Consider the following 57407-nt stretch of genomic DNA (forward strand, 5'->3'; position numbering starts at 1 on the left):
TTGGCGCGAGTAGTATTTGCCCTACTGAAAAGCGGAGACGAGTATCGATCAAAAGCCGCTTAAAAAACTTCCCTAAAACCATAGAATCTCCCACACCGACCGTGCAGCTTTCAAGGCTTGTGCAGTACCTGTGGGAGCTGGCTTGCCGGCGATGGGCTGCGCAGCAGCCCCCTGCAATTTCGGATCAGTAATCGATCCGCACATCCCCTTTCGGCACACTGCAGCACGACAGGATATAGCCCTCGGCTTCGTCTTCTTCGGTAATGCCGCCGTTGTGCTCCATCTCCACTTCGCCACCCAGCTTGAGCACCTTGCAGGTGCCGCAAATTCCCATGCCGCAGGCTTTCGGGATCATCAGCCCAACCTTGGCAGCCGCCGCGTGCACAGTCTCGCCCGGGGCGACGCGAATGCTCTTCTCGCTGCCGATGAACTCCACCAGGTTTAGGTCCGACGCATCCACTTCCGGCGCATCGGCTGCCTGCTCGGCATGCTCCACTGCGTCGGCCTTGGCCTCTGGCGGCGTGGCCCCGAACGATTCCTCGTGGTAGTTCTTCATGTCGAAGCCGACCGCTTCGAGCATGCGCTTGACGGCAGTCATGTACGGCGTCGGGCCGCAGCAGAACACCGTGCGCTCCATGTAGTCCGGCGCGATCAGCTCCATCAGGCGCTGGTTGAGGTAGCCGCGATAACCCGCCCATGGCTCACCCAGCCCGTGCTTCTCACAGATGATGTGCAGGCTGAAGTTGGGTATGCGCGAGGCCATCTGTTCCAGCTCGCGGTGGTAGATGATGTCCTTCGGCGAACGGGCGCTGTGCACGAACACCATGTCGACGTTGGCGTTGGTGTCGTAGAACCAGCGCGCCATCGACATCACCGGGGTAATGCCGACGCCGCCCGACAGGTACAGGGTCTTGCCGGCCGGGAAGTCGATGGCGTTGAACAACCCCACCGGGCCGTGCACCGGCAGCTCGGCGCCTTCATGCATGGTGTCGTGCAGGAAGTTGGACACCAGGCCGCCCGGCACACGCTTCACGGTGATCGAGAAGCTGTAGGGCACCGACGGCGAACTGGAGATGGTGTAGGAGCGCATCACCGGCTTGCCTTCGATCTCCAGCTCCAGGGTAACGAACTGCCCGGGCTTGAAGAAGAACATGATCGGCTGGTCGGCCATGAAACAGAAGGTGCGCACGTCCCAGGTCTCCTGGATGACCTTGACGCAGCGCACGATGTGGCGGCCGTTGGCCCAGGTCTGGGTGGTGACCGGATTGAGGAAGGTATCGGACATGTTCATCTCCAGCAGCCGACTATTGGCCTTTTTATGGCTTGGATAATGCGCAAGCCGAGGGCGACGCACATTCCTGCCAGCGACATCGGCGTGCTTATCGCGACCAGCCCCGCACTACAAGGGCTGGCGCGTCGTAATTCACATCGGCCATGTCGCCCATGGATACGGTTCGCGGCGGCTTCGGACGCACACTCCACGGCAAAACAACCAGCCTGCTGTTCAAACAAAAAGCCGCTTAAGCAGCCTTGCGGCGACAACAACGATTAGCCACCTTTTGCCGGCCGCACACGGCCCCGAGGAATACACGATGGACGTCACCGCAACCCTGAGCCTGGGCGATCCACTGGAACCTGCACGCAAGGCCACCGCCGAGATGTTGCAGACCCGCGAGCGAACCTACTCGCTGCCCCAGCCTTTCTACACCGACGAGCGTCTGTTCCAGATCGACATGCAGGAGATCTTCCACAAAGAATGGCTGATCGCCGGCATGACCTGCGAAATTCCGGCGAAAGGCAACTACATCACCTTGCAGATCGGCAAGAACCCGATCCTGGTGGTACGTGGCGCCGAAGGTAAGGTGCACGCCTTCCACAACGTCTGCCGCCACCGCGGTTCGCGCCTGTGCGTCAGCGACAAGGGCAAGGTGGCCAAGCTGGTGTGCCATTACCACCAGTGGACCTACGAACTGGACGGCCGCCTGCTGTTCGCCGGCACCGAAATGGGTGCCGACTTCGACATGAAGGAATACGGCCTCAAGCCTGTGCACGTGAAGGTTGCCGGTGGCTACATTTTCATCAGCCTGGCGGAGAACCCGCCCGCCATCGACGAGTTCCTGGCCACCCTCGAGCACTACATGGAACCGTACGACATGGAGAACACCAAGGTGGCGGTGCAAACCACCTTGATGGAAAAGGCCAACTGGAAGCTGGTGCTGGAAAACAACCGCGAGTGCTACCACTGCAGCGGTTCGCACCCGGAGTTGCTGCAAACCCTGCTGGAGTGGGACGACACCAACGACCCACGCGCCAGCCAGGAGTTCAAGGACCACGTGGCGGCCTCTGCCGCCGCCTGGGACGCCGAGAAAATCCCGTACCTGCACAAGAGCCACGGCCTGCGTAACCGCATCGTGCGCATGCCGCTGCTCAAGGGCACCGTGTCGATGACCATGGACGGCAAGCAGGCCTGCCAGAAGCTGATGGGCCGCATCAAGAACCCGGACCTGGGCTCGATGCGTATCCTGCACCTGCCGCACTCGTGGAACCACTGCATGGGCGACCACATGATCGTGTTCACCGTGTGGCCGATCAGCGCCCAGGAGACCATGGTCACCACCAAGTGGCTGGTGCACAAGGACGCCGTGGAAGGCGTGGACTACGACCCGGAACGCATGCGCAAGGTGTGGGACGCCACCAACGACCAGGACCGCCGCCTCGCGGAAGAGAACCAGCGTGGCATCAACTCCACGGCGTACCAGCCAGGGCCGTACTCGAAAACCTACGAGTTTGGGGTGGTGAACTTCATTGACTGGTACAGCGGACGGATGCTGAACAACCTGGGGGCTGAGCCGGCGCCGTATCTGAAGGAAGTGCAGGCGCAGTAACCGAAATACCCGCCAATGCACACATGTGCGGCGGCGGGGTTCTCCAGCGGTTTAGTCGATACCTGCCTCGACATCACCCGCCCTGCGACGCCCCCTGACCATCCCGACAAGTCCCCTGAAAGCGCCCGATACGGCTGTACTCACTGCCCTACCGACTTGTTGCACCCCTTGCCACATATAGCTCAGGCCGTATGCATCCAGTAAGGCGTCGCCGATCAGTCGCCCTCTAGGCATGCCTCGTACACCCGCACGACGCCACTCATGCCTGGCATTCATGGGTAGGGCTGCGAAGCCCAGGAATCCAGCCCCTGCACGTCCCAGGTCGGCCCCGTTGAGTACCGGCTGAAGATTTGCCATGGACCCAGGATTGAAGGTATCCGCTAGATGCGGTCCACGCACAATTATCGAAGTGGCGTAAGCGTAGGTATCAAGAACATTTGCAGCAGCAGCCACGTGAGGATGAAGTCTCGGCAGGGCTGGTTCGACAACGCCATTCGGAAGTGGAACGTTGTTGATCCTCGCCCTCATACGCGAAACAACCATATTTCCCGTACCTGCTATTGCACTTGAGCCAAAAGCCAAGTGGGTAAAAAGCTTGATCCAGAACCGCCCCGACTCGTCGGTTCGATTAACGGGGTCACCTGCGCAATACGCATAAGCATTGATGCCTCCGCGATCAAACGGGCTATGGCTGTCCGGACTCAGGAATCGCATTAGCGCAGGGCTGTAGTGACGATAACCATTTCCCAATGGATAGCTCTCCGAAAGCGGATCACGACGTTGGCCGCAAAAAGCCAGCATAGTCGTCGGGCGGAGACCCCGAGTTACACCATAGGGTGAGTAAGCGCGTGCCATGGTTATCCACAGTTCCTTCAATGTTCTCGGATAACTTAACGCCAAGCCCCACAGTTTCGTACTGGCACAATTATCAGGTGGAACTGATCGTTTTTTCACCAACTCCCGCAAGGCCCCAGCCTTGTTGAGCTACAGCGAGGTTCATACATCTTGTCCACAGAAACACCAACAGAGTTTGTGGGCAAAACGAGAAAGTCCGGCGATTGGGTTGTGGATAAGCGATTCAAGACCTTGATAATCATGGATCAGAAGACCACCCACTCAATTTGATTATTTTTTGATCAATTCTTCACAAGCCACGACCTGCGCGGGTTTCAGATAGTACCGAACAGATTATCCACAGAGCAGCCAACAGCGATTGTGGGCAAAACCTGGCACCGCCATAGCTATCTGCTCTGAATCCGTCCAACGAAGACTGGTCACTTTATGATCAAACCCCTGCAAGCCTCGCCATATAAAGCCCACAGCCATGCACCAACACTTTATCCACACCTTGGCGAACAGATTCGGTGGGCAAAACCGAGGCCCACCTGATATTTCTGCCAGTTTCACAAATTCAATCAATGTGATTGGGTGGTAGCCACTACTTTGGCATTACTCAGGAATGACTTATGCACAGCCGCCAGGAGGGGATTGTGAAGTGGTTCGATGAAGGGCGGGGGGTTGGGGTTATCAGCGCCGAAGGGCAGTGTAGGGATTATCTGGTTTTGCGCTGCGCCGCAATGAATGTGGTGTTGTCGAAGGGGGAACGGGTGTTGTTCGAGCCAGTGAGCGAGGCGCTGGGTTGTTGGGCGTTCAATGTGGCCAAGCCACATCATTAGCCTGTCAGGCTCAATCGCCGGCAAGCCAGCTCCCACAGGTATTGCAAAAGGCCCGAAGGCAGTAGTAATCCTGTGGGAGCTGGCTTGCCGGCGATGAGGCCAGTGCGGGTTTCAGCGCAATACGCCCTCTTCCACCAGCAGCTTGAGGATGGCCTCGGCGCCTTCCTGCGGTGAAACATCCTTCAGTACCTTGCCACCACCGCCACTGGCCTTGGCCGTGGCCGCCTTCATGCGGTCCGCACCACTCTTGGCCTTGATCACCTTCAGCCGCTTGGGCCGAGGACGGGCCGGTTGCAACTCGGCATCGGCCAGCAGCTCATCGTCGACGATGGCCACATTGCGCGCCGCCAGCACACCCCGGCGCGCAGGGCCAAAAGCGCTTTGGCGCGGCTTGGGCGCTGCATTATCCACAGTCGCCAGCAACGGCAAACGCACCTTCAGCCGACGCCGTTGACCACGTGGCAGCGCCTGCAATACCTGGGCAGTGCCGTTCTCGATAGACTCAACCTCGGCCAACCCTACAATCAACGGCCAGCCGAGCTTTTCAGCCAGCAGGAACGGCAACATGCCCGACCCCTCGCCCGTCTCGGCCTGGCTGCCGGTCAGCACCAGCTGTGCCCCGGCGTCGCGCAGGTAATCCCCCAGCACGCCCAGTACATCGGCACCGGCCGGCTGCTCCAGCACGTCCAGGTGGTCAAGGCCCATGCCCAGATAAGCGCGCAGCGCCTCTTCGCGCGGGTCGCCGGCATGCACCACCTGCAAGTTATCCCCAGCCAGCTGCAACCCCAGTTCCACCGCACGGGCATCCTGCTCGGCGCGGCGGGCGCGGCCGGAGCTTGGGTGGGCACCGATGGAAACCAGGCTGATCACTTTGGTACTCATACTCGTGCCCTTATGCCGCGTCGCGTTGGCCGCCGCTGCGGTAGTTGTCCACAGCCTCGATCAATGCCTTGAGAATCGCCGAGCTGTCGCCAATCACCGACAGGTCGGCCCGTTTGATCATGTCGCAGCCTGGGTCCATGTTGATCGCCACCACCTTGTCGCAGGCACCGATGCCTTGAAGGTGCTGGATCGCGCCCGAGATACCCACAGCCACATAGACCCGTGCGGTAACCCAGGTACCGGTGGCACCCACCTGGCGGTTGCGCGGCATGAAGCCGTCGTCCACCGCCACCCGCGAGGCGCCTTCGGTGGCGCCAAGCGCTGCGGTGGCCTGGTGGTACAGGTCCCAGTCCTTGACGCCGTTACCGCCCGAAACAATGAACTCGGCCTCGGCCATGGCAATGGTGGCCGGGTCCACGGCCACCGAGCCCAGGTCTTCGATGCGCGACAAGCTGCGCGCCACGCTTGTGGACAACTCCACCGGCAAGGCTTCGTGACGGGTTTCGCTGACCGGCTCGGCGCACTCCGCCGCCGCCAGGATCAGGCGTGGCACGGCGCGTTGCAGGTCTTGCTGGCCGGCACCGGCGCGGCCGATGCACTGGCCGTCCTTGACCTGCCACACCCGCGTCGCCGGGCGCTCGCCCAACGCGGCACCCAGGCGGCGACCCAATTCGCCGCCACCTGTGCGGCTGTCGGGCAGCAGCCAGTGGCGCGGGGTGAACTGGTTATCCACAGCCCGCAAGCCTTGCACCAACTGCTCCGGCGCATAACCTTCGAACGCCTCGCCTTCGATGACCAGCAGGCGGTCGACGCCGGCTGTGGAAAAGTTGCTTTCCTTGTGTTCGCCAAACACCACCGCCAGCACGGCACCTTCGCTGCCGGCCAGGCTGTGGGCCAGGCCGAGCAGGTCGCGGTCGTGGCTGCTCAGGCGGCCACCGACCATGTCGGGCACCACGGCAATGTAGAACGCAGGCATTGGCACCTGGTGCAGCGGCAACTTGACCTCGGCCGCGGCCGTGCGCCGCCCGCCCACACCAGTACCCTGCTGGGCGCCGCTGCGGTCGATGCGCTTGATGCCGGCTGGGCCGATAAAGCCTGCGGCAATGGCGTGGGGGTTCTTGCGGATGAGGCCGTTGGGCCCCATCCAGCTGGTCTGTTGCGTCTGCATGGCCGCATGCAGCGGGTGCAGGCGGTTACGGGCGATCCACTCGGCGCGTGGGTCGCGGCGGATAATGTCGCTCATCAATGCACCTCCGCAGGTTCACGTTTGGCCGCTTGCGGCTTTGGGGCGGCGGGCGATTCCTCTTCGATCAGCACGTCAGCCACCAGCTCGGCCAGGTCCTTGATCTGTGGGCGCGGTTCGACCACACCTTCGAGCATGGCGGTGCACTGTGGGCAACCCACGGCCACCAGCTCGGCCTCGGTTTCGCGAATGTCGTCCATGCGCATGTCGGGGATACGCTGCTTGCCCGGGATGTCGGTGATCGGCGCACCGCCGCCACCGCCGCAGCAGCGGGAACGGAAGCCCGAACGTTGCATCTCGCGCACTTCGATACCCAGCGCCTTGAGCACTTCACGCGGGGCTTCGTATTCGCCGTTGTAGCGGCCCAGGTAGCACGGGTCGTGGTAGGTGACGCTGCCACCCTTGTGCTGGCCGAGGTTGAGCTTGTTGGCTGCGATCAGTTCGGCGATATAGGTGCTGTGGTGCTGCACCTGGTAATCACCGCCCAAGGCGCCGTACTCGTTCTTCAGCACATGGAAGCTGTGCGGGTCGCAGGTGACGATGCGCTGGAACCTGTACTTGGCCAGGGTCTGGATATTGCGTTTGGCCAGTTGCTGGAAGGTCGCTTCATCGCCAAGGCGACGGGCCACGTCACCGCTGTCGCGTTCTTCCAGGCCGAGCACGGCAAAGTCCACGCCCGAAGCCTTCAGCACTTTGACAAACGAGCGCAGGGTGCGCTGGTTGCGCATGTCGAAGGCACCATCACCGACCCAGAACAGCACTTCGGTGGTTTTTACTTCAGACAGCAATTTCAGGTTGAGGTCGGCTGCCCAGTTCATGCGACCGCCCGGGGCGAAGCCGCCCGGGTTATCGGTGGCGATCAGGTTGTCCAGCACCTCGGCACCCTTGTTCGGGGTGGCGCCCTTTTCCAGGGTGAGGTGGCGGCGCATGTCGACAATGGCATCGACGTGCTCGATCATCATCGGGCATTCCTCGACGCAGGCACGGCAGGTGGTGCACGACCACAGCGTTTCGGCATCGACCAGGCCATTGACGATTGGCTGGTGCGGGTGGCCGCCGTGTTCACCGATCGGCTTGCCTGGGTACGGGCTACCGGCAAACTGGGCGTCGGTGCCACCGGCCAGGCCGATGACCATGTCTTGAATCAGCTTTTTGGGGTTCAACGGCTGGCCGGCGGCAAAGGCCGGGCACATGGCCTCACACTTACCGCACTGCACGCAGGCATCGAAGCCCAGCAGCTGGTTCCAGGTGAAATCTGCCGGTTTTTCCACGCCCAGCGGCGCGTTCGGGTCTTCCAGGTCCAGCGGTTTCAGGCCGGTGGAGCGGCCGCCGCCGAAGCGTTCGGCGCGGCGGTGCCAGGCCAGGTGCAGGGCACCGGCGAAGGCGTGCTTCATCGGGCCGCCCCAGGTCATGCCGAAGAACAGCTCCGAAACGCCCCACAGCACGCCCAGGCCAAGGATGCCGACCATCACCCAGCCACCGGTGTTGGCGGGCAGGATGCCGGCAACCGGCAAGGTGGCGATGAAGAAGCTCACCGCGAACGCCAGCAGGCTCTTCGGCAGGCGCATCCACGGGCCTTTTGACAGCCGCGAAGGCGGGTTGAGGCGGCGTTTGAAGACGAAGATGGCGCCGCTGAACATGATCACCGTGGCGACCAACAGCGCGTAACCAAGGATTTTGCTTTGCAGGCCGAAGCCGTGCACCAGGATCGCCAAAACCGCCGACAGCACGAAGCCGCCCGCGGTGGCCACGTGGGTCTTGGACATGTACTTGTCGCGCTCGACCACGTGGTGCAAGTCCACCAGGTAGCGGCGCGGCATGGCCAGCAGGCCGCCGATCAGGTCGACCTTGGCGGCCCGGCCACGGCGCCACATGCGCACCCGGCGCAGGGCGCCGAGCACTGCCAGGCCAAGGGCCGCGAACAGCAGGATGGGTAGAAGGGTGTTCAACATGGGAGGCTCCCACAACAACGGTTGCAAGGGGTTCAGGCCCCTGGAATCCTGCACCGGCCCTGTGGGAGCGGGCGTGCCCGCGAATGCGTCAGATCAGACAACTCTGTTGTTCATGCTGACGCTTTCGCGGGCGCGCCCGCTCCCACAGGGGCCGGTGTGTGCCGACAGTGCGATCAGAAGTCCTTGCACAGGCGCAAGGCGTCGTAGATCGCCGCATGCACGTTGCGCTGGGCCACGCAGTCGCCGATGCGGTACAGCAGGTAGCCTTCGCCCGGCTGGCTGAGGATCGGCTGTGGCTTGATGGCGAACAGCGCCTCCACGTCGATCTGGCCCTTGTTGCGCGAGCCTTCCTTGAACGCGTAGTAGAGCTCTTCGTCAGGGCGCACGCCGTTCTCGATCACTACCTGGTCAACTACCCGCTCTTCCTTCGCACCGGTGTATTCGTTCTCCAGCACCGCCACCAGCTTGTCGCCTTCGCGGTAGACCTTTTCCAGCATCATGTCGCCGGTCATGATCACTTCTTTCGGGTACATGCTGCGGTAGTAGGTCGGGAAGGTAGTACCGCCCATGGCCACGCCCGGCTTGATGTCGTCGGTGACGATCTCGACCTGGCTGCCTTTGTCGGCAATGAAGTCTGCCGTGGACATGCCGGTGAATTCGCAGATGGTGTCGTACACCAGCACGTTCTTGCCCGGTGCAACCTTGCCGTCGAGCACGTCCCAGCTGCTGACCACCAGCCCTTCGGCAGCGCCCCAGTGCTCGTTCTGTTCAACGAACGGGTGGCCGCCCACTGCCAGCACGATCACGTCCGGGCGCAGGTCCTGGATGGTCGGCACGTCGGCGGCGGTGCCCAGGCGCAGGTCAACCTTCAGGCGCGCCAGCTCCAGCTGGTACCAGCGGGTGATACCGGCAATCTGGTCACGCTGCGGGGCCTTGGCGGCGATGGTGATCTGCCCGCCAATCTGGTCCTTTTTCTCGAACAGGGTCACGTCGTGGCCACGTTCGGCCGCCACACGAGCGGCTTCCATACCGGCAGGGCCGGCGCCTACCACTACCACCTTGCGCTTCACGCCGGTGGTTTTCTCGATGATGTGCGGCACGCCCATGTATTCACGGGAGGTCGCGGCGTTCTGGATGCACAGCACGTCCAGGCCCTGGTACTGGCGGTCGATGCAGTAGTTGGCACCGACGCACTGCTTGATCTGGTCGATCTGGCCCATCTTGATCTTGGCGATCAGGTGCGGGTCGGCCATGTGCGCACGGGTCATGCCGACCATGTCCACGTAGCCGCCTTCCAGAATGCGCGTGGCCTGGTTCGGGTCCTTGATGTTCTGTGCGTGCAGCACCGGTACCTTGACCACTTCCTTGATGCCGGCCGCCAGGTGCAGGAACGGCTCCGGTGGGTAGCTCATGTTGGGGATGACGTTGGCCAGGGTGTTGTGGGTGTCGCAACCCGAGCCGACCACGCCGATGAAGTCGAGCATGCCGGTGGCGTCGTAATACGCGGCAATCTGCTTCATGTCCTCATGGCTGAGGCCGTCGGGGTGGAACTCGTCACCACAGATACGCATGCCCACGCAGAAGTCGTCACCGACTTCGGCGCGCACGGCCTTGAGCACTTCCATACCGAACTTCATGCGGCCTTCGAAGCTGCCGCCCCACTCGTCGGTACGCTTGTTGACCCGTGGGCTCCAGAACTGGTCGATCATGTGCTGGTGCACGGCCGACAGTTCCACGCCGTCCAGGCCGCCTTCTTTGGCGCGACGTGCCGCTTGTGCGTAATTGCCGATCACCCGCCAGATCTCTTCCACCTCGATGGTTTTGCAGGTGGCACGGTGCACGGGTTCACGGATACCCGACGGCGACATCAGGGTCGGCCAGTTGAAGCCGTCCCAGCGCGAGCGACGGCCCATGTGGGTAATCTGGATCATGATCTTGGCGCCATGCTTGTGCATGGCGTCGGCCAGGTTCTGGAAGTGCGGGATGATGCGGTCGGTCGACAGGTTGACCGAGGCCCACCATTCCTGCGGGCTGTCGATGGCCACGACGGACGAACCACCGCAGATCGCCAGGCCGATGCCGCCCTTGGCCTTTTCTTCGTAGTACTTCACGTAGCGGTCGGTCGTCATGCCGCCGTCAGTGGCGTAGACCTCGGCGTGCGCGGTGCTGAGCACGCGGTTGCGGATGGTCAGTTTGCCGATCTGGATCGGCTGGAACATTGCTTCGAATGCCATGACGCTATCTCCGGCTTACAACGGCTTTGTAACGAACAGGCCATCTTCGTGGCCTTCTTCCGACCCGCCGTAGACCTGTTCGGCCACGGTGCGGATCTTGCTGCCGCGGGCAGCGAGAATCTGGTCCATGGCACCGGCGAACCAGCCGGTGAACATGTAGTCGACCTTGCGGCCGCATTTGCCGTACACGTACACGAACGCCGAGTGCTTGAGCTTGACGCTGCAGGTGCCTTTGTCCAGGTCGATGTCCTGGATCTCGAACAGGCCCCAGCCACGCTGGCTCAGGCGTTTCATGTAGTGCTCGAACACCGCCACGCCTTCCAGGCCATGGCACTCGGCTTCTTTTTCACACCAGTGCCAGGCGGACTTGTAGCCGGCCTTGTAGAGGATCTCGGCGTAGGCGTCGGCGCCCAGCACTTCCTCGATGCCGATGTGGTTGTTGACGAAGAAATGGCGCGGTACGTACAGCATCGGCAGGGCGTCGCTGGTCCAGACACCGGTCTCGCTGTCGACTTCGATTGGCAATTGCGGGGCGATCTTGGCCATGGAAACTCAACTCCATAAAATTTTTATGTGGGTGCCCCGGCGTTGCTGGCAGGGGCTATCAGGCTTGGAGAGCGGCTTACTCGCCCCAGACGTCCTTGAGGACGTTGACCCAGTTCTCACCCATGATCTTGCGCACCACGCGCTCGGAATGGCCGCGCTTGAGCAGGGTTTCGGTGAGGTTGGGGAATTCGCCCACGGTGCGGATGCCCAGCGGGTTGATGATCTTGCCGAAGTTGGTCAGGCGACGGGCGTAGCCCTTGTCGTGGGTCAGGTACTCGAAGAAGTCCTGGCCGTGGCCCTGGGTGAAGTCGGTACCGATACCGATGGCGTCTTCACCGACGATGTTCATGGTGTATTCGATGGCTTCGGCGTAGTCGTCGATGGTGGAGTCGATGCCCTTGGCCAGGAACGGCGCGAACATGGTCACGCCAACAAAGCCGCCGTGGTCGGCGATGAACTTCAGCTCTTCGTCCGACTTGTTGCGCGGGTGCTCTTTCAGGCCCGAGGGCAGGCAGTGCGAGTAGCACACCGGCTTTTTCGATTCGAGGATGACTTCTTCGGAGGTTTTGGAGCCAACGTGGGACAGGTCGCACATGATGCCGACGCGGTTCATTTCCGCCACGATCTCACGGCCGAAGCCCGACAGGCCGCCGTCACGCTCGTAGCAACCGGTACCCACCAGGTTCTGGGTGTTGTAGCACATCTGCACGATGCCCACGCCCAGCTGCTTGAACACGTCCACGTAGGCGATCTGGTCTTCGAACGCATGGGCATTCTGGAAGCCGAAGAGGATGCCGGTCTTGCCCAGTTCCTTGGCCTTGCGGATGTCGGCGGTGGTGCGTACCGGCATCACCAGGTCGCTGTTGTCGCGGATGAGCTTCTGGCTGGCAGCGATCTGGTCGACGGTGGCCTTGAAGCCTTCCCACACCGACACTGTGCAGTTGGCCGCAGTCAGCCCGCCTTTGCGCATGTCCTCGAACAGCTCGCGGTTCCATTTGGCAATGATCAGGCCGTCGATGACGATGCTGTCGGCGTGAAGTTCGGCTGGGCTCATCAGGCTGTCCCCTTTGTTGATTTGGGCCGCGCCGAATCTTCTGCCGGCGCTTTGGGGCCAGCATATGCCTGTGCCCAACGACGCCCCGATGCAAAAACGACAGGGGGTTTGCCGAAAGCGTCAATGCGCGACAACACGCGCTCTGGCATGCGGCGTGGCGATGAGAGACAGTCTCGATAACGACGTTTCCGGCCGTTTGATGAACATTTCGTCAGGGAGCTACCGCCTTGCCTTCGGCTGAGCGAGAATCCCTGCGATTCGTCAGCCTGTTGAGGAGAAAACGGATGAAATCATTGGCATGGCTGGTACTGCTGGCCGTCGTATCAGGCGCGCAGGCCGGCGAGGAAGAAAGCACGCCTTGCGATAACGTCGAGACCGACCAGCAGACCTACGCGTGCGCTGCGTTCAACAAGCAGACTGCCGAGCGGGAGCTGAAAGCGGCTTACGATGACTTGATCCAGCGTATTCGCGACCAGTATGCCGACGAAGGCGACCAGGCTACCGCGCTGGTGGGGCGTATGGATGCAGCCGAGAAGCTGTGGACGCAGCTGCGTGATGCTGATTGCAAGGTTGAGACATTTGCCGAGAAGCCGGGGAGCAAAGCGTTCCAGGCGGCGTGGGATACCTGCGTGGCACAGCGCAGTGATGACCGGTCGGAGTATTTGCAGTCCATTGGTCAGCAGTGAGATCTCGCTTTCCTGCACTGGCCCTATCGCCGGCAAGCCAGCTCCCACAGGCACTGCACAGGGCTTGAGTACTGTGGGGTACCTGTGGGAGCGGGCGTGCCCGCGAAGAGGCCGGTACAGGCAAACTCACACCGCCCTGGCCAACCTGTCCTCCCGCGGGCAACGCTGATACCGCGCCCGATAACAACGGGTAAAGTACGAAGCCGACTCGAACCCGCACGCCACCCCAACCTCCAGCACACTCATGTCGGTCTGGCGCAACAACTGCCGCGCCTTGTCCAGCCGCAGGCGCAGATAGAACCCGCTTGGCGTGTCGTCCAGATGCACACGGAACAGCCGCTCCAACTGCCGCCGTGTCACCTGCACCGCCTCAGCCAGCACCTGGGTATTGAGCGGCTGTTCGGTATTGCGCTCCATTTCACCAATCACTTTCACCAGCTTCTTGTTGCTGATGCCATAGCGGCTGGCAATCTGCATACGCTGGTGGTCCTGTCGCTGACGGATACGCCCGAGCACGAACTGCTCCGACACCTGCACCGCCAACTCACTGCCGTGGGCTTGCGCAATCAGGTCGAGCATCAGGTCGATCGAGGCAGTGCCACCCGCACAGGTAATGCGCCGCCGGTCGATCTCGAACAGCTCCTGGGTGGCCTGCAAGCTTGGGTAGTTTTCCTTGAAGGCCTCCAGCGCCTCCCAGTGCACGGTGGCGCGGTGGCCGTCGAGCAGGCCGGCCTCGGCCAGCACCACGGCGCCGGTATCGATACCACCCAGTATCACCCCGTCATGGTCCAGCCGGCGTAGCACCTGCTGCAGCGCCGGCCCGTAACAGGCCAGCGGATCAAAGCCGGCCACGATCAGCAAGATGCCGGCAGGCTCGCCCGCCGCCAGCGCCGCATCGGCGTTCACCGACATGCCGTTGCTGGCCTGCACCGCGCCGCCATCCAGGCTCAGCACTTGCCAGCGGTACGACGGGCCTTTGAAGCGGTTGGCCACCCGCAGCGGTTCCAGGGCACTGATGAAGCCCATGGCCGAGAAGCCGGGTAACAGCAGGAAATGAATGATGTGCGGCATTACATGCTCCACGGCAAAGGTGGTCGCCTCCGTGCAAGTGTTGGTCGCCAGGGTGCGATTTTTCACCCTGGTTGCAGCGTAGCGTGTTCACACGGCCCAGAGAGGTCGGAACCCCATAACAATATGCACTGCCGATGGAGAGCCACCATGCACAGCTTGATCCGCCGCAGCCTGTTGACCCTTGCCCTGAGCAGCATCGCCACCTCCCCGCTTTACGCCGCCGAACCTGCGGCCTGCAAGAACGTCCGCCTGGGCGTGGTCAACTGGACCGACGTCATCGCTACCAGCGCCATGGCGCAGGTGCTGCTCGATGGCCTGGGCTACCAGACCAAACAGACCAGCGCTTCGCAGCAGATCATCTTCGCCGGCATCCGCGACAAACGCCTGGACATGTTCCTGGGTTACTGGAACCCGATCATGACCCAGACCATCACCCCGTTCATCGACGCCAACCAGGTCAAGGTACTGGAGAAACCAAGCCTGGAGGACGCCCGCGCCACCCTGGCCGTGCCCAAATACCTCTACGACAAGGGTTTGAAGACCTTCGCCGACATCCACAAGTTCGAGAAGGAGCTTGGCGGCAAGATCTATGGCATCGAACCGGGCTCCGGCGCCAACACCCAGATCAAGGCAATGATCACCAAGAACCAGTTCGACCTGGGCAAGTTCCAGCTGGTCGAGTCCAGCGAGGCCGGCATGCTCGCCGCCGTCGACCGCGCCGTGCGCCGCAAGGAGGCCGTGGTGTTCTTCGGCTGGGCGCCGCACCCGATGAACGTGAACATCGACATGGCCTACCTGGGTGAGAGCCAGGATGCGCTCGGCCCTGACGAAGGCCGCGCAACGGTATGGACAGTGACCGCGCCGGACTACGCCGACCGCTGCCCCAATGCCCACCGCCTGCTGGCCAACCTGAACTTCAGCGCCGAGGACGAGAGCCGCATGATGCAGCCGCTGCTCGACCATAAGGACGCGCTTGAGTCGGCCCGCCAGTGGCTGAAAGACCACCCCGAGGACAAGGCCCGCTGGCTTGAAGGTGTGACCACCTTCGATGGCAAGCCGGCTGCGGACAACCTCAAGCTCACCGCCAACTGACAGGGCCCTTTCGCGGGAGCGCCCGCTCCCACAGGTACAGCGCCGCACTCAGGCTCACGTTGATCCTGTGGGAGCGGGCATGCCCGCGAAAAGGCCAGCACAGACACCACAAGGAACCCGCCATGAACCACGACGTCATCATCACCTGCGCCCTCACCGGTGCCGGCGACACCGCCTCGAAAAGCCACCTTGTCCCAGTCACCCCCAAGCAAATCGCCGAAGCCGCGGTAGAAGCCGCCAAGGCAGGCGCCACCGTGGTCCACTGCCACGTCCGCGACCCGCAGACCGGCCGTTTCAGCCGCGATGTGGCGCTGTACCGCGAAGTGATGGAACGCATTCGCGAAGCCGACGTGGACATCATCGTCAACCTCACCGCCGGCATGGGCGGCGACCTGGAAATCGGCCCGGGTGAAACACCCCTGGAGTTCGGCACCGGCACCGACCTGATCGGCCCGCTGGAGCGCCTGGCCCACGTCGAAGCCCTGCTACCGGAAATCTGCACCCTCGACTGCGGCACCCTCAATTTCGGCGACGGCAACTCGATCTATGTGTCCACCCCCGCCCAACTGCGCGCCGGCGCCAAGCGCATCACCGAACTGGGCGTAAAGGCGGAACTGGAAATCTTCGACACCGGCCACCTGTGGTTCGCCAAGCAAATGATGAAGGAAGGCCTGCTGGACGACCCCCTGTTCCAGCTGTGCCTGGGCATCCCGTGGGGCGCGCCGGCCGACACCACCACCATGAAAGCCATGGTCGACAACCTGCCGGCCAACGTGACCTGGGCAGGGTTCGGCATCGGCCGCATGCAGATGCCGATGGCCGCACAGGCCGTGTTGCTGGGCGGCAACGTGCGGGTGGGCCTGGAAGACAACCTGTACCTGGACCGTGGTGTGCTGGCCAGCAACGGCCAACTGGTCGAACGCGCAGTCGAGATCATCTCGCGCCTGGGCGCCCGTGTACTGACCCCGGCCGAGGGCCGGGAAAAAATGAACCTCAAGCGCCGCTGAAGCCATCAACGATTGCAGCTGTGCCAGTCCCCTCTGTGGGAGCGGGCAGGCCCGCGAAGCAGGCGACGCGGTGGATGGCATCGGCTTTGCCGATGTTCGCGGGCACGCCCGCTCCCACAGGGCTTGGCGCTTGCACGAAGAATTCAATTTAGTCTGAGGACTCGATATGCCTTTCATCACCGAGATCAAGACCTTCGCCGCCCTGGGTAGCGGCGTGATCGGCAGCGGCTGGGTTGCCCGCGCCCTGGCCCACGGCCTGGACGTGATCGCCTGGGACCCGGCCCCTGGCGCCGAACAGGCACTGCGCAAGCGTATTGCCAATGCCTGGCCAGCACTGGAGAAACAAGGCCTCGCGCCAGGTGCCTCGCAAGACCGCCTGAAGTTCGTCGCCACCATCGAGGAATGCGTACGCGACGCCGACTTCATCCAGGAAAGCGCGCCAGAGCGGCTGGACCTGAAGCTCGACCTGCACGCGAAAATCAGCGCCGCAGCCAAGCCCGAGGCCATCATCGGCTCCAGCACCTCCGGCCTGCTGCCCAGCGAGTTCTACGAGTCTGCCACGCACCCCGAGCGCTGCGTGGTAGGCCACCCGTTCAACCCGGTGTACCTGCTGCCGCTGGTGGAAATCGTCGGTGGCAACCGTACCGCGCCCGAAGCCATCGAGGCGGCAAAGACCATCTATACCGCCCTTGGCATGCGCCCGCTGCACGTGCGCAAGGAAGTGCCCGGCTTTATCGCCGACCGCCTGCTCGAAGCGCTCTGGCGCGAGGCCTTGCACCTGGTGAACGACGGCGTGGCGACTACCGGTGAAATCGACGACGCGATCCGCTTTGGCGCCGGTTTGCGCTGGTCGTTCATGGGCACCTTCCTCACCTACACCCTGGCCGGTGGCGACGCGGGCATGCGCCACTTCATGTCGCAGTTCGGCCCGGCGCTGAAACTGCCCTGGACCTACCTGCCAGCACCGGAACTGACCGACAAGCTGATCGACGATGTGGTGGACGGCACCTCTGAGCAACTGGGTGACCGTAGCATCGCCGCACTGGAACGCTATCGTGATGACACGCTGCTGGCAGTGCTTGAAGCCGTGAAGGGCAGCAAGGAAAAGCACGGCATGTCGTTCAGCGATTGAGGAGGCCACGATGCCCGCACTGATCACCTACCGCACCCCAGTCCAGGAGGACTGGGTCGACTACAACGGGCATCTGCGCGATGCCTTCTACCTGCTGATTTTCAGCTATGCCACCGATGCGCTGATGGAGCGCATCGGCCTGGATGCCGACAGCCGTGGGCAAAGTGGCAACTCACTGTTCACCCTGGAGGCGCACATCAACTACCTGCATGAAGTAAAGCTGGGCACCGAGGTATGGGTGCAGACGCAGATCATCGGTTTTGATCGCAAGCGTCTGCACGTCTATCACAGCCTGCACCGGGCCGGGTTCGATGAGGCGCTGGCGGCCAGTGAGCAGATGCTGTTGCATGTAGATTTGGCGGGGCCAACGTCGGCGCCGTTCAGCGAAAGCAGCACTGCGTTACTACAGGGACTAGTGGACGAACAGCGTCAGCTTCAAGCGCCCGTTCATGTAGGCCGTGTGATTGGCCTTGCAAAAAAATAACCCCGGAAAGCCGTGAGCATCCGGGGCCAAGAGCGAGCAACATCCACTGTGCATGAACGAGGGTGACCAAACCCTCCGTTGCGGGTAGATGGCCTGAGTGTGCGCACTTCCAGATCAGTCGATTTAGCCGTAAACGACCTGTTCTTAGCCAAAGCAGCCATGTCACCATTCTGTTGTTGCGGGTATGTCGCAGGCGTCACAGAATCGGTCGTAAATCACAGCAGCACTCTCTTAGCGATAAAAGGGACAACAGCCATGATGCATGCGGACTTGATTGACCAGGACGACCTCGCCGGCCACTTGCGCGCACGCGGGTTTGATATTCCGGCCGGAGCCAGTGCCGAGCAGGCTTGCGAAGCGGTGGTGCGGGGGCTGACCGAGCCTAATGCGCGGGCGCTGAAGGGCATGGTCGAGCAGATGTATACCGGTAGCGCGACCATTTTGCCGGCCGTGCGCCAGGCGATCGACAAGCAACTGTTGCCAGCGCTGGCCCAGTTCAGCCGGCGCGCCTGATTTCTCCTGATCCGGCCCCTTCGCGGGCACGCCCGCTCCCACAGTTTTTTCACTGGCCTTGAAGGCAGCGCAGTACCTGTGGGAGCGGGCATGCCCGCGAAGAGGCCGGCACTGGTTTATGCAGGCTCTACCCGTTTCTCCAGCTCGAAGGTCTGATCGAACAAGCCGGCCAGGCCCTCCTGGTGAGTCACCCCCACCACCGTACAGCCCGGCAACTCCCGCCTGAGCATCTCCAGTAACCCCAGCGCACTGCCCAGGTCCAGCTGGCTGGTCGCCTCATCCAGGTACAAGGTATCTGGCCTGTACAGCAACGCCCGCGCCATGCTCAACCGTTGCTGCTCTCCGCCAGAAAGCACACGCTCCCACTCCGCCTGCTTGTCCAGTTGCCCGATCAACCCGCCCAAGCCCACCTTGCCCAGTACATCCACCAGCAACACGTCGTCAACCGGCTGCACCTGTGGATAAGCCAGCAACGCGCGCAGACTCATGTGCGGCATGTAGGGTTTCTGCGGCAACAGCAAACTACGCCCTGGTGGCAGCTGCCAGTTACCCAGGCAGTAGGGCCACAACCCCTGCAAGGTGCGCAGCAAGGTCGACTTGCCCAGACCGCTGCGCCCACCCAGGCGCAACCATTGCCCCTGCCCTACGCGCAGGTCCAGGTCACGCAGCAGCGCACTGCCATCTGGCCGGCAAAGCGTGAGGCCCCGTGTGCACAGGCAATCACCTCGCGCAGCAACCGTGGCCTGCTCACGACTGGCGGCGATGGCCTGCTCGAACTGCTCCAGGCGCTGCAACGCCGCGCTCCAACGCACCAGTTTGTGATAGAGCTTGATGAACCAGCTGAGCGAGCCATGCACTGCGTTGAAGGCACTGCGGATCTGCATCAACCCACCCAGGGTGATGGCCTTGGCCATGAATGCCGGCAACGCGGCAAACACCGGGATGATCAGGCTCAGGCGTTCGTAGGACACCGTGAACAGGCTGAGGTTACGCTCGCGACCCATCAGTTGCCGCCAGTTGTCGGCAATGGCGCGAAACCGCTCAGCCAGGTGTTCACGCTCAACCGCTTCGCCACGGTACAGGGCGATCTGTTCGGCATGGTCGCGCTTGCGCAGCAGGCTGGCGCGAAAATCCGCCTCGCGGTGTTCGCGCTCGTAGTTCAACGCATGCAGCGGCTTACCGATCAGGTGCGTCAGCAAGCTGCCGGCCAAGGTGTAGGCCAGCACGATCCACACGAGGTAGCCATGAATCGTGAAGGTTTCGCCGAACAGGTTGAAGGTTTGCACCCCCGACAAGTTCCACAGGATCACCATGAACGCGCCAACCTGCGCCAGGTTGATCACCAGCGACGCCACCAGCTCGATACTCAGGCCAACCATCAGGTCGATGTCCTGGGCGATGCGCTGGTCGGGGTTGTCCGGCTCGCCGGTCAGCCCCAGGCGGTAGAAGGCCTGGTCGGCCAGCCAGGCGTCGGTCAGGCGCCCGGTCATTGCCCGGCGCCAGCGTAGCTCCAGCCCTTTACGGATGTAGTCCATGGCCACGACGATCAGCACGTAGCTGCCCAGATACAGCGCATACTCGCCGACCAGGCCATACAGGCCGGACGTGTCGAACGCTGCCAGGGTGTCGTAGAAGGTCTTGCTCCAGCTGTTGATCAGCACATTGATCTGCACCACCAGCAGCCCCAGGCCGATCACCGCCGCCAGCATCAGCCAGGCCGGCCACTGCTGGCGGTCGCGCCAGAACGGGCGGCTGAGGCGGTAGAAGGTGCGCAGGGTTTTCACAGTGCCTGCTCCAGTGCCGCCGCCGAGGGCAACAGGCGCAGCTGCACCTGGTTGGCGCGGGGGAACAGCTGAAGGGCCTGCTGCTGCATTTCAGGCAAGGTCAACGCTTCAGGCAGTTGCGCCTGGGTCTGCAGGTAACGCGGGTCGTGCCAGCGGCGGTCACTAAGGATCAGGCGCTTGAACTGGGTTTGCGGGTCGTCGCGGCGCTTGCTCTCCTGGCGCAGGAATTCGGCCCGCTCGCTGACCAGCCACTGGGCATCCGGCTGCAGGTTGGCCAGGGTCTTCTGGGCCATGGCCCACAGCTCGTCGACACGTGCCGGGTCGCAGGTGAAGTTCAGGCTGCTCTCGATGCGCTGGGTGTCGGCGTTCAGTTCACTCTCGAAGCGCAAGCGATACACGCCGGCAGCCTCGCCACGCAGCTGTGCTTTCAGCCGCTGGTTGGCCAGGTCACGCAACACCGCGACCTGTGCTGCCGCTTCAGGACTCCAGGCCTGGGGCTGATAGCTGCTGGCCTGCAACACGACACGTGGTTCCAGTGCGATCGCCAGGTCATCGCGGCGCTGGCCAGGCTGTTGCAGGGCCGTCTGGCTGGCCAGCGGTGTAGCACGCGGGATGGTTGCGAGCAGTTCACTGACCATTTTTTGCAGCGATTGCGGCGCCGCATCCGCCATCAGGTAATAGGTCACCGGCGCACTCGCCAGGCGCTTCCAGTCGGCATTCAGCTGGTCGACAGTCAGTTGTTCAAGGGCGCTGATGTCCGGCGACTGCCAGTGATCGACACCGTACTTGAGCACACGCTGCCGGGTTTCCTGCAGCCCACGTACGTCGTCCGGCCGGCTGCGCAGGCGCAGCAGGAATACATCACGCGTGGTGCTGAACGTATCCTGGTCGATACTGGCCAGCTGGCTTACCCGATAGCTCTGCATTAGCGCCAGCAGTTGTTCCGGCGCTGCGCCAAGGTTGAGCTGCAGGCGCTGGGGCTGCTGGTCGAAACCGAGTGTGGCCTGCTGCTCCTGGCGCCAGGTTGCCAGGGCCTGCCGATCCATCCCGGGCAGGCCGCTGTGCATGGCCAACTGCGCGGCCATTTGCAGGCGCCAGGCCGGGGTGCCGGCAAGGTGATAACCAGCGGATGAATCGGCCTGGAACAGCCACTTGCCTTCCGGACCATTGCGCTTCAGCCAGACCAGCCGATCACCGTTGGCCAGGCGCCAGTGTTCCACCTGTTGCTCCGGGAAGGCCTTGCGCTCGACGATAGATGCCGCTGGCGGCGCAGCCGGCATTTCCAGGCTCGGTACCGAGACGGTTGCCGGTGCCACCTGCACGGGCGCCGGCAGCACTGTTGCGGCCAGCTTCGCCTGACGTGCCTCGACCTGCGCAACGCTTGGCAGGGCCACCGTGGAACTACCCGCCGCACTCACCTGCAATACCCGATCAGGGCTGGCGAGCCAGCGCCACAGACGGTCGTTGAGGTCATCGCGTGTGATGCTGCTTAGCACCTCCAGATAGCGCGCTGCGGTAGCATGCCGGTCAGTGACGGCATTGCCCTGCACAGCGGCATTGTTGAGTTGCTCCACCCATTGCTCGAAGGTTCGCGATGCCTGTTTGGCCAGGGTCTTGTCGCCCAGTGCACGAATATGATCGCGCTCACGTTGAAGGTCCGTTTCGCTAAAACCGTGCTGGCGCAGGCGCTCGGTCTCGGTCAGCAATTGTTGCAGTGCCTGGTCATGGGCCTGGCCCTCGACGCCAGCCGCGATGCCGAGCACAGTGGAGTGCTCACCGATCAGCGTTTTCTGCACCACCAGGCTACGCACCCCGGTATCGAGAGATTGCCGGCGCAGGCTATCGAGCATGGCGGCGAGGGTCATCCGGTCGATCAGCCGCTCGCGCAATGCGGCACGTGTGGTACCGCGGCTGTCCGGTTCATGCAGGCGGAACAGCATCGCCACCTGGTTACTGCCCGATTGCGGGTCTTGCAGGCGGAACACTTTCAGCGTGTGGTCCAGCGGCAGCTCGCGCTGCTCGCGGCCCGGCACTTCGCCAGCCTTGGCCGCACCGAATGCCTTTTCGATCTGGGCGCGCATGGTCGCAGGGTCGAAGTCGCCAACCGCCGACAGCACCATGTTGTTGGGCAGGTACCAGCGGTTCTGGAACGCTTGAAGCGTCTGCAGGCTGGCCGAGCGGATTGCCGCTTCGTTGCCGATGGTGCGGTGCCCAGGGTAGCGTGACCCCACACGTTGGGAGGCCGTACGCTGCTCGTTCATGCGCTGGGCCACACCCAGGCCACCGCGCCATTCTTCAATCACGATCGGCCGCTCACGCTCCAGGTCCTGGGCGTTGTAGTCGCGGGCGAAGGCCAGGTCGCTCAGGGCCTGCAACGCCTGCGGTGCCTGGCGCACGCCGGCCGGTGGGCCGATCAGGTACTGGGTGCGCTCGTAGTTGGTCACGGCATTGAAGTGACGGCCCTGCACCCAGCCGAACCCGGCCATGCGTTCGCGCAGCTTCTGCTGGCCGCCAGCGCGGCTGTGAAACGCCAGGTGCTCGACCATGTGCGCCACGCCGACCTGGTCGTCGGCTTCGTCCACCGAGCCGGCTTTTACCGTCAGGCGCAGGTCGAGCCGGCCAGGCTGCGAAGTGTCGCGCACCAGCCGGTAGGCCAGGCCGTTGGCCAGTTGGCCGTGCACAACCTGGGCATCCCAGGGTAGCGGCGCGTCGGCCTCGGGCAACGTGGCGCAGGCGCCGAGCAACAGCGGGCCGAGCAGGCCCGCGATGAGCTTTTTCATCAAGGTATCCACGGTTTTTTATAAGGTGTTAGAAGCGGTAGCCAACTTCCAGCCAGTACTGGCGGCCGACTTCGTAGCTGACCACGCTGGTCGAGGTGCGGCTGGCGATCTTGTTGACCTGGTCGGTGACGTTGGTGATATCGACGTTGACGAAGAACGCCTGGTCCTTGCCGGTAGGGATGTCCCAGGCCAGGCGCATGTCCCAGGTGGGTGCGCCGGGGGTGGCGACGGTTTCGTAGCGGCTGTAGGTCTTGCCGTCGACTTCGGCGTCCGGGCTGACCTTGACCACCTGGTCGTAGGGACCGCGGTAGCGGAAGAAGTTGCTCACCGACAGGTGCCACTGGGGAATATCGGTAATAGTCACCAGGCGTGCGGTCCAGGGGCGGTTGAAGTCGCTGGCCGGCAGTTCCTCGTAAGGCACCAGCTTGCCGTCGTAGTACACCGGCTCGTTATCCATCTCCTCGCGATCCACCCCCGCTTCGTATGTGGAGCCGTGGGCGCCCTTGCTCTGCGACCAGTCCAGCGCCAGCTGCACGCTGGTGCGGGTGCCACGGAACTGCAACGGTTGCAGCGGTGTGACTGTCAGGCTGATGTTCTCGGTCTCGCTGGTTCCGGCGTTGAGGTAGACGAAGTAGTTCTTGCTGTAGCCGGCCGGGATCTCCGCTTCATCCAGGCTGTAGTAGGGCTGCGTACGGTAGATCTGGTCATGACCCTTGCGATTGATGTACTTGAGTTGAAAGTCGGTGTTAAACCACTGCTGGTTGATACCGAGCATCAGCTCATCATCGTAGGGAATGTCCATGCTGCGGAACTGGCTCGCGTTCTGGTTGCGGCTGGCCAGTGTCCAGTCGTCGGCCTGCTGGACGCGGGTATAACGGGCGGTAAGGCTGTCGCGGCCGTCGGCCAGCCGGTACTTGAACAGGTTGCGCCCGTAATAGCGGTTGGCGCCGAACACCAGCACCGTGCTGCGGTCGCCGAAAAAGTCGTAGTCACCCGCCAGGCGGGGGGCAAGGGACTTCTTCTCCATATAGTCGTCACCCTCGAAGCGCAGCCCCGGGCGAAGGGTAAGCCTTTCGTAACCGATCTCGTCCTGCACGAACAGGGCGTACTTCTTCTGGTCCAGCTGCAAACGGCCGGCGCCGTAGACCATCATCGCCGAGGCGTACTGGCGATTGTCACCACTAAGCTGGGTACCGATGGAACACGCTCGGTCGCTGCCGCAAGATGCGCCGTTGTCGCGCTTGAAGGTGGTATAGGCCACCGCATCGTCTTCCCGCTCCCACGTGGCGCGCTGGTAGCCGAGCTCAAGCCCGGTGCTCAAGCTGTGCTGGGTCGGCCCGACAGCAAAGGTCTGCCAGTCGGCCTTGAGCTTGTAGTCGAGGCCACGCTGGGTTTGCTGCAAGCTGCCGTAGCCGCCTTGCTGGCTACGCGCGGTGGCACGGTCCGGGTTGCCCCAGTCCTTGCTGGTGGACCAGTACCAGTTGTAGTACTCGTCGCTGTCGGAATCACGCGAGGCATACAGGTCCGTCAACGCCAGTTGCTGGGTCCAGCGGGCGCTGTCGCCTTCGTAGACGGTCTTGAACGAGGCCTGCCAGCCGCCGTTGATGTTGGTGAAACCCGAGTCGCGGCTGTCCTCGCGGAAGTAGGTGTTTTCCTGGGGGGCGTAGACGATCGAGGTGTCCAGGGTCAGGCGGTCGTTGATGTTCCAGTAGGTCTTGAGCAGAAAGTTGTCGAGGGCACGGGTCTGCTCCTGCTCGTTGTCGTTGTTGGGGCTGTTGTAGCCGTTTTTGTAGGTGCGCAGCGGCAGGTAGGAGCGCTTCTGGGAAAAGTTCAGCAGCGCGCCGAAGTCTTCGTTGAAATGGCCCTCGAGGGTGCCGCGTACGGTGGTCTTCTTGAACTCCGGCTGGCTTTGTTCACTGGAGGAATTCTCGAAGCTTTCCTTGTCTTCGCCGCTGATGTGGTAGCGGGTCCATTCGGAACGGCTCATGGCATAGGAAATCTTGCCATGCAGATCCTGGGTTGGCCGCCGGGTGATGGCATCGACCACACCGCCATTGAAGCCGCCGTACTCCACCGGCACGTTGCTGTCATAAACCTTGATCTCTTCCAGCAGGTCGGCATCCAGGGCGATACCGTGGGAGCGGCTGGGCGTGGAATCGAACTGGCGGGTATCGTTGTAGGTGTGCGAACCGGGGTCAAGGTCGTTGTTGATCGAAATGCCATCGATCATGAAGTTGTTCTGGTAGAACTTGGCGCCGTTGATGCTGATGTCGGCGGGGTCGATCTCGCCCGGGGTGCTGGAGCTTTTCTGGTCGCTGCTGAACTGCACGTTAGGGTGCATCTGCAGGATCGTGGTGATGTCGCCGTTGGCCCCAGGGAAGGCTTGAATGGCCTTGCGGTCGATGACCGTGGCGCCCATGTAACTGTTCTCCTCGGTATCACCGAGGATCATCGTGTTGTGCAGTTCGATTGCGCCAGCGTCGGCCTGCAGCAGGCGGAACATCAGCGCGCCGTACTCGTAGTCCCAGGTGATGCCGGTGCCCAGCAGCAGTTGCGCCAGTGCCGCCTCGCTGCTGAGCTGACCGCTGATGGCGGTGGATTGCAGGCCATCGAGCAGGTCGGGGTCGACGCTGACCTGCAAGCCGCTTTGCTGGCCGAAGTTGATCAGGGCAATGGCCAGCTTTTGTGCCGGAATGTCGAAAACGTGGACCTGTGCCAGTTCGGCGTTTGGCTTGGCAACCTCTTCGGCCTGTGTCGGCATCGTCACCCAGGCACTGCAAAGGCCGAGCACACTTGCCCCTGCCACATTTTTCAGGCGCAACGACCAACCCCGCGCACTACGCGGCTTCCGGCTTGTTGTTTGAGTCATCCCACATCCCCGCCCCGGACACTCGCCGGGCAGCAAAATTGAATACGAATCGCTATCAGTTGTTGCGCGCGGGGGAGAAGACGGGGCAGTGCGGGGAATTTTCAGAAATTTCTGAAATTATTTTTGGGGTCGGGATCTGGGGGCTGCTGCGCAGCCCATCGCCGGCAAGCCAGCTCCCACACCGAGCGCATTGACCTCAAGCCCTGTGCAGTACCTGTGGGAGCCTGGCTTGCCGGCGATGGGCCGCACCGCGGCCCCGGGGATTTCAAGGTTTATCGAGGACCAACAGCCAGGGCCCATAGCTGCGCACCTGGCCACCATGGGGCCGGACAACTGCGCGTAACGCAGCCTCGGGCTTGCGCAGGTCGTACACCCCGGTCACTCGCTTGGTACCCAGGGAATCGTCGCGCAGCATTACCTTGCCGGGTACGTACCCTGCCAGCGCCTGCACCACCTCGGCCACCGTCTGGTCATCGGCAATCAACTGCCCTTGCCGCCAAGCCGCCGCTTGCGATGGCACAAAGGCACGCAGCTGCACCAGGCCATCGGCATACCGCAGGCGCTGCCCAGCCGTCAGTGCATTGGCCAGCACCTGCGCATCGGCAGTGTCCTCGACCCGTACCGATCCATGCTGCACATCCACCCCTACCCTGCCTGGGCGCAATTCGACGTTGAACGCGGTGCCGGTGACCGTGACCTTCACGTCATCGGCACGCACATGGAACGGCTTGGCCTTGTCGGGCATCACCTCGAAAAACGCCTGGCCAGCCAGCAGCTTCACATCCCGATGATCACCGCTGTAGTCCACGGCAATGGCGGTATCGCTGTCCATTTGCACCACGCTGCCATCGGCCAGGGTGATGTCACGGGTTTCGCCCTGGGCGGTGCGGTAGTCGGCCTGCAAACGCAGGCTCAAGGACGGCGCGACGGCCACCAGCAAGCAAGCTGCAACGGCCGCACCCAGCCACCAACGCCGGCTGGATTGGCGCTTGATCGGCAACGGCAGCGGCAGCACTTCGGCCTTGGGCCAGAGTTCGATGGTGGTCGGCGCCAACTGGCCGGTAAGTTGCCAGACACGCTCGGCCTTTTGGTAAGCCTGGAAATTGGCCGCGTCGCTGGCGCACCATTGCTCGAACGCCCCCCGCAGCTGAGGATCATCAGGCGACTGCTGCAGGCGCAGGAGCCAGTCCAGGGCCTGCTCGCGGCGGCTGGAGGTGGGGGCTGCTGACGTCATGTCGGGCAAGTCTCCTGAGGGCTGAAGGGCGCGCAGGGTCGCACAGAGTTACCCCGTTCGGCAAAAGACGCACCAGCCTGGTGTTTTTTCACAGGTCATCCTCCAGGCATGCCATGCAGTGGCTCAAGGCATCGCGCACCAGCTGGTGCACCAGGCTGACGGAGACATTCAGGTGGCAGGCTACTTCCTGCAGGGTATGGCCGCCCAGGCGATGCATCTCGAATGCTACGCGGGTGCGTTGCGGCAGTGCCTCAAGGGCGCGGCTGATGGCAGCCAGCTCGTTCTGCTGGGTAACGACCTGCTCGGGGGATGCGCTGGCCGAGGGCAGCTCGACGAGTATCTCGTCACCACCGGGTTGGACTTTCTCGGTGGCGGTCCGGCGAGTGTGATCGAGCGCCAGATTGCGCACGATGCGATACAGGTAGCTGGCCGGGTGGCGGATGTCGGCATCGCCCTGCTGGCGGCTGAAGCGCAACCAGGCTTCTTGCACCACATCCTCGGCGCGGGCGCGGCAGCCGACGATCGGCGCGGCATAGTCGAGCAATGCCGCCCGGTGGGCCAGGTAGATCTGGAGTTTGTCGTCCGCCACGGGGGGGTATGCCAGAGTGTTTCGGGGGCGGCGATGTTACCCGCACTCGAGAATCATTATCAACATCTGGATTTATGTTGGCCTTTTCGCGGGCGCGCCCGCTCCCACAGGGACGGCACAAATCTCGAGGATTGCACCTTACCTGTGGGAGCGGGCGTGCCCGCGAAGCAGGCGACGCGTTATCAGAGCCTTACACTGGCAAACGTCGACTCGTTGCGGGCCTGGCTCAGGGCCGCCATCGGTCCGCTGTGCGGCGACAGGGTCATGGCCTGCGGGATCGGCATCATTGCCACCTGCTGCGCAGTATTGGAACCCACGCGCTCATCACGCGGCGGAATGCCGAAGTACTCGCGGTAGCACTTGGAGAAGTGCGGCGTGGACACAAAGCCGCACACCGAAGCCACTTCGATGATCGACATCGGCGTTTGCTTGAGCAACTGCCGCGCACGGATCAGGCGCAGCTTCAGGTAGTAGCGCGATGGCGAGCAGTGCAGGTACTTCTGGAACAGCCGCTCAAGCTGGCGACGCGACACCGACACGTACACCGCCAGTTCGTCCAGGTCGATCGGCTCTTCGAGGTTAGCCTCCATCAGCGCCACAATTTCCTGAAGCTTCGGCTGGTTGGTGCCGAGCATGTGCTTGAGCGGTACGCGCTGGTGATCCTGCTCGTTGCGGATGCGCTCGTAGACGAACATCTCGGAAATCGCCGCCGACAGTTCACGGCCGTGGTCGCGGCTGATCAGGTGCAGCATCATGTCCAGCGGCGCGGTGCCGCCGGAGCTTGTGAAGCGGTTGCGGTCGAGGGTGAACAGGCGGGTGCTCATGTTCACCCGTGGGAAGGCCTCCTGCATCGCGGCCAGGCATTCCCAGTGCACGCTGCAATCAAAACCATCCAGCAGGCCGGCACAGGCCAGCGCCCAGCTGCCGGTACACACGGCACCCAACCGGCGCGACTGCCGGGCCTGCGATTGCAGCCAGGTAACGTGCTCACGGGTGACCGAACGCTGAATGCCAACACCCCCGCAGACAATCACGGTATCAATGGGTGGTGCGTTGTTGATGGCGGCGTCCGGGGTGATCTGCAAACCATCGCTGGCCCACACCTGGCCGCCATCGACGGTCAGCGTGTGCCAGCGGTACAGCTCGCGGCCGGACAGCTGGTTGGCCATGCGCAGCGGCTCGACGGCCGATGCCAGGGAAATCAGGGTGAAATTGTCCAATAGAAGAAACCCGATGGACTGGGGTGCTGTGCGGTTCTGGGTTGGGTTCCCGGAGGTGTACGACGTCATCGCGATTTCTCCTCACACAAATGCAGGGTGTGCCTCAGGCGGGCACTGATTTCTTGTTATGGCCCCGGTTTCGTGTGCTGGGGCTCGGTTGCCAATCTCAACGCAAACGCCGTGCCTGAAATTGAACGGCTATCCAAAAAAACCTGAAAACGACGCCTTTGTTGGGCAAATCAGGTGCTTTGATCGAGTTGGCCTGGGGTACGCAAACGGGCGTGCTAGGCGCCGCGCGTGTAACGGCTGAGCAATTTGGTGACACGCGCAGTGTAGGTTGCCCAGAAACGACACTCTTGAGTGTCACCGACAATACAGGCACTGATAACGACACCCGACGATCGGTCAGCATAGGCCATGCACTGCAATGGGGCTTGGTGCACTGAAAACATTCAAGGGCCTCTTCGCGGGCTCGCCCGCTCCCACTGGTGCAGAACTGCCCTTGAGAGCAATGCAGTACCTGTGGGAACGGGCAAGCCCGCGAAGAGGCCCTTGAGGTCAGATCAAGCAATCAGCATTCAATGGCGCTGACCGCCAGGCCACCGCGCGAGGTCTCTTTGTACTTGTCGTGCATGTCGGCCCCGGTGTCGCGCATGGTGCGGATCACCTGGTCGAGGGAGATGAAGTGTTCGCCGTCACCACGCAGGGCCATTTGCACCGCGTTGATGGCTTTTACCGCAGCAATCGCATTGCGCTCGATGCACGGTACCTGCACCAGCCCGCCGACCGGGTCGCAGGTCAGGCCAAGGTTGTGCTCCAGGGCGATTTCAGCGGCGTTCTCCACCTGTGCCGGCGTTGCACCCAGTACTTCGGCAAGGCCGGCCGCGGCCATGGCACAGGCCGAGCCAACCTCACCCTGGCAGCCCACTTCGGCCCCGGAAATCGACGCGTTCTTCTTGCACAGGATGCCCACCGCAGCAGCACCGAGGAAGAAGTCGACCACGCTGGACTCGTCCACTTCATCACTGAAGCGCATGTAGTAATGCAACACCGCCGGGATGATGCCGGCTGCGCCATTGGTGGGCGCGGTGACCATGCGCCCGCCGGCGGCGTTTTCTTCGTTGACCGCCAGGGCGAACAGGTTGACCCACTCCATGGCGCTCATGGTCGAGCCAATCACGTTGGGCTTGCCGATTTCCTGCAGGCTGCGGTGCAGCTTGGCGGCACGGCGGCGCACGTTCAGCCCGCCAGGTAACGTGCCTTCGTACTTGAGACCGTTGTTGACGCATTCCTGCATGGCGTCCCAGAGCTTGTGCAGGCCAGCGTAGATCTCTTCCTCGCTGCGCCAGACCTTCTCGTTGGCCATCATCAATTGCGACACGCTGAGGTCGTTTTGCTTGCACAGGCTCAGCAACTCGGCGGCGCTGTTGAAGTCGTACGGCAGCACCGTCTGGTCGGCGTCCAGCACGCCGCTGGCGGCCTGCGCGGCATCGACCACAAAGCCGCCACCCACCGAGTAGTAGGTATCGCGGTGCAGCTCGCCCTGCTCGCCTTCGGCAATCAGGGTCATGGCATTGGGGTGGTACGGCAGGTTCTCGTCCAGCAGCAGCATGTCGCGAGCCCAGACGAATTCGATGGGCAGGCGCTTGTCCAGTTGCAGGGTGTTGGTTTCGCGCAGGTCGGCGATGCGCGGCACGATCTGGGTAGGGTCGATGGCGTCCGGCCATTCGCCCATCAACCCCATGATGGTGGCGTTGTCGGTGCCGTGGCCAACCCCGGTGGCGGACAGCGAGCCGTACAGGCGCACTTCGATCCGTTTGACACGCTCCAGCTCGCCGCGTTCGCGCAGGCCCTGAACGAACAGGGCGCCAGCACGCATGGGGCCGACGGTGTGGGAGCTGGAGGGCCCGACACCGATCTTGAACAGGTCGAACACGCTGATGGCCATTGTCGATTCACCTCTTGCTGGGCTTGTCTGTGCGCGCCATGCGCACGGCGGGGCAGCTGCTAGGCTCAAACAGCGGGCCGCCTTGAATGCCAGCATCATCGGGCTTTTACCGGCACCCTCGCCGTCTGCAACCGACGTACTTTTGTCCAGCAGCGCCGCACGGTTTTTACAGGGAGAGCAACCCTCATCTCGCCGTTTTCCGGTGGCCTGGTGACGTAAAAATGCGGCTGAGGGGGTGGAAAAATCCATAAGCGACATCGCCCATACTGGATACGACCCGTTCCGTACTGGTTACGACCCCACCTGTAGGCGATTGCCCGGCGCTGGAGGATTATCGAAAGCGACTCGTAAAGCACGGCCACGCATCCTGCCCTCTGCAGGCCTGGTCGACCGGACCTCCAGAAAGCCCGGCGACCCACGCGAACCCGAAGACAAAATCACAGGAGTCCATCCATGAAAGGTTCACCCTCGCTGTTGCTGGTTGCGTTGCTGTCTGCGCCTTTGCTGGCCCAGGCCGCCGAGCCCGAGCAGTGTCAGACGGTACGTTTCTCCGATGTCGGGTGGACCGACATCACAGTCACCACCGCGACCACCAGCGTTGTGCTCGAAGCACTGGGTTACAAGACCCACACCACCATGATCTCGGTACCGGTGACCTACAAGTCGCTGGCCACCGGCAAGGACCTGGACGTGTTTCTCGGCAACTGGATGCCGACCATGGAGAACGACATCAAGCAGTACCGCGACGCCGGCACCGTCGAAACGGTGCGCGCCAACCTGGAAAACGCCAAGTACACCTTGGCCGTGCCCCAGGCGCTTTACGACAAGGGCCTGAAGGATTTCAGCGACATTCCCAAGTTCAAGAAGGAACTGGACAGCAAGATCTACGGCATCGAACCGGGCAACGATGGCAACCGCACCATCCAGAGCATGATCGACAAGAACGCCTTCGGCTTGAAGGACGCCGGTTTCAAGATCGTGCAATCGAGCGAGGCCGGCATGCTGTCGCAAGTCGAGCGCGCGCAGAAACGCGGCGAAGCGCTGGTGTTCCTGGGCTGGGAACCGCACCCGATGAACACCCGGTTCAAGATGCAGTACCTGACCGGCGGGGACGAGTTCTTCGGCCCCGACTTCGGCAAGGCGACCGTGTTGACCAACACCCGCAAAGGCTATGCGCAGGAGTGCAGCAACGTTGGCCAGCTGTTGAAGAACCTGTCGTTCGAGCTCAAGGATGAAAGCACCATGATGGGCTATGTCCTGGACGACAAGATGAAACCCGAGGCCGCCGCCAAGAAATGGCTCAAGGACAACCCAGGCAAGCTGGATGCCTGGCTGGCCGGCGTGACCACCGTGGATGGCAAACCTGGCCTGGAGGCGGCCAAGGCGAAGCTGGCGCAATAACGAAATACGCAATAGCGCTACCTCGGGGCAGGACCGTGCCTGCCCCGGGTTGATTTCAATCTATGCAGGTGGAAGCTCGCTATCATGCTTATCGATCAGAAAATACCCCTGGGTCAGTACATCGCGTCGTTCGTCGAGTGGCTGACCCAGAACGGCGCGAATTACTTCGACGCCATCGCGCAAGGCCTGGAGTTCATGATCCATGGCGTCACCAGCGCCTTGACCTGGTTCAACCCATTCGTACTCATCGCCCTGTTCGCCGCCCTGGCGCACCTGATCCAGCGCAAGTGGGCGCTGACCGTATTCGTTGCCCTGTCGTTCCTGCTTATCCTCAACCTGGGCTACTGGCAGGAAACCATGGAAACCCTGGCGCAGGTGACCTTCGCCACGGTGGTGTGCGTTGTCATCGGCGTGCCGCTGGGCATCCTCGCCGCACACAAACCGATGTTCTATACCGCCATGCGCCCGGTGCTGGACCTGATGCAGACGGTGCCCACCTTCGTCTACCTGATCCCTACCCTGACCCTGTTCGGCCTGGGCGTGGTACCGGGGCTGATCTCTACCGTGGTGTTCGCCATCGCCGCGCCCATCCGCCTCACCTACCTGGGCATCTGCGACGTGCCGCAAGAGCTGATGGACGCCGGCAAGGCATTCGGTTGCTCGCGCCGCCAACTGCTCACCCGTATCGAACTGCCGCACGCGATGCCGAGCATCGCCGCCGGCGTCACCCAGTGCATCATGCTGTCGCTGTCGATGGTGGTAATTGCCGCCCTGGTCGGCGCTGACGGCCTGGGCAAACCTGTGGTCAACGCACTGAACACCGCCGATATCTCCCTGGGCTTCGAAGCGGGCCTGGCGATCGTGCTGCTGGCGATCATGCTCGACCGTATCTGCAAGCAACCGGAACTGCCGGTAAGGGGTGAGGCATGAGCATCATTCGTTTCGAAGACGTCGACGTCATCTTCTCCAACAAGCCGCGCGAAGCGCTGGCGCTGCTGGACCAGGGCAAGACCCGCGAGCAGATCCTCAAGCAGACCGGCCTGGTGGTGGGCGTCGAAAAGGCCAACCTGGATATCAACAAGGGCGAGATCTGCGTGCTGATGGGCCTGTCCGGCTCGGGCAAGTCGAGCCTGCTGCGCTGCATCAACGGCCTGAACACGGTTAGCCGCGGCAAGCTGTTCGTCGAGCACGAAGGCAAGCACATCGACATTGCCCACTGCACCCCCGCCGAGCTGAAGATGATGCGCACCAAGCGCATCGCCATGGTGTTCCAGAAGTTTGCCCTGATGCCTTGGCTGACGGTGCGCGAGAACATCAGCTTTGGCCTGGAAATGCAGGGCCGCCCGGAAAAGGAACGGCGCAAGCTGGTGGACGAGAAGCTTGAGCTGGTGGGCCTGACACAGTGGCGCAACAAGAAGCCGGACGAGCTTTCAGGCGGCATGCAGCAGCGCGTGGGCCTGGCCCGGGCGTTGGCGATGGATGCCGACATCCTGCTGATGGACGAACCGTTCTCGGCATTGGACCCGCTGATCCGCCAGGGCCTGCAGGATGAACTGCTGGGCCTGCAAGCCAAGCTGAGCAAGACCATCGTGTTTGTCAGCCACGACCTGGACGAGGCGCTGAAGCTGGGTACCCGCATCGCGATCATGAAGGACGGGCGGATCATCCAGTACAGCAAGCCGGAAGAAATCGTGCTCAACCCGGCCGATGAGTACGTGCGTACCTTCGTTGCCCACACCAACCCGCTGAACGTGCTGTGCGGCCGCAGCCTGATGCGCAGCCTGGACAACTGCAAGCGGGTCAATGGCTCGGTATGCCTGGACCCGGGTATCGATTCGTGGCTGGACCTGGGCGAAGGTGGCGCGCTGAAGCGAGCACGCCAGGGCCAGAACGGGCTGGACATGCAGAACTGGGCACCGGGGCAGGATGTGGAGTTGCTGGAGCGCAGGCCGACCGTGGTGCACGCCGATATCGGCATGCGCGAAGCGCTGCAGATTCGTTATCAGACTGGCAACAAGCTGGTGTTGCAGGATAACGACCGGGTGGTGGGGATTCTTGGGGATACCGAGCTTTACCACGCGTTGCTTGGCAAGAACCACGGCTGAGGCAATTCGGGCCGCTTTGCGGCCCTTCGCGGGCACGCCCGCTCCCACAGGTTTGATGAGGTCTCTGTGGGAGCGGGCGTGCCCGCGAAGGGCTGCAAAGCAGCCCCAATCAATGGATCAGCGAACGACGATGCCGCGCGAAGCCATGTAGGCCTTGGCCTCAGGCACCGTGTACTCGCCAAAGTGGAAGATACTGGCCGCCAGCACCGCGCTGGCATGCCCTTCCAGAATGCCGTCGGCCAGGTGCTGCAGGTTACCCACCCCACCCGAGGCAATCACCGGAATACCCAGCGCATCACTGATGGCGCGGGTAACGCCCAGGTCAAAGCCGTTTTTCATGCCGTCCTGGTCCATGCTGGTCAGCAGAATCTCGCCAGCCCCCAGGCCTTCCATTTTCTTCGCCCACTCGACCGCATCCAGCCCGGTCGGCTTGCGCCCGCCGTGGGTGAAGATTTCCCAGCGCGGCTCTTCACCCGGGCCGGACACCTTCTTGGCATCGATGGCAACAACGATGCACTGCGAACCGAACCGGTCCGCCGCCTCGCCCACGAACTCCGGGTTGAACACCGCAGCCGTGTTGATCGATACCTTGTCGGCACCAGCGTTGAGCAGGTTGCGGATGTCCTGCACGGTACGCACGCCACCGCCCACGGTCAGGGGGATGAACACCTGGCTGGCCATGCGCTCGACAGTATGCAAGGTGGTGTCGCGGCCATCGACGCTGGCGGTGATGTCGAGGAAGGTGATTTCATCGGCACCCTGCTCGTTGTAGCGACGGGCGATTTCCACCGGGTCGCCGGCATCACGGATGTTCTCGAACTTGACGCCCTTGACCACCCGGCCGTTGTCCACGTCCAGGCAAGGGATGATGCGCTTGGCCAGTGCCATGGTTCAGTCCTCAGCCTTGGTAGTTGTCGCAGAAGGCCTGGGCCTCGGCGACATCGAGGGTGCCTTCGTAGATGGCACGGCCGGTGATGGCGCCGATGATGCCGGGGGCCTTGGCGTCCAGCAGGGCCTTGATGTCGCCCAGGTTGTGGATGCCGCCCGAGGCGATGACCGGAATGCGGGTAGCTTCAGCCAGTGCCTTGGTGAAGGGCACGTTGCAGCCCTGCATCATGCCGTCCTTGGCGATGTCGGTGTAGACGATCGACGACACACCATCGGCCTCGAAACGCTTGGCCAGGTCGATGACCTGTACCGCGCTGACTTCGGCCCAGCCATCGGTGGCAACGAAGCCGTCCTTGGCGTCCAGGCCAACGATGACCTTGCCCGGGAAGGCCTTGCACGCTTCGGCCACGAACTCAGGCTCCTTGACCGCCTTGGTGCCGATGATCACGTAGCTGACGCCAGCCTTGACGTAGTGCTCGATGGTTTCCAGCGAGCGGATGCCGCCGCCGATCTGGATCGGCAAGGTCGGGTAGCGCTTGGCGATGGCGGTGACCACTTCACCGTTGACCGGCTGGCCTTCGAAGGCGCCGTTGAGGTCGACCAGGTGCAGGCGGCGGCAGCCACCCTCGACCCACTTGGCGGCCATGCTCACCGGGTCGTCGGAAAATACCGTGGAGTCTTCCATGCGGCCCTGGCGCAGGCGCACGCAGGCACCGTCCTTCAGATCGATAGCGGGGATAATCAGCATCTTGGGAACCTGTCTGTTCTTAGGGTTTCAGGGCTTTTCGAGCGCCCACAGATCACTTTCGATGCTCTCGAACCGCTCCTTGAGGTGCAGCTGAACATCGGCAATCGCCCTGTTGTAGTAATGGGGTGCAATTTCTTTGCTGAACAGCTCGAGAACCTCAGCCACCTCGAACGACCCCAGCTGCAGCTCGAAACGGTCTTCGAGGAAGCGCTTGAGCGTGTCGAGCGCGTCGCGCTCCTGCTCGGGGGCCAGGGTGATGACCGGGGCCTTGGTCTTCGATCTGCTCATTTACCAGCGACCGTCCCAGGCAACGAAGTTCTGCAGCAGTTGCAGGCCATGGGTGTGGCTCTTCTCCGGGTGGAACTGCACGGCAAAGCGCGAGCCGTCGGCCAGCGCTGCGGCAAAGTCGACACCGTAGTGGCCACGGCCGACCACCTGGCCCGGCTTGCCGGCATTGATGTAGTAGCTGTGCACGAAGTAGAAACGCGCGCGGTCGGGGATGTCGTGCCACAGCGGGTGGTCGATGGTCTGGCCCACTTCGTTCCAGCCCATGTGCGGCACCTTCAGGTGCTCGCCGTCTTCTTTCAGGTCTTTGCCGAAGAAGCGTACCTGGCCAGGGAACAGGCCGATGCAGTCGACACCGTCGTTTTCTTCGCTGTGCTCCAGCAGTGCCTGCATGCCAACGCAGATGCCGAGGAACGGGCGGTCCTGGCTCACTTCGCGCACCAGGCTGTCGAAGCCCAGGCGGCGGATTTCGGCCATGCAGTCGCGAATCGCGCCTACTCCCGGGAACACCACGCGGTCTGCTTCACGGATGACCGAAGCGTCGCTGGTGACCAGCACCTTGCCAGCGCCAACGTGCTCAAGCGCCTTGGCCACCGAGTGCAGGTTGCCCATGCCATAGTCGATTACAGCTACCGTCTGCATTTACAGGCACCCTTTGGTCGACGGCATTTGCCCGGCCATGCGCTCGTCGAGGGTCACGGCCATGCGCAGGGCGCGGCCGAATGCCTTGAACACGGTTTCGATCTGGTGGTGGGTGTTGTGGCCACGCAGGTTGTCGATGTGCAGGGTGACCAGGGCGTGGTTGACGAAGCCCTGGAAGAACTCCTGGAACAGGTCGACATCGAAGCCACCAACGCTGGCGCGGGTGTAAGGTACGTGCATCTGCAGGCCTGGGCGGCCAGAGAAGTCGATGACCACGCGCGACAATGCTTCGTCCAGCGGCACGTAGGCGTGGCCGTAGCGGAAGATGCCTTTCTTGTCACCGATGGCCTGGGCGAATGCCATGCCCAGGGTGATACCGACGTCTTCGACGGTATGGTGGTCGTCGATATGCGTGTCACCCTTGCACTCGATATCCAGATCGATCAGCCCATGGCGGGCGATCTGGTCCAGCATGTGTTCAAGGAAAGGCACACCGATATCGAATCGGGCCTTGCCACTGCCATCGAGGTTGATCGAGCACTTGACCTGGGTTTCCAGGGTATTGCGCTCGACGGAAGCCTTACGTTCGACCATCACCAGCTCCGCAAAATCATTGGGCGAAAAGGGCTCCATTATAGGCCCAGAACGCGCCAGCTTGAAACGCGGATGACATATGGCAACGCGGGGAATTGCGGGGCCGGATGGCCCTACAGGTCTATACAACCGGGTAATTGGGGCTGCTTTGCAGCCCATCGCCGGCAAGCCAGCTCCCACAGGTACTCCACACACCTAGAACGCTGCGGGGCCCCTGTGGGAGCTGGCTTGCCGGCGATAAGGCCGGTACAGACGGCGAATTCAACCGGCCGTATTACTCATCAATGGAACAGCACCGCCGTCTTCTGCAGGGTAACCCACACCCCCCAGGCCAGCGGCACGACCACCACCGCCCAGGCCAGCAACACCAACGGCAGGCTGCCCGGCGCGGCTTTCCATTCCAGCGAACGTGCCTCGTCAGCACCCTTGTCATGGCTCAACGCCCGCTCGGCAGCCAGTTCGGCATCGCTCATGAAGTGCTTGTCGGCCACCGGGCGGACCAGCATGTTGCAGATAAAGCCCAGTACCAGCAGGCCGGCCAGAATGTACAGGGTCATGTCGTATGCCGCCGCACGCTCCACCCCCGCCGCCAATTGGTATTCACGCAGGTAAGTGATCAACACCGGCCCCAAGACCCCCGCCGCTGCCCATGCAGTCAGCAGGCGACCATGAATGGCACCGACCATCTGCGTGCCGAACAGGTCCGCCAGGTACGCCGGCACAGTCGCAAAACCGCCGCCATACATCGAAAGGATGATGCAGAACGCGGCCACGAACAGCGCAACGTTGCCCAGGTGCCCCATGTTCGGCACCAGGCTGTACAAGCCCACGCCCAAGGCAAAGAAGGCGAAGTAGGTGTTCTTGCGGCCGATATAGTCGGAGAACGACGCCCAGAAGAACCGCCCGCCGATATTGAACAGGCTCAGCAGGCCGGTGAAGCCGGCGGCGATCGCGGCAATTTGTGCCAGCTGCGCAGGATTGAGCTGGCTGAAGGTCAGTTCGTTACCCAGCAATTTGCCCGCGAACACTTCTTGCAGCAGCGGCGAAGCCATGCCGAGAATACCGATGCCTGCCGACACGTTCAGGCACAGTACCAGCCAGATAAGCGCGAACTGCGGGGTTTTCCAGGCCACACTGACATGCACATGGCGGTCAGTAACCATGGCGTTGGCCTTCTTGACCGGTGCAGTCCAGCCTTCAGGCTTCCAGCCGGTAGGCGGCACGCGATAAGCCAAGGCACCCGCCGTCATGAACACGAAGTAGATTGCCGCCATGGCAACGAAACTCTGCCATACGCCCACTTCGTGCTCGTTGCCAAAATGCCCCATCAGCGCAGTGGCCAGCGGTGCACCCACCATGGCCCCGCCGCCAAAGCCCATGATCGCCATGCCGGTGGCCATGCCGCGTTTGTCCGGGAACCACTTGATCAGAGTCGAGACGGGCGAGATGTAGCCCAGGCCCAGGCCGATACCGCCGATCACCCCCGAGCCCAGCCACATCAGCCACAACTGGTGGGTCTTTACGCCAATGGCCGATATCAGCATGCCGCCGCACCAGCACAGGGCCGATACAAGCCCGGCCTTGCGTGGGCCGGCGTGCTCCAGCCAACCGCCCAATACCGCCGCCGAGCAACCAAGGAAGACGAAGAACAGGGTGTAGATCCAGCTCAGCATCGAGATCGGCCAGTCGCACTCAGCGCTGAACAGGCGGGCAACGAAGCCCATGTCTGCCGCGCAGGCGACGGGAGCTGTGATGCCAAGGGCTTGCGACAGGGGCAGCCAGAACACCGAGAAGCCATAGGCCATGCCGATGCACAGGTGGATGGCCAAGGCCGCTGGCGGGACCAGCCAGCGGTTGAAGCCCGGGCGGGCGATGATGCGCTCCTTCGACAGGAAGCCTGGCGCACTGGGCAAGGTGCCCGTCGCGGCGGTACTGGTCATGGATCTGATCCTTCTTATAGGGTGGGTGCTCGCAAAGCGGCGCAAGGTTAGCAGAGCCAAGTGGCATGAAAGCAATCTGATATCGTGATTTTTTGCCCGGCTGAAACGATCCTCTCTCCTGCACCGGCCTCTTCGCGGCTAAAGCCGCTCCCACAGGGAACTTCACTGCCCTTCAGACCTGTGGTGTACCTGTGGGAGCGGCTTTAGCCGCGAAAGGGCCGGCACAGGTAAATATCTGACTGAAGAAAGCCGTACCATCTGCTGCAAACGTAGGAAATGCCCTGTATCTCTGGTCGAATAAGCAGGGACATACACGGCGGCGTTATACTCTGCCGCCTGAATTTCACTAACGGACTACAAGGACTCGCCCATGAAAGCGTTCGGCAAAATCCTGGGATTGGGGCTTCTCGGGTTGCTGCTGATCATTGTGGCGCTGGGCTTCGCCCTGACCCACCTCTTTGATCCCAACGACTACAAAGACGAGATTCGCCAGCTGGCACGCGACAAGGCTCACGTCGAACTGACCCTCAACGGTGACATCGGCTGGAGCCTGTTCCCATGGCTGGGCCTGGAACTGCACGAGGCCAGCATTGCCACCCTGGCCAAACCCAAGGAGCCGTTCGCCGACCTGCAGATGCTCGGTTTGTCTGTGCGCGTGCTGCCCTTGCTGCGCCGCGAAGTGCAGATGAGCGACGTGCGTGTCGAAGGCCTTAACCTGACCTTGGCGCGCGACGAAAACGGCCATGGCAACTGGGAAGACATCGGCAAGCCGCTGCCCGCGCAGAACGGCACCCCTGCCGATGCCCAGGCCAATGCACCCGTCGAACAGAAACCGGCACCTGCCGACGGCAACGGGCGGGCCGTCAAGCTGGACATCGACAGCCTGACCGTGAACAACGCCCGCGTGCAGTACACCGATGCCAAGACCGGCCAGAACTACAGCGCCGAGAGCATTCAACTGAGCACCGGCCCGGTCCACGAAGGCGCGAACATTCCGCTCAAGGCCAGCGCGTTCATCAGCGCCAGCCAGCCGAACATCAAGGCCCGCACCGAACTGGCGGGTGAATTACGCTTCGACCGCAAGCTCAAGCGCTACAACCTCGAAGACATGCGCCTGTCGGGCGAGACTTCGGGTGAGCCCACCGGCGGCAAGACCGTAACCTTTGCCGCCCAGGGCCAGTTGCTGGTCGACCTGGCTGCAAATGTAGCCTCGTGGAACGGCCTGAAAGTGTCGGCCAACCAGCTGCGCGCCCTGGGCGAGCTGAATGTGCGTGACCTGGACAAGGCGCCACAGCTGAGCGGCGGCCTGTCCATCGCCCAGTTCAACCTGCGCACCTTCCTCGACAGCATCGGCCACCCGCTGCCGGCCACCAACGACCCGGCAGCCTTCGCCAAGCTGGAGTTGGTCACCCGCCTGCAAGGCACGCCGAACAGCCTGGCCCTGGAAGACCTGGCGGTGAAGCTGGATGACAGCACCTTCAGCGGCCGCGTGGCCGTGGAAGACTTCGCCAAGCAGGCCCTGCGCCTGCAGCTTAAGGGCGATACCTTCGATGCCGACCGCTACCTGCCCGCCAAGAGCGAAGAAGCCAAGGGGGCCACGGCGGCACGCCAGGCCGAGGTCAAGCAACAGGAAGCCAGTGCAGTGGCCGGTGCCGGCACAACACCGCTACCAAACGCCCCGACACAAGTGGCCTGGAGTGACGACAAACTGCTGCCGGTCGACCGCCTGCGCGCCCTCGACGTGCAGGCCGACGTGGCCTTCGGCGCGCTGACGCTGGACAAGCTGCCAATCGAAGACGCCCAGCTCAAGGCCATCGGCCAGGGCGGCCTGCTGACCCTGCAAACCCTGCGCGGTGAGCTGTACAACGGCACCTTCGAGGCCAAAGGCACCGTCGATGTGCGCCCTGCCGTACCGCAGCTTGGCGTCAACACCACCATCCAGCGGGTGCCGGTTGAACACTTCATCAAGACCGAGGGCAAGGAGCAAACGCCACCGGTGAAGGGGTTGCTGACGCTGACCAGTGATCTGACAGCCACCGGCAACAGCCAGAAGGCACTGGTCGACACCCTCAACGGCAGCGCAAACTTCACCATCAACGACGGCGTGCTGGTCAATGCCAACCTCGAACAGCAGCTTTGCCAAGCCATCGCCACGCTCAACCGCAAGACCCTGAGCGGCGAGCCACGCGGCAAGGACACCCCATTCCAGGAGCTGCGCGGCAGCCTGGTGGTACGCAACGGCGTCGCCAGCAACCCAGACCTCAAGGCGCGCATCCCGGGCCTGACCGTCAATGGTCAAGGCGACCTCGACCTGCGTGTGCTGGGTATGGACTACAACATTGGCGTGATCGTTGAAGGCGACCAACGCGCCATGCCGGACCCGGCCTGCCAGGTCAATGAGCGCTATGTGGGCATTGAAGTGCCGCTGCGCTGCCGTGGCCCGCTGGAACTCGGTGCAAAGGCGTGCCGCCTGGACCAGGGCGGCCTGGGCAAGATTGCCGCCAAGCTGGCCGGCAACCGCCTGAAAGACAAGCTGGATGAAAAACTCGAAGAAAAACTCGGAGACAAAGTGAGCCCGGAAGTAAAAGACGCACTCAAGGGGCTGTTCAAGCGATGAGCCCCGAGCAGTTCTCCAGCGCTGTGCTGGACTGGTATGACGAGCACGGCCGGCACCACCTGCCCTGGCAACAGGGCATCACCCCGTACCGGGTATGGGTGTCGGAAATCATGTTGCAGCAGACCCAGGTCAGCACCGTGCTCAATTACTTCGACCGCTTCATGCAGGCCCTGCCCACCGTGCAGGCCCTGGCCGAGGCGCCGGAGGACGAAGTGCTGCACCTATGGACGGGGCTGGGCTACTACACACGTGCACGCAACCTGCAAAAGGCTGCAAGGATCGTCGTCGAGCAACATGGCGGCGAGTTCCCGCGCAGTGTCGAGCAGCTTACCGAGTTGCCCGGCATTGGCCGCTCCACCGCCGGGGCCATCGCCAGCATCAGCATGGGCATCCGCGCGCCAATCCTGGATGGTAATGTCAAACGCGTGCTGGCCCGCTACACGGCGCAGGCCGGCTACCCCGGCGAGCCCAAGGTGGCCAACCAGCTGTGGGCCACGGCCGAGCGCTTTACCCCGCAGCAGCGCGCCAACCACTACACCCAGGCGATGATGGACATGGGCGCCACGCTGTGCACCCGCAGCAAGCCCAGCTGCCTGCTCTGCCCGCTGCAGCGTGGCTGCGAAGCGCACCTGCACGGCGAAGAAACCCGCTACCCCGAGCCCAAGCCGCGCAAGGCACTGCCACAACGCCGTACGCTGATGCCGCTGCTGGCCAACCACGAAGGCGCCATCCTGCTTTATCGCCGCCCTTCCAGCGGCCTGTGGGGTGGTTTGTGGAGCCTGCCGGAACTGGACGACATCGCCCAGCTCGACGACCTGGCCTACCAGCACAGCCTGCGCCTGGCTGGCAGCCGCGCCATGGAAGGCCTGACCCATACCTTCAGCCACTTCCAGCTGGCAATCGAGCCCTGGCTGGTGCGCGTCGACCTGGTCGGCCAGCACGTGGCCGAGGCTGACTGGCTCTGGTATAACCTCGCCACCCCGCCGCGCCTGGGCCTTGCTGCCCCGGTGAAAAAACTGCTGAAACGCGCGGCCGACGAACTGATTGCAGGAGACGCCCGATGACCCGCACCGTGATGTGCCGCAAGTACAAAGAAGAACTCCCAGGCCTGGAACGCCCGCCCTACCCAGGCGCCAAGGGCCAGGACATCTTCGACCACATCTCGGAGAAAGCCTGGGAAGACTGGAAGAAGCACCAGACCATGCTGATCAACGAAAAGCGCCTGAACATGATGAACGGCGAGGACCGCAAGTTCCTCCAGGTCGAGATGGACAAGTTTTTCGCAGGCGAGGAATACGCCCAGGCGGAAGGCTACGTTCCACCCTCGGAATGACCCCACGAATCGTAAGCGACGGAATTAATTTAAAATTTTTTCAAAAAGTCGTTGACGGGCCGCCAGAAAATCTATTTAATTCACCTCGTCGCCCAGATAGCTCAGTCGGTAGAGCAGAGGATTGAAAATCCTCGTGTCGGCGGTTCGACTCCGTCTCTGGGCACCACCTTCAAGCTTCTGGTGGTTGCAAAGTTACCCGAAGCGACAACAAGAAACCCGCCTAGTGCGGGTTTTTTGTTGTCTGTGATTTCTCTGCCTGAGAAAGCATCGAGCTGCCCCTTGCGTTTTACCGACAACCCATCCCGCTACCCAGCGGCCTGAGGGGGCACGACTTCAGCATGAAGCCTGATGCCAAGCGCCGCCATGACCTTCATGATGGTCGCCAGGCTGGGGTTACCCTCTGCGGACAAGGCCTTGTACAAGCCTTCTCGAGTGAGGCCCGTGTCGCGAGCCAGCTGAGCCATACCACGGGCCCGAGCGATATCCCCCAAAGCGGCCGCAAGCAGCACGGGGTCGTTCTCCTCAAGGCAGGCCTCAAGGTACAAGAGCATGTCTTGCTCGGTCTTCAAATGGTCAACAACGTCCCATTTGGTGAGTTTGTTACCCGTCATGGCGGCCTCCTAAAGATCACGTGCCAATTTGAGCGCAGATTTGATATCTCTGGCCTGCGTGGCTTTGTCGCCACCCGCCAACAGAATGATCACTTCATAGCCACGTCGAACGAAATACACCCGATAGCCTGGACCAAAGTCGATCCGAGCCTCGGATACTCCTTCACCGATCGGCTTACAGTCACCCAACACCCCAAGCTCGATTCGACGCAACCTCACATTGATTCGAGCCCGCGCGCGATCATCCCGCAGTGCAGCGAACCACCTTCTGTATGTCTCAGTTTGAATGATTGTAGGCATTAGAAAAATGTAAACCACAGTTAACATTACATCAATTTGCACATGTTTCAAACTGTTGAACCAACCCTGCTCAGCAGCAGGCACGAAGCGGCCTGGCAGGCGGCATCAGAAGTTAGCCATGGCACTGCAGTACTCAGCTTTTGTGACCTGCACCGGCGCCTCTGCCCCCAGTTGCTGCAGCTTCACGCCGCAGGCACTGTAGCCATGGACCACCACTTCGTAGTCGGCGCCCTTCTGCGGCACGAAGTAGAACATGCCCAGGCAGTTGGTGACGCTGTTGTAGCTGCCACGGCCGCCATCAAGAAAGTGCAGAGTGAATGGCTTGCCGGCCGGAACCAGCACCTCACTGACCACATCACCCTGCATGGCAGTAGCGCCCTTGGGCATACCCAGGCTTTCGCCATTGCGGTCGGCGAAGCCCTTTTGCGGAACGGCAATCACCCCTGCGCCCGGGCTGTACCAGTCGACGCAGTCCTTGCCCGGTACGGCACGCACCATCCCATCGGCAATCACCCGCAGCCGCGCGGTATCACCAGAGGTCGGAGAGCCATAGGGCGTGTTGAACGACTTGACTGCGGCGATGTTGCCGCAGCCGCCTAGCGCCATGGTCAGCAGGCAAAGCGAGAGCGCTGTTTTCATCCGTGAATTCCTCATGAGTAGATACCGGGCATCCGGCAGCGTGACTGAGACCCTCGCATGCCGCTTGGGTTTCGCAGGCAAGTGCGATTCAATGCACGCACTTTTCAGACACACCCAAGGACTCACTCGATGGCCACCCCTACCAAGCAACAGAAACGCGCCAAGCGCGCCGCCAGCAAGGCCAAGCAGAACCGCATGGTACGTAGCGGCCAGGCGGTCAAGGCCAGCGCAGGCGACAGCGCCAGCGTCGAGCAGGTGTACAACAAGGCCATGGAGTCGGGCAGCTACGACGCCATGTTCAACAAGATGAAGGAAGCCCAGGAGGGCGGCTTGGTACCGATGATTTCGGTATTCCTGGTAGACCCGCTGCTGGCTCTGGTGCTGAAGGGCCACAAGGAAGAGCACGCCACCGACTACATCGTGCTGGTGTTCAACGCCTACCGCAAATGGCTGGACGGTGCCGACGAAGAGGCCACCATGGCCTGGCTGGAAAGCGATGAGTTCCAGGATGCCTATATCGCCGCGTCCGAGCTGGTAGCCAAGCAGCAACAGCAGCAGAAGCAGTTTGGCTGACAGGGCCAAGTAACCTGTTCTGGCCTCTTCGCGGGCTCGCCCGCTCCCACAGGGATCGCACCGGCCTTGAAGGCTGTGCAACACCTGTGGGAGCGGGCGAGCCCGCGAAGAGGCCGGTACAGGCAACAAAAAAGGCCGCACCCCTCACAGGGCGCGGCCTTTTCATTGCAGCCAGCGCGGATCAGTTGTCCAGCGCCACCCGCCCGGCAGCCTCACGCTTGCGGTGCACCAGCAAGCCAGCCGCCACCACACCAATGCTCAGCAGTGCAGTCGCGAAGATCTCCGCACGGTGATCCTCACGCAGCGCCATCACCACCAGAATGGCAACGATGAAGGCAATGGTCGCCCAGGTCAGGCCAGGGAACAGCCACATCTTGAAGGTGATCTTCTCGCCACGGGCTTCACGCTGGGCACGCATGCGCAGCTGCGACACGGCAATCACCAGGTACACCAGCAGTGCAATCGCGCCCGAGCTGGCCAGCAGGAATTCGAACACCTGGGCCGGGGCCACGAAGTTGGCGAACACGCACAGGAACGCCGCGGCAGTGGACAGCAATACCGCCACGTGCGGCGTGGCCGACTTGGTGGTGCGCTGGGCGATGGCCGGGGCGTCACCACGCTTGCTCAGCGAGAACAGCATGCGCGAAGAAGTGTACAGCGCCGAGTTCAGGCAGCTGGTCACGGCAATCAGCACAACGATGTCGACGATCAGCTTGGCATTCGGCACGCCGATGCGGCTGAGCACAGTCTGGTAGGAACCGGTCTCGGCCAGGGCCGGGTCGTTCCAAGGCACCAGCGCCACCACCAGGAAGATAGACACCAGGTAGAACAGGCAGATACGCCAGATCACAGAGTTGGTGGCACGGCTGATCTGCTTGCCCGGGTCCTTCGACTCGGCAGCGGCGATGGTAACGATTTCAGTACCCATGAACGAGAACATGGTGGTCAGCATGGCTGCCAGCACTGCGCCCAGGCCATTAGGCATGAAGCCTTGGGTATCGAACAGGTGGCTGGCACCGCTCACCTGGCTGCTCGGTACAAAGCCGAACATGGCAGCGCAGCCCACGGCGATGAAGCCGATGATTGCCAGCACCTTGAGCAGGGCGAACCAGAACTCGAACTCACCGTAGTTCTTCACGCTGCACAGGTTGGTCAGGGTCAGCGCCAGGGTAATGATGAGGGAGAAGGCCCACAGGTCAACCGCAGGGAACCAGGCATGCAGGATGGCCGCGGCGGCGTTGGCCTCCAGCGGAATCACCAGCACCCAGAACCACCAGTACAGCCAGCCAATGGTGAAACCGGCCCAGCGCCCGATGGCGCGGTCGGCATAGGTAGAGAACGAACCGGTGTCAGGCGAGGCAACAGCCATTTCACCCAACATGCGCATCACCAGCACGACCAGCGTACCGGCGGCGGCGTAGGCCAGCAGCACGGCCGGGCCGGCAGCTGCGATGGCGTGGCCGGAGCCAACGAACAGGCCGGCACCGATGACGCCAGCAATAGACAGCATGGTGACATGCCGTTGTTTGAGCCCCTGAGCGAGGTCATTGGAATTGTTACCGCTCATTAAAACTACCTTTGTAAGGAGTGGACCACTCCGACTGCGGGTACGGAGCGCGCCAGGGGTTGACCTAGGCGTCGCTGCAATCGGCGGTTTCCTACTGGCAATTAGCGCGCCATGTGCTGAATGCATTCGTCAGAAAATTCTGCAGGCCTTTTAGGACAAGGTTTGGAGGGCTTTCCGCCATGCTTTGACCGAAAGGGCGCCAAAACATCGGATTACTGAAATACCCACTTACAAACGCACCAAAGGTGCTCCCCGGTAACACCTGTGCACCGCCGCAATGCAAAAAAGTGCAACCCCAAGGTACAACCTTGTGAGCGCATTGGGGCCCTCGCGGGTGAACCCGCTCCCACAGGGATCGCTTGGCTTTGAGGTCAGGTTTAAGCTGTGAATGGGCCGAAACCGCTTCCATGAGCGGGCCAAAGCTGGCACCATCGCGCCTTTTTTCATCAAGGCTCTGGTGCTGGGCGACACCTTCGCGGACATATGCGCGACGTTACGCTGTAGCGATGCGACAAACTGCCCCACCAGTGCCCACAGTCCCCGGCGACCCTGTTGGCCGTCATAATGCCGCTATGCTAGCTTGGCGCACGCCAGGAAGGCCGCCAACAGCTGGGAACGCACCCGAACACATGAGGACCGCACATGGCTCAGGCCACGCCCGCGCTGGAAATCCGCAACTTGCACAAACGCTACGGCGAGCAGGAAATTCTCAAGGGCATTTCGCTGACCGCACGCGACGGTGACGTGATCTCCATCCTGGGGTCGTCCGGCTCCGGCAAGTCCACCTTGCTGCGTTGCATCAACCTGCTCGAAAACCCGCACCAGGGCGAAATCCTGGTTGCTGGCGAAGCACTCAAGCTCAAGGCCGCCAAGAACGGCGACCTGATCGCAGCCGACAACCGCCAGATCAACCGCCTGCGCAGCGAAATCGGCTTTGTCTTCCAGAACTTCAACCTGTGGCCGCACATGTCGATTCTCGACAACATCATCGAGGCGCCACGCCGCGTGCTCGGCCAAAGCAAGGCCGAGGCCACCGAAGCCGCCGAAGCGCTGCTGAACAAGGTTGGCATCTACGACAAACGCCACAGCTACCCCGCCCAACTTTCCGGTGGCCAGCAACAGCGCGCCGCCATTGCCCGTACCCTGGCCATGAAGCCCAAGGTCATCCTGTTCGACGAGCCCACTTCGGCGCTCGATCCGGAAATGGTCCAGGAAGTGCTTAACGTTATCCGCGCATTGGCCGACGAAGGCCGTACCATGCTGCTGGTAACGCACGAAATGAGCTTTGCCCGCCATGTGTCCAGTGAAGTCGTCTTCCTGCACCAGGGCCTGGTAGAAGAGCAGGGATCGCCGCAGCAGGTCTTCGAAAACCCGACCTCGGCGCGTTGCAAGCAATTCATGTCAAGCCACCGCTAACGGAGCAATACATGCACACTTACAAGAAGTTTCTCCTGGCAGCAGCTGCCACGCTGGTGATGTCGGCAAACGCCATGGCCGCAGAAAAACTGCGCATGGGTATCGAAGCCGCCTACCCACCGTTCAACAACAAGGATGCCAGCGGTAACGTGGTCGGCTTCGACAAAGACATCGGCGACGCCCTGTGCGCCAAGATGAAAGTCGAGTGCTCGGTTGTTACCTCCGACTGGGACGGCATCATCCCGGCCCTGAACGCCAAGAAGTTCGACTTCCTGGTGTCGTCGCTGTCGATCACCGACGAGCGCAAGCAGGCCGTGGACTTCACCGAGCCGTACTACTCCAACAAACTGCAGTTCATTGCACCGAAGAACGTCGACTTCAAGACCGACAAGGCCTCGCTGAAGGGCAAGGTTATCGGTACGCAGCGCGCCACCCTGGCCGGCACCTACCTTGAAGACAACTTCCCGGGCGTCGACATCAAGCTGTACGACACCCAGGAAAACGCCTACCTGGACCTGGTATCGGGCCGCATCGACGGCATCCTGGCCGACAAGTACGTGCAGTACGAGTGGCTGAAGAGCAAAGACGGCTCGAACTTCGAGTTCAAGGGCGAGCCGGTAATGGACAGCGACAAGATCGGCATTGCCGTGCGCAAAGGTGACAGCAAGCTGCGCGACGACCTGAACAAAGCCCTGGCAGAAATCAAAGCCGACGGCACGTACAAGAAGATCAACGACAAGTACTTCCCGTTCAGCATCGAATGACCCGCCCTGACCGGCGCGCCCCCGTGGCGCGCCTGTCCCTAGAATGACCTGCCCATGAATATCGACCTGCACGGATTCGGTCCGGCCATGATGGCCGGCACCCTGATGACCGTAAAACTGGCGCTTTGCGCCTTGCTGCTGGGGCTGGTGCTGGGCCTGCTCGGCGCCCTGGCCAAGACCTCCCCGATCAAGCCGCTGCAATGGCTTGGCGGCTTCTACTCAACCCTGGTTCGCGGCGTGCCCGAACTGCTGTGGGTTCTGCTTATCTATTTCGGCACCGTCGGGTTGATGAACGCCCTCGGCGAGGCCCTGAACATGCCGGGCCTCGAACTGAGCGCCTTCGCGGCGGGCGTGATCGCCCTTGGCCTGTGCTTTGGCGCCTACGCCACCGAAGTGTTCCGTGGCGCCATCCTGGCAATCCCCAAGGGCCACCGTGAGGCCGGCCTGGCACTGGGCCTGTCCAAGGGCCGCATCCTGTCGCGGATCATTTTGCCGCAGATGTGGCGCATCGCCCTGCCCGGCCTTGGCAACCTGTTCATGATCCTGATGAAGGACACCGCGCTGGTGTCGGTAATCGGCCTGGAAGAAATCATGCGCCACGCGCAAATCGGCGTGACCGTGACCAAAGAACCGTTCACCTTCTACATGGTGGCGGCCTGCATCTACCTGAGCCTGACCGTCATCGCCATGACCGGCATGCACTTCATGGAAAAACGCGCCGCTCGCGGCTTTGCGAGGGCCGAATAATGAATTGGGAAGTCATCTTCAAATGGCTGCCACGCCTGGCCGAGGGCGCAGTGCTGACCCTGGAGCTGGTGGCCATTGCGGTGGTTGCCGGTTTGATCCTGGCCATTCCGTTGGGCATCGCCCGCTCCTCGCGCCACTGGTACGTGCGTGCGGTGCCGTTCAGCTACATCTTCTTCTTCCGCGGCACGCCGCTGCTGGTGCAGCTGTTCCTGGTGTACTACGGCCTGGCGCAGTTCGATGCCGTGCGATCCAGCTCGCTGTGGCCGTACCTGCGCGACCCGTTCTGGTGCACCGTGCTGACCATGACCCTGCACACCGCCGCCTACATCGCCGAAATTTTGCGCGGTGCGCTGCAATCGATCCCCAAAGGCGAGATCGAGGCGGCACGTGCGCTGGGCATGTCGCGGGGCAAGGCACTGTTCTACATCATGCTGCCCCGTGCTGCCCGTATCGGCCTGCCGGCGTACAGCAACGAAGTGATCCTGATGCTCAAGGCCAGCGCCCTGGCCAGTACCGTGACCCTGCTGGAACTGACCGGCATGGCCCGTACCATCATCGCCCGCACCTACCTGCCGGTGGAGATCTTCTTTGCTGCCGGGGTGTTCTACCTGGTGATCTCGTTCCTGCTGGTGCAGGGCTTCAAGCTGCTGGAGCGCTGGTTGCGCGTGGACGCCTGCCAGGGTCGCTGATCGCTCACTGACTGCTTCGCGGGCACGTCGGATCGCCGCACCGCCGCTCCCACAAGTACAGCGCCAGCCTTGAATGTGGCGCTATACCTGTGGGAGCGGGCGTGCCCGCGAAGAGGCCCTCAAAACCTACACACATCTACCCATGGCCAACTACCTCCACAGCCACCAGATAAGTACCCGCTTCCAGGCCCTCGACCAGTTCCTGATCGAGCACCAACAGCTGTGGAAACCCCGCCCCTTCACCACCTTGCAACTGGGCTGGGAAACCATACACCCCGAGCTCGCCGCCCACCTGCGCCAGTGCTCCCTGGCAGATGCAGAACACCCCGACGCTGCCGATTTGTTGCCGGCCCCGTTCCCGCAACTGGCCCGGCAAGCCGAAGAGCTATCCGCCCTCGGAAACCTCCCGGCAACCGACCTGCCCCCCGCCGCCCACCGCCTGGACGTAGCGGTCCCCGGCCGCAAATGGCAGCAGATCGAAGCCTTCGCCAGCCACCTGGCCTTCCGCGCCGCGCCCCATCACTGGCTGGACTGGTGCTCCGGCAAAGGCCACCTCGGCCGCCGCCTGCTGCAACCCGGCCAGCAACTGACCTGCCTGGAGTACGACGCCGAGCTGGTCGCCGCCGGCCAGGCCCTGAGCGCCCACCATCACTTGCCAGCGCAGCACGTGCACCAGGATGTGATGGCCAGCGACAGCGCCCGCCACCTGACTGGTGAGAAAAGCGTGGTTGCCCTGCACGCCTGTGGCGATCTGCATGTACGCCTGATGCAACTGGCCAGCCAGCAAGGCTGCCGGCAACTGGCCGTAGCCCCCTGCTGCTACAACCGCATCGCTGTGCAGCAATACCAGCCGCTATCCACAGCTGCGTTGGCTTCCAGCCTGCAACTGTCGCTGGACGACCTGGGCCTGCCCCTCAGTGAAACCGTCACAGCCGGTGCCCGCGTACGACGCCAGCGTGATACCTCAATGGCACGGCGCCTGGGCTTCGACCTGCTGCAACGCCAGCAGCGCCAGAGCGGCGAATACCTGCCAACCCCATCGCTGCCGGTAGCCTGGCTGGAAAAGCCCTTCGAGCAGTACTGCCGCGACTTGGCCGAACTGAAGGAACTGCCACTGAACGGCAACCCGGATTGGGCAGCCCTGGAGGCTGCCGGCTGGCAACGCCTGGCCGAAGTGCGCAATCTGGAACGCGTGCGCAACCTGTTCCGTCGGCCTTTAGAATTGTGGCTGGTACTGGATCGCGCCTTGTTCCTCGAAGAACAAGGCTACAGCGTGCGCCTGGGCCTGTTTTGCGACTACCCACTGACCCCGCGCAACCTGCTCATCCTCGCCGAACGCGACCGTTAGCCGCAGCACAACCTGTGGATAACTCTGTGAACAAGCTTGTGATTACCTGTTGGATCCCAACGCTATTTCAAGCCCTGTTCTTATTCCTGCCTTCGCGTCAAGCCCAGTAAAAACAGGCGTTTGCGCAAAGACCAGCGGCGCAGCAATCCGGCATGCCTTTCGCGCAAGCTGTCAATGCCACTTGTGCATAAACATTTCTTGTGGTTGGCGCAAGAAGCCTTTTCACGATCGTTGTGGGAGCGGCCTTGCGTCGCGAAAGGGCTGCAAAGCAGCCCCGGCAATCTCACATTTCAATGCGATTTGTTCTTGGCAATCTCGATATCGTTCATCAACGCCTTGGCCATGTCGCACAGGTAGTCAGCCGCGCCGAGGAATTTATGGTCATCTTCCATATCCCCCTCGCGCACCAGGTGCTTTATATAGCCCATCAGGATCGAGACATGTTCGTAGGCAGCATCGACCGGGATGCCGGGCTCGACGCGCAGCAGATTGAGGGAGGGGTTACCGGCTGCGAGGAAGGTTTCTACGCCTGCGGTGGTGATTGGCTTATCCGAGTTGATCGTTTTCAATGCTGAAACTCCTATATTCCCAAAGGATTTGCCGCTTTCAGTCTTTCTCACCGGACTGAGAGGCGGCAACCGTGCACGGGGTGAGAAACCGAGTGAACATAGGAAGCCTCGGCCAGACCGAAATCTGCCCGCGCACGGTCGCCATTACGCAGCCGCTATATTCGTGAACGGGTTCTCACACCCGGTCGCCAGAGCGACCTGAAAACGTTATCCCTGAGCCATTTCCACGACAACAGCGATACTTCGGCGGCGCTCGTAGGATAGTTCCGAAGCGTCCAGAACCTGAAGCTTTTAGCCCCTGATTCAGGATTTTCGTACAGCAGATGGCCCTTTCGCGGGCACGCCCGCTCCCACAGAATTGCCACAAACCCGGAGACTGTGCGGTCGTTGTGGGAGCGGGCGTGCCCGCGAAGAGGCCCTATCAAGCAACACAAGGCTAATCCCCCACCCCGCAACCGTGTATCATCCCTCCCCCAAATCATTAAAAAGTGACGTCGCGCGCTGCCCGCCAGCCCCGCGGCCTTCTGGCGTTGCGCCAGAACCGACAATGGACCAACGGACCTGACCATCGTGACCCAAGCCAAACCCCTAGCCCTGCTGACCTTCGCCCTGGCCCTGACCGGCTGCGCCAGCGGCACCTCGCCCCACCCTAACAGCAACCTCGGCTGGAACCACCCCGGCATGCAACTGGGCGGCGACAACGGCCTGCCCCTGCGCACCGAAACCCCGTGCCGCAAGCGCGGCTGCGACAACGACAAGCTGTTCTTCAACCCAGGGAAAAGCGAGCCAAGCGTCACCACAATCCACCGTGGCTGGTAGGAAAATTCTCCTTTTAGGTCGGTGACTTAGGTCATTTGCGATCTTTTGCAAGGAAGTGGTTTACAGGCGCCAAACGATCGTTATAATGACGCCCCATTGCCGGTATAGCTCAGATGGTAGAGCAACTGACTTGTAATCAGTAGGTCCCGGGTTCGATTCCTGGTGCCGGCACCATATCCAGCTCCATCGCGTTCCACCGAATGCCTTGGAAGCCCCTAAAACCCGCCCTTTGGCGGGTTTTTTCGTTCCAGGACCCTCCGTCGGGATCCAACAAAATACCCCTTCCCCGGGGGTATTTTTGGGGTACAGCGTCTTGCCTGCATGGAGAACGTACCCTTATGCCACGTCTAGCCGTTCCTCTCAGTGACCTCAAATGCCGTACGGCGAAACCTCGCGAACGTGCCTACAAGCTATTCGACGGTGGCGGTATGTACCTCTTCGTGAAACCCAACGGCGTGAAAACGTGGCGATTGCGCTACTTCAAGCCCAGCGGCAAGGAAGGCACGCTGATCATCGGCAACTACCCCATCATCTCGCTGGCCGTCGCGAGGGCCAAGCGCGATGAAGCCAAGGCGCTGTTGATCGACAACCTCGACCCGATGGAAGAGAAGAAGAAAGCGAAGCTTGCTGCCCAACGAGCCTCCCTGCTTTTCCAAACAGTCGCCCTGGAGTGGCACGCCGAAATGTCGCGGCGCTGGACTGAAGGACACGCCAAGACCGTCATGAGTCGGTTGCGCACCCACGTCTTCCCTCTGATCGGCCAACGCCCCATCGCTGAGCTTGATACCCATGATCTGCTTGAGGTCACTCTGCGTATCAAAGAGCGCGGCACCATGGACGTTGCCCTGCGCGTGCAGAATTATCTCTCCACGATCATGCGGGGCGCGAAGCGGGCGCGGCAGATCAGCCAGAATCCGGCGCTCGATCTGGCAGGCTCGATTCATGCCCCGCGCACCGTGCACCGCCCTGCCCTCTCACTCAACCGCCTCCCCGAACTACTCAGCCGGATCGACAACTACAACGGCCGTGAGCTAACCAAGCTGGCGGTACTGCTGACGCTGCACGTGTTCGTGCGCTCCAGCGAACTGCGCTTTGCGCGCTGGGATGAGTTCGACCTGCAAAGGGCGATGTGGGAAATCCCGGACACCCGTAAGCCAATCGACGGCGTGCGCAATTCCACCCGTGGCACCAAGATGAGTGGAGACATACAGATGGTGCCGCTCTCTCCCCAAGTCATCGCGATTCTTGAACGGCTGCGCGGCTTGAGTCGCTTCTCCGAGCTGGTGCTGCCCGGTGACCACAAGTACTGGAAGCCAATGTCGGAGAACACGGTTAACCAGGTACTGCGCAACGTTGGCTATGACACATCCAAGGAAGTATGCGGGCATGGATTCAGGACCATGGCCTGTAGCGCCTTGCTGGAATCAGGGCTGTGGACAGACGCGGCTATTGAGCGGCAGATGAGCCACAAGGAACGCAATCGCGTGCGCGCCGCCTATATCCACAAGGCCGAATTTCTGGAGCAGCGTCGGCTGATCATGGCGTGGTGGAGCAATTACATCGATGCCAACAGATCGGGGCATGTGACTCCACATGAGTTCGCCCATCCAGTTGGCGACAACATCACCCCCTTGCCAAGTGGGCGTGGCGCATTCAATCGTCGATGAACCCTCCAGATCGCCTTTGGCCGCTCTTTAATTCGGGTCCATCCAAACAGGGCTGCAAAGCCGCCCTGTTTGGATGGACCTCGCTTTGCAAAGCTAAAAGCCGACATAAATCCTTTGGATACCACTGATTTCCACCGGTGGATAATTTCATGCACAGCCCCAGAGGCCATGTGGATTCGGGCGTTGACCAAAATTATCCACAGGCGTAGAACTGATCTTGCAACCGCTGCCTTAGGCAGCAACCCAGGTGACCCGAACCTTCAAGGTCACGCCGCTCTCGCGGTGGTTCTCCCCAAAGGCGATTCGCATCCGGCAGCTCGCACGGTCACTACCCATGTGATGGATGCTCTTACACATATAGCGCTCGTGCGCCGATACCCCGTACCTCGCTGCCCTGCAGCAACCTATCCGCTTGGCCGACTACTGCGCCAACCTGTGCCCGTCTCTTTCTGTGGAAAGAGACGGGCACTTCTAACACTGCTGCAGCCCTGATCGCACAAGGCTTTGCGGCATTCCCCCTCGTGACAATCGGCGTGACAAACGCCGATGTCACCAGCAACAGCCTTGTAGATGATGGTGCCGCAGACCAAGGAATGGACTGCACCTGACTGACAGTCAGGCATGCCCCTGTCATCGCATTGCTGCTTGCACCTGGCTCAGGATCTCGCGGCACTGGTCTCGTCAGCCAATGCAGCCTCCACCCGCCCACCGGTAACGGTGTTCAGGAGGCCAGATCATGAGATGCCCTTGCTCCCGGACGTAAGGAGCCGCCAGTCCCGCGTTAGAGGACATCCCCACAGGTCGCAGGGGCCTTGATCCCTGATAACACTCAGCATTCTTGGCGGGATGACGTGGGGAGGGTTTTGATGGCTTAGCCTCAAAGGAAGCTGATTCGTGACAATTACAAACAGTCGTGATGGGTGTATTCGATGGTGCAGGCCTATCTGGAGGCAACCATCCGTCAGGCGGACGTGATCTGACATTCATCTATGGTACCTTGCACGCCCTAAATCGCTCACATGCTTCTTGACAGCTTGGCGTATCCCGGTAGGCTAGCGCCTTGGTGCGCTAGCCTACCGGGATACGCCAAGCTAGAGTACAGAGGGATACCAACCAATTTTGCCTGCATGGTCTACCCTTACGCTAGAGTTATAAGCGGGTGAGCATTTTTACTAAGGATTATCGCCGATGAGAACTGAAGAACGCGTTGTAACGCCGGTCGCGAAGGGCGTTCGCAGTGATGAGCCGCGTAGCTCTGTAATCTTTTCGGATGCATTTGCTGAGCGAAAAAAGCAAAAAGAATACCAACATGCGATAGCTCAGATTGCCGAGCGCGCTAAGAAACTTGAGTGGTAGCGTAAACAAATGGCAACAGGGACCGTTCAAAGTATTGTTAAATCTGGCACAGCAAAAACCAACAACATCGACACAGATAAAGACTTAAAAGAAAAAATTAAGTCTCGCCGTACCAATGAGCTAGTTATTGGCGTATGCGGCGCCGTCGGGTGTAATCTGCAAGATGTTGTTTCTGAGCTTAAGGACCAATTTGGCGCCTTTTCCTACGAAGTGACTATTGTCAAAGTAAGCAGCCTTATCAAAGAGCTCGCTGCAAAGCACCATGATCTCTCAAGGATTGGTCCGGATATAGATTCAATCGAATCTCTGGATTTCTTTTCCCGCTACACAGCACTCCAAGACCTTGGCAATGCTATTCGTGACAAGTTCACAGATGACACTTTAGCAACACAAGCCATTAAGTTCATCTCAGCCAATCGCCAAGTGAAAATGAACGCGAGTGGCGATGCGGTCCCACCTCGTGCTGTGTATATTGTCGACCAACTTAAACATCCGGCTGAAGTTGAGCTATTCCGCCTTACCTACCGCAATGCTTTCTTCCTCGTAGGTGTGATGAGCCCTCAGAACGCTCGCTTGGAATATTTGCAATCGGAAGGATTGATCCCTGTCGAGGCGCAAAACCTAGTCGAGCGCGACCGGAAAGATAATGTAACTCACGGGCAACAGCTTGAAAAAACCATTCACAGATCAGATTTCTTTGTTAAACATAGCTTGAAAAGCTCTGGCAACATAACCAAACCGTGCAAACGGTTTGTTGGACTAGTCCATGGCGAAAATGGTATTACGCCTACTCGTGACGAAGCAGGTATGTATGCGGCTTACGCTGCCTCCTTAAAGTCAGCTTGTTTAAGCCGGCAAGTCGGTGCAGCAATTGCCAATGCTGCAGGCGATGTCATATCTGTAGGCTG

Annotated in this window: 51 protein-coding genes and 2 tRNA genes (1 of these 53 running past the window's edge); 26 read left to right on the plus strand and 27 right to left on the minus strand. The window is 61.8% G+C overall.

Features of this window, described 5'->3' with window-relative positions; translation table 11 throughout:
- Nucleotides 1-184: 184 nt before the first annotated feature.
- Nucleotides 185-1285: a glycine-betaine demethylase subunit GbcB gene (gbcB, locus tag ACFY9W_RS08270; protein ID WP_201206638.1), complete on the minus strand. Its 1101-nt coding sequence runs from the start codon at nt 1283-1285 to the stop codon at nt 185-187.
- 307 nt (nt 1286-1592) lie between these two features.
- Between gbcB and gbcA the strand changes: the two genes are divergently transcribed.
- A complete protein-coding gene (gene gbcA / locus ACFY9W_RS08275; protein ID WP_391128267.1) occupies nt 1593-2885 on the plus strand; it encodes a glycine-betaine demethylase subunit GbcA in 1293 nt (430 codons plus the stop codon).
- Between the two features lie 51 nt (nt 2886-2936).
- On the opposite strand, the gene ACFY9W_RS08280 is transcribed toward gbcA, so the two are convergent.
- Nucleotides 2937-3740 (minus strand): RHS repeat-associated core domain-containing protein, encoded by an 804-nt coding sequence (locus ACFY9W_RS08280; RefSeq protein ID WP_391128269.1) that lies wholly within the window; start codon nt 3738-3740, stop codon nt 2937-2939.
- 611 nt (nt 3741-4351) lie between these two features.
- Between ACFY9W_RS08280 and ACFY9W_RS08285 the strand changes: the two genes are divergently transcribed.
- Entirely contained in the window at nt 4352-4561 is a 210-nt protein-coding gene (locus tag ACFY9W_RS08285) for a hypothetical protein (protein ID WP_391128272.1), read from the plus strand.
- Nucleotides 4562-4672: 111 nt separating this feature from the next.
- Here the strand turns inward: ACFY9W_RS08285 and ACFY9W_RS08290 are convergent, their stop codons facing one another.
- From ACFY9W_RS08290 to ACFY9W_RS08315, 6 genes are all read right to left on the minus strand, one after another.
- Nucleotides 4673-5443 (minus strand): electron transfer flavoprotein subunit beta, encoded by a 771-nt coding sequence (locus ACFY9W_RS08290; RefSeq protein WP_391128275.1) that lies wholly within the window; start codon nt 5441-5443, stop codon nt 4673-4675.
- A 10-nt stretch (nt 5444-5453) separates the two neighbouring features.
- On the minus strand, nt 5454-6686 hold the full coding sequence (locus ACFY9W_RS08295) for an FAD-binding protein (protein WP_391128278.1): 1233 nt from the start codon (nt 6684-6686) through the stop codon (nt 5454-5456).
- Nucleotides 6686-8638: a dimethylglycine demethylation protein DgcB gene (gene dgcB, locus ACFY9W_RS08300; RefSeq protein WP_391128281.1), complete on the minus strand. Its 1953-nt coding sequence runs from the start codon at nt 8636-8638 to the stop codon at nt 6686-6688. Before dgcB ends, ACFY9W_RS08295 begins: the two co-directional genes overlap by 1 nt.
- Nucleotides 8639-8811: 173 nt before the next feature.
- Entirely contained in the window at nt 8812-10872 is a 2061-nt protein-coding gene (gene dgcA, locus ACFY9W_RS08305; RefSeq protein WP_391128284.1) for a dimethylglycine demethylation protein DgcA, read from the minus strand.
- A gap of 15 nt (nt 10873-10887) precedes the next feature.
- Complete coding sequence (locus tag ACFY9W_RS08310; RefSeq protein WP_008091518.1) at nt 10888-11418, minus strand: DUF5943 domain-containing protein; 531 nt, start codon at nt 11416-11418, stop codon at nt 10888-10890.
- A 76-nt stretch (nt 11419-11494) separates the two neighbouring features.
- Nucleotides 11495-12472: a dipeptidase gene (locus tag ACFY9W_RS08315; protein WP_016497618.1), complete on the minus strand. Its 978-nt coding sequence runs from the start codon at nt 12470-12472 to the stop codon at nt 11495-11497.
- 284 nt (nt 12473-12756) lie between these two features.
- Here ACFY9W_RS08315 and ACFY9W_RS08320 point away from each other — a divergent pair, with 284 nt between their 5' ends.
- Nucleotides 12757-13158: a lysozyme inhibitor LprI family protein gene (locus ACFY9W_RS08320; RefSeq protein ID WP_391128289.1), complete on the plus strand. Its 402-nt coding sequence runs from the start codon at nt 12757-12759 to the stop codon at nt 13156-13158.
- Between the two features lie 126 nt (nt 13159-13284).
- Here the strand turns inward: ACFY9W_RS08320 and ACFY9W_RS08325 are convergent, their stop codons facing one another.
- Complete coding sequence (locus tag ACFY9W_RS08325; protein WP_391128292.1) at nt 13285-14229, minus strand: helix-turn-helix domain-containing protein; 945 nt, start codon at nt 14227-14229, stop codon at nt 13285-13287.
- 147 nt (nt 14230-14376) lie between these two features.
- Between ACFY9W_RS08325 and choX the strand changes: the two genes are divergently transcribed.
- The 5 genes from choX (at nt 14377) to ACFY9W_RS08350 (ending at nt 18457) form a co-directional block, all read left to right on the plus strand.
- Nucleotides 14377-15321: a choline ABC transporter substrate-binding protein gene (gene choX / locus ACFY9W_RS08330; RefSeq protein ID WP_391128295.1), complete on the plus strand. Its 945-nt coding sequence runs from the start codon at nt 14377-14379 to the stop codon at nt 15319-15321.
- A gap of 122 nt (nt 15322-15443) precedes the next feature.
- A complete protein-coding gene (locus ACFY9W_RS08335; RefSeq protein WP_391128298.1) occupies nt 15444-16328 on the plus strand; it encodes a 3-keto-5-aminohexanoate cleavage protein in 885 nt (294 codons plus the stop codon).
- A gap of 166 nt (nt 16329-16494) precedes the next feature.
- Nucleotides 16495-17460: an L-carnitine dehydrogenase gene (locus tag ACFY9W_RS08340; protein WP_391128301.1), complete on the plus strand. Its 966-nt coding sequence runs from the start codon at nt 16495-16497 to the stop codon at nt 17458-17460.
- 10 nt (nt 17461-17470) lie between these two features.
- Nucleotides 17471-17944 (plus strand): thioesterase family protein, encoded by a 474-nt coding sequence (locus ACFY9W_RS08345; RefSeq protein ID WP_391128304.1) that lies wholly within the window; start codon nt 17471-17473, stop codon nt 17942-17944.
- 255 nt (nt 17945-18199) lie between these two features.
- Nucleotides 18200-18457 (plus strand): hypothetical protein, encoded by a 258-nt coding sequence (locus ACFY9W_RS08350; protein WP_159412923.1) that lies wholly within the window; start codon nt 18200-18202, stop codon nt 18455-18457.
- A 116-nt stretch (nt 18458-18573) separates the two neighbouring features.
- Here ACFY9W_RS08350 and ACFY9W_RS08355 read toward each other — a convergent pair whose 3' ends face one another.
- From ACFY9W_RS08355 to ACFY9W_RS08385, 7 genes are all read right to left on the minus strand, one after another.
- Nucleotides 18574-20241 (minus strand): SbmA/BacA-like family transporter, encoded by a 1668-nt coding sequence (locus ACFY9W_RS08355; protein WP_391128307.1) that lies wholly within the window; start codon nt 20239-20241, stop codon nt 18574-18576.
- Complete coding sequence (locus tag ACFY9W_RS08360) at nt 20238-23021, minus strand: insulinase family protein (RefSeq protein WP_391128310.1); 2784 nt, start codon at nt 23019-23021, stop codon at nt 20238-20240. Before ACFY9W_RS08360 ends, ACFY9W_RS08355 begins: the two co-directional genes overlap by 4 nt.
- Nucleotides 23022-23049: 28 nt before the next feature.
- Nucleotides 23050-25782, minus strand: coding sequence for a secretin and TonB N-terminal domain-containing protein (locus ACFY9W_RS08365; protein ID WP_391128313.1), 2733 nt, complete (start codon nt 25780-25782; stop codon nt 23050-23052).
- Nucleotides 25783-26155: 373 nt separating this feature from the next.
- Complete coding sequence (locus tag ACFY9W_RS08370) at nt 26156-27124, minus strand: FecR domain-containing protein (RefSeq protein ID WP_391128316.1); 969 nt, start codon at nt 27122-27124, stop codon at nt 26156-26158.
- Nucleotides 27125-27212: 88 nt separating this feature from the next.
- The gene (locus tag ACFY9W_RS08375; RefSeq protein WP_391128318.1) at nt 27213-27713 is read right to left on the minus strand and encodes a sigma-70 family RNA polymerase sigma factor; all 501 of its coding nucleotides are present in this window, start codon (nt 27711-27713) and stop codon (nt 27213-27215) included.
- 182 nt (nt 27714-27895) lie between these two features.
- Nucleotides 27896-29002: a GlxA family transcriptional regulator gene (locus ACFY9W_RS08380; RefSeq protein WP_264387346.1), complete on the minus strand. Its 1107-nt coding sequence runs from the start codon at nt 29000-29002 to the stop codon at nt 27896-27898.
- 502 nt (nt 29003-29504) lie between these two features.
- The gene (locus tag ACFY9W_RS08385) at nt 29505-30881 is read right to left on the minus strand and encodes an L-serine ammonia-lyase (protein WP_391128322.1); all 1377 of its coding nucleotides are present in this window, start codon (nt 30879-30881) and stop codon (nt 29505-29507) included.
- Between the two features lie 453 nt (nt 30882-31334).
- On the opposite strand from ACFY9W_RS08385, the gene ACFY9W_RS08390 reads away from it, so the two are divergent.
- The 3 genes from ACFY9W_RS08390 to choV all read left to right on the plus strand — a co-directional run bounded on the left by ACFY9W_RS08390 (nt 31335) and on the right by choV (nt 34387).
- On the plus strand, nt 31335-32282 hold the full coding sequence (locus tag ACFY9W_RS08390; protein ID WP_391128325.1) for a choline ABC transporter substrate-binding protein: 948 nt from the start codon (nt 31335-31337) through the stop codon (nt 32280-32282).
- 81 nt (nt 32283-32363) lie between these two features.
- Entirely contained in the window at nt 32364-33212 is an 849-nt protein-coding gene (gene choW, locus ACFY9W_RS08395) for a choline ABC transporter permease subunit (RefSeq protein WP_174244689.1), read from the plus strand.
- Nucleotides 33209-34387: a choline ABC transporter ATP-binding protein gene (gene choV / locus ACFY9W_RS08400; RefSeq protein ID WP_391128328.1), complete on the plus strand. Its 1179-nt coding sequence runs from the start codon at nt 33209-33211 to the stop codon at nt 34385-34387. The genes choW and choV overlap by 4 nt, the downstream gene beginning before the upstream one ends.
- A gap of 117 nt (nt 34388-34504) precedes the next feature.
- Here the strand turns inward: choV and hisF are convergent, their stop codons facing one another.
- The 6 genes from hisF to ACFY9W_RS08430 form a co-directional block, all read right to left on the minus strand.
- Entirely contained in the window at nt 34505-35275 is a 771-nt protein-coding gene (gene hisF / locus ACFY9W_RS08405) for an imidazole glycerol phosphate synthase subunit HisF (RefSeq protein WP_079226229.1), read from the minus strand.
- 10 nt (nt 35276-35285) lie between these two features.
- Nucleotides 35286-36023 carry a 1-(5-phosphoribosyl)-5-[(5-phosphoribosylamino)methylideneamino]imidazole-4-carboxamide isomerase gene (gene hisA / locus ACFY9W_RS08410; RefSeq protein WP_016714501.1) on the minus strand — a complete coding sequence of 246 codons (738 nt, stop codon included), beginning with the start codon at nt 36021-36023 and terminating at the stop codon, nt 35286-35288.
- 27 nt (nt 36024-36050) lie between these two features.
- Nucleotides 36051-36311, minus strand: coding sequence for a DUF2164 domain-containing protein (locus ACFY9W_RS08415; RefSeq protein WP_016714500.1), 261 nt, complete (start codon nt 36309-36311; stop codon nt 36051-36053).
- On the minus strand, nt 36312-36950 hold the full coding sequence (hisH, locus tag ACFY9W_RS08420; RefSeq protein WP_391128334.1) for an imidazole glycerol phosphate synthase subunit HisH: 639 nt from the start codon (nt 36948-36950) through the stop codon (nt 36312-36314).
- A complete protein-coding gene (gene hisB / locus ACFY9W_RS08425) occupies nt 36951-37544 on the minus strand; it encodes an imidazoleglycerol-phosphate dehydratase HisB (RefSeq protein WP_009682881.1) in 594 nt (197 codons plus the stop codon).
- Nucleotides 37545-37825: 281 nt separating this feature from the next.
- Nucleotides 37826-39484, minus strand: coding sequence for an MFS transporter (locus ACFY9W_RS08430; RefSeq protein WP_391128338.1), 1659 nt, complete (start codon nt 39482-39484; stop codon nt 37826-37828).
- 370 nt (nt 39485-39854) lie between these two features.
- On the opposite strand from ACFY9W_RS08430, the gene ACFY9W_RS08435 reads away from it, so the two are divergent.
- From ACFY9W_RS08435 to ACFY9W_RS08450, 4 genes are all read left to right on the plus strand, one after another.
- Nucleotides 39855-42101, plus strand: a complete 2247-nt coding sequence (locus ACFY9W_RS08435; RefSeq protein WP_391128341.1) for an AsmA family protein — start codon at nt 39855-39857, stop codon at nt 42099-42101.
- Nucleotides 42098-43165 (plus strand): A/G-specific adenine glycosylase, encoded by a 1068-nt coding sequence (gene mutY / locus ACFY9W_RS08440; protein ID WP_391128344.1) that lies wholly within the window; start codon nt 42098-42100, stop codon nt 43163-43165. Before ACFY9W_RS08435 ends, mutY begins: the two co-directional genes overlap by 4 nt.
- Nucleotides 43162-43434: an oxidative damage protection protein gene (locus ACFY9W_RS08445; protein WP_391128347.1), complete on the plus strand. Its 273-nt coding sequence runs from the start codon at nt 43162-43164 to the stop codon at nt 43432-43434. Before mutY ends, ACFY9W_RS08445 begins: the two co-directional genes overlap by 4 nt.
- A gap of 90 nt (nt 43435-43524) precedes the next feature.
- A tRNA-Phe gene (locus ACFY9W_RS08450) sits at nt 43525-43600 on the plus strand.
- A 139-nt stretch (nt 43601-43739) separates the two neighbouring features.
- On the opposite strand, the gene ACFY9W_RS08455 is transcribed toward ACFY9W_RS08450, so the two are convergent.
- The 3 genes from ACFY9W_RS08455 to ACFY9W_RS08465 form a co-directional block, all read right to left on the minus strand.
- The gene (locus tag ACFY9W_RS08455; RefSeq protein ID WP_391128350.1) at nt 43740-44045 is read right to left on the minus strand and encodes an addiction module antidote protein; all 306 of its coding nucleotides are present in this window, start codon (nt 44043-44045) and stop codon (nt 43740-43742) included.
- Nucleotides 44046-44054: 9 nt separating this feature from the next.
- A complete protein-coding gene (locus ACFY9W_RS08460) occupies nt 44055-44345 on the minus strand; it encodes a type II toxin-antitoxin system RelE/ParE family toxin (protein ID WP_391128710.1) in 291 nt (96 codons plus the stop codon).
- 105 nt (nt 44346-44450) lie between these two features.
- Entirely contained in the window at nt 44451-44984 is a 534-nt protein-coding gene (locus ACFY9W_RS08465; protein WP_391128353.1) for a hypothetical protein, read from the minus strand.
- A gap of 129 nt (nt 44985-45113) precedes the next feature.
- Here ACFY9W_RS08465 and ACFY9W_RS08470 point away from each other — a divergent pair, with 129 nt between their 5' ends.
- Complete coding sequence (locus ACFY9W_RS08470) at nt 45114-45557, plus strand: hypothetical protein (protein ID WP_391128356.1); 444 nt, start codon at nt 45114-45116, stop codon at nt 45555-45557.
- 181 nt (nt 45558-45738) lie between these two features.
- On the opposite strand, the gene gabP is transcribed toward ACFY9W_RS08470, so the two are convergent.
- A complete protein-coding gene (gene gabP, locus ACFY9W_RS08475; RefSeq protein ID WP_391128359.1) occupies nt 45739-47124 on the minus strand; it encodes a GABA permease in 1386 nt (461 codons plus the stop codon).
- A 642-nt stretch (nt 47125-47766) separates the two neighbouring features.
- Here gabP and ACFY9W_RS08480 point away from each other — a divergent pair.
- The 5 genes from ACFY9W_RS08480 (at nt 47767) to ACFY9W_RS08500 (ending at nt 52088) form a co-directional block, all read left to right on the plus strand.
- A complete protein-coding gene (locus ACFY9W_RS08480) occupies nt 47767-48540 on the plus strand; it encodes an ATP-binding cassette domain-containing protein (protein ID WP_391128362.1) in 774 nt (257 codons plus the stop codon).
- 11 nt (nt 48541-48551) lie between these two features.
- Nucleotides 48552-49304: a transporter substrate-binding domain-containing protein gene (locus ACFY9W_RS08485; protein WP_391128365.1), complete on the plus strand. Its 753-nt coding sequence runs from the start codon at nt 48552-48554 to the stop codon at nt 49302-49304.
- 54 nt (nt 49305-49358) lie between these two features.
- Entirely contained in the window at nt 49359-50051 is a 693-nt protein-coding gene (locus ACFY9W_RS08490; RefSeq protein WP_105947365.1) for an ABC transporter permease, read from the plus strand.
- Complete coding sequence (locus tag ACFY9W_RS08495; protein WP_016497592.1) at nt 50051-50740, plus strand: ABC transporter permease; 690 nt, start codon at nt 50051-50053, stop codon at nt 50738-50740. The genes ACFY9W_RS08490 and ACFY9W_RS08495 overlap by 1 nt, the downstream gene beginning before the upstream one ends.
- A 142-nt stretch (nt 50741-50882) precedes the next feature.
- Nucleotides 50883-52088, plus strand: coding sequence for a methyltransferase (locus ACFY9W_RS08500; protein ID WP_391128368.1), 1206 nt, complete (start codon nt 50883-50885; stop codon nt 52086-52088).
- Between the two features lie 290 nt (nt 52089-52378).
- Here the strand turns inward: ACFY9W_RS08500 and ACFY9W_RS08505 are convergent, their stop codons facing one another.
- On the minus strand, nt 52379-52657 hold the full coding sequence (locus ACFY9W_RS08505) for a DUF3077 domain-containing protein (RefSeq protein WP_391128371.1): 279 nt from the start codon (nt 52655-52657) through the stop codon (nt 52379-52381).
- Nucleotides 52658-53227: 570 nt separating this feature from the next.
- On the opposite strand from ACFY9W_RS08505, the gene ACFY9W_RS08510 reads away from it, so the two are divergent.
- The 5 genes from ACFY9W_RS08510 to ACFY9W_RS08530 form a co-directional block, all read left to right on the plus strand.
- On the plus strand, nt 53228-53476 hold the full coding sequence (locus ACFY9W_RS08510; protein ID WP_391128374.1) for a hypothetical protein: 249 nt from the start codon (nt 53228-53230) through the stop codon (nt 53474-53476).
- A 98-nt stretch (nt 53477-53574) separates the two neighbouring features.
- Nucleotides 53575-53650: transfer RNA gene (locus ACFY9W_RS08515), tRNA-Thr, on the plus strand.
- 164 nt (nt 53651-53814) lie between these two features.
- Nucleotides 53815-55143, plus strand: coding sequence for an integrase arm-type DNA-binding domain-containing protein (locus ACFY9W_RS08520; protein ID WP_350298378.1), 1329 nt, complete (start codon nt 53815-53817; stop codon nt 55141-55143).
- Between the two features lie 1188 nt (nt 55144-56331).
- The gene (locus ACFY9W_RS08525; RefSeq protein WP_174141966.1) at nt 56332-56499 is read left to right on the plus strand and encodes a hypothetical protein; all 168 of its coding nucleotides are present in this window, start codon (nt 56332-56334) and stop codon (nt 56497-56499) included.
- A gap of 9 nt (nt 56500-56508) precedes the next feature.
- Nucleotides 56509-57407 carry the 5' portion of an anti-phage dCTP deaminase gene (locus ACFY9W_RS08530; protein WP_391128379.1) on the plus strand. Its footprint extends 766 nt past the window's final position, so 899 of the gene's 1665 nt are visible here — the first part of the coding sequence; the start codon lies at nt 56509-56511; its stop codon lies off the right edge, out of view.

Source organism: Pseudomonas sp. NPDC008258 (genome assembly GCF_042956345.1).
Taxonomy (GTDB): Bacteria; Pseudomonadota; Gammaproteobacteria; order Pseudomonadales; family Pseudomonadaceae; genus Aquipseudomonas.

Excerpts from the sequence above, each read along its gene's own strand:
- ACFY9W_RS08310 (WP_008091518.1), bottom strand. The coding sequence starts at position 11,418 with ATGGCCAAGATCGCCCCGCAATTGCCAATCGAAGTCGACAGCGAGACC.
- ACFY9W_RS08290 (WP_391128275.1), bottom strand. The coding sequence starts at position 5,443 with ATGAGTACCAAAGTGATCAGCCTGGTTTCCATCGGTGCCCACCCAAGC.
- choX (WP_391128295.1), top strand. The coding sequence starts at position 14,377 with ATGCACAGCTTGATCCGCCGCAGCCTGTTGACCCTTGCCCTGAGCAGC.
- ACFY9W_RS08345 (WP_391128304.1), top strand. The coding sequence starts at position 17,471 with ATGCCCGCACTGATCACCTACCGCACCCCAGTCCAGGAGGACTGGGTC.
- ACFY9W_RS08495 (WP_016497592.1), top strand. The coding sequence starts at position 50,051 with ATGAATTGGGAAGTCATCTTCAAATGGCTGCCACGCCTGGCCGAGGGC.
- ACFY9W_RS08390 (WP_391128325.1), top strand. The coding sequence starts at position 31,335 with ATGAAAGGTTCACCCTCGCTGTTGCTGGTTGCGTTGCTGTCTGCGCCT.
- ACFY9W_RS08285 (WP_391128272.1), top strand. The coding sequence starts at position 4,352 with ATGCACAGCCGCCAGGAGGGGATTGTGAAGTGGTTCGATGAAGGGCGG.
- gabP (WP_391128359.1), bottom strand. The coding sequence starts at position 47,124 with ATGAGCGGTAACAATTCCAATGACCTCGCTCAGGGGCTCAAACAACGG.
- ACFY9W_RS08295 (WP_391128278.1), bottom strand. The coding sequence starts at position 6,686 with ATGAGCGACATTATCCGCCGCGACCCACGCGCCGAGTGGATCGCCCGT.
- hisF (WP_079226229.1), bottom strand. The coding sequence starts at position 35,275 with ATGGCACTGGCCAAGCGCATCATCCCTTGCCTGGACGTGGACAACGGC.
- ACFY9W_RS08365 (WP_391128313.1), bottom strand. The coding sequence starts at position 25,782 with ATGCCGACACAGGCCGAAGAGGTTGCCAAGCCAAACGCCGAACTGGCA.
- ACFY9W_RS08350 (WP_159412923.1), top strand. The coding sequence starts at position 18,200 with ATGATGCATGCGGACTTGATTGACCAGGACGACCTCGCCGGCCACTTG.
- ACFY9W_RS08370 (WP_391128316.1), bottom strand. The coding sequence starts at position 27,124 with ATGACGTCAGCAGCCCCCACCTCCAGCCGCCGCGAGCAGGCCCTGGAC.
- mutY (WP_391128344.1), top strand. The coding sequence starts at position 42,098 with ATGAGCCCCGAGCAGTTCTCCAGCGCTGTGCTGGACTGGTATGACGAG.
- ACFY9W_RS08430 (WP_391128338.1), bottom strand. The coding sequence starts at position 39,484 with ATGACCAGTACCGCCGCGACGGGCACCTTGCCCAGTGCGCCAGGCTTC.
- ACFY9W_RS08280 (WP_391128269.1), bottom strand. The coding sequence starts at position 3,740 with ATGGCACGCGCTTACTCACCCTATGGTGTAACTCGGGGTCTCCGCCCG.
- dgcA (WP_391128284.1), bottom strand. The coding sequence starts at position 10,872 with ATGGCATTCGAAGCAATGTTCCAGCCGATCCAGATCGGCAAACTGACC.
- dgcB (WP_391128281.1), bottom strand. The coding sequence starts at position 8,638 with ATGTTGAACACCCTTCTACCCATCCTGCTGTTCGCGGCCCTTGGCCTG.
- ACFY9W_RS08340 (WP_391128301.1), top strand. The coding sequence starts at position 16,495 with ATGCCTTTCATCACCGAGATCAAGACCTTCGCCGCCCTGGGTAGCGGC.
- ACFY9W_RS08325 (WP_391128292.1), bottom strand. The coding sequence starts at position 14,229 with ATGCCGCACATCATTCATTTCCTGCTGTTACCCGGCTTCTCGGCCATG.
- hisH (WP_391128334.1), bottom strand. The coding sequence starts at position 36,950 with ATGCAGACGGTAGCTGTAATCGACTATGGCATGGGCAACCTGCACTCG.
- hisB (WP_009682881.1), bottom strand. The coding sequence starts at position 37,544 with ATGGTCGAACGTAAGGCTTCCGTCGAGCGCAATACCCTGGAAACCCAG.
- ACFY9W_RS08490 (WP_105947365.1), top strand. The coding sequence starts at position 49,359 with ATGAATATCGACCTGCACGGATTCGGTCCGGCCATGATGGCCGGCACC.
- ACFY9W_RS08385 (WP_391128322.1), bottom strand. The coding sequence starts at position 30,881 with ATGGCCATCAGCGTGTTCGACCTGTTCAAGATCGGTGTCGGGCCCTCC.
- choV (WP_391128328.1), top strand. The coding sequence starts at position 33,209 with ATGAGCATCATTCGTTTCGAAGACGTCGACGTCATCTTCTCCAACAAG.
- ACFY9W_RS08415 (WP_016714500.1), bottom strand. The coding sequence starts at position 36,311 with ATGAGCAGATCGAAGACCAAGGCCCCGGTCATCACCCTGGCCCCCGAG.
- ACFY9W_RS08520 (WP_350298378.1), top strand. The coding sequence starts at position 53,815 with ATGCCACGTCTAGCCGTTCCTCTCAGTGACCTCAAATGCCGTACGGCG.
- ACFY9W_RS08435 (WP_391128341.1), top strand. The coding sequence starts at position 39,855 with ATGAAAGCGTTCGGCAAAATCCTGGGATTGGGGCTTCTCGGGTTGCTG.
- ACFY9W_RS08360 (WP_391128310.1), bottom strand. The coding sequence starts at position 23,021 with ATGAAAAAGCTCATCGCGGGCCTGCTCGGCCCGCTGTTGCTCGGCGCC.
- ACFY9W_RS08315 (WP_016497618.1), bottom strand. The coding sequence starts at position 12,472 with ATGAGCCCAGCCGAACTTCACGCCGACAGCATCGTCATCGACGGCCTG.
- ACFY9W_RS08455 (WP_391128350.1), bottom strand. The coding sequence starts at position 44,045 with ATGACGGGTAACAAACTCACCAAATGGGACGTTGTTGACCATTTGAAG.
- ACFY9W_RS08500 (WP_391128368.1), top strand. The coding sequence starts at position 50,883 with ATGGCCAACTACCTCCACAGCCACCAGATAAGTACCCGCTTCCAGGCC.
- ACFY9W_RS08525 (WP_174141966.1), top strand. The coding sequence starts at position 56,332 with ATGAGAACTGAAGAACGCGTTGTAACGCCGGTCGCGAAGGGCGTTCGC.
- gbcA (WP_391128267.1), top strand. The coding sequence starts at position 1,593 with ATGGACGTCACCGCAACCCTGAGCCTGGGCGATCCACTGGAACCTGCA.
- hisA (WP_016714501.1), bottom strand. The coding sequence starts at position 36,023 with ATGCTGATTATCCCCGCTATCGATCTGAAGGACGGTGCCTGCGTGCGC.
- ACFY9W_RS08470 (WP_391128356.1), top strand. The coding sequence starts at position 45,114 with ATGGCCACCCCTACCAAGCAACAGAAACGCGCCAAGCGCGCCGCCAGC.
- ACFY9W_RS08380 (WP_264387346.1), bottom strand. The coding sequence starts at position 29,002 with ATGACGTCGTACACCTCCGGGAACCCAACCCAGAACCGCACAGCACCC.
- ACFY9W_RS08445 (WP_391128347.1), top strand. The coding sequence starts at position 43,162 with ATGACCCGCACCGTGATGTGCCGCAAGTACAAAGAAGAACTCCCAGGC.
- ACFY9W_RS08480 (WP_391128362.1), top strand. The coding sequence starts at position 47,767 with ATGGCTCAGGCCACGCCCGCGCTGGAAATCCGCAACTTGCACAAACGC.
- ACFY9W_RS08320 (WP_391128289.1), top strand. The coding sequence starts at position 12,757 with ATGAAATCATTGGCATGGCTGGTACTGCTGGCCGTCGTATCAGGCGCG.
- ACFY9W_RS08485 (WP_391128365.1), top strand. The coding sequence starts at position 48,552 with ATGCACACTTACAAGAAGTTTCTCCTGGCAGCAGCTGCCACGCTGGTG.
- gbcB (WP_201206638.1), bottom strand. The coding sequence starts at position 1,285 with ATGTCCGATACCTTCCTCAATCCGGTCACCACCCAGACCTGGGCCAAC.
- ACFY9W_RS08335 (WP_391128298.1), top strand. The coding sequence starts at position 15,444 with ATGAACCACGACGTCATCATCACCTGCGCCCTCACCGGTGCCGGCGAC.
- ACFY9W_RS08460 (WP_391128710.1), bottom strand. The coding sequence starts at position 44,345 with ATGCCTACAATCATTCAAACTGAGACATACAGAAGGTGGTTCGCTGCA.
- ACFY9W_RS08465 (WP_391128353.1), bottom strand. The coding sequence starts at position 44,984 with ATGAAAACAGCGCTCTCGCTTTGCCTGCTGACCATGGCGCTAGGCGGC.